Origin of the sequence: Campylobacter concisus (assembly GCF_003049735.1) — a bacterium.
Taxonomy (GTDB): domain Bacteria; phylum Campylobacterota; class Campylobacteria; order Campylobacterales; family Campylobacteraceae; genus Campylobacter_A; species Campylobacter_A concisus_AN.
In genome coordinates this window covers 57672-115342 of sequence record NZ_PIRM01000004.1, presented here as the reverse complement: position 1 = coordinate 115342, position 57671 = coordinate 57672, and the positions used below count along the sequence as shown (strand labels likewise).

The window sequence follows — 57671 nt, the reverse complement described above, 5'->3', positions numbered from 1 at the left end:
CTAGCTGGGCTTCATGCACTAAATTTTGCGCACGGACGCCCAGCCCTTAGGGATATCGCCATAAAAAATGACGAGATAAAATTTTTAGACTTTGAGTCAAAATTTTTTAGCCATGACCTAGAGCTTCAAAAGTGTCGCGATCTGCTTGTTTTTATAGATGAGTTATTTCGTTTTAAAATTTCAGACGAGTTTGCAAGCGAAGTCATTAGCGAATATTTGGCAACCGGAGGGGGTGAAATTTACGCGCGCTCACTACAGCTAATTATAAAATTTAAACCACTTTATCACTTACTAAAACCATTTAAATCTCTAAATAAAAAGGATCTAAACGCAGTCATCAGAACCTTTGAGTATCTCTTACCGATCGCTCAAAATAAATAGCAAATTTCTTACCAAATTTATCTCCTCTTAACAAAAAATAAAATAATATTCGCTATTAAAATTCAAAGGAAAAAAATGTTTTTAAAAAGAGGAAAAATCATCTTCAACATCCACCTAATAATTGGACTAATTGCGGCTATTCCGCTAATATTCATGACTCTTTCAGCACCATTTGCGTCTTATAGAGAAGAGATCAAAAGTGCGATAAATAAAAATTTTATAAACTTAGTTCCTAGCGAAAAAGTAAATTTAAGTTTAAATGAACTCCTAGCTAAAGCAAAAAGTGAGATTCAATTTGATACGCTTGAAAGCTTACAAATAGGTGGAGCAAATGAAGCTTATCGTATAAGCATTACAAAGGATAAAAAGCAATTAAATTTCTTCATAGATCCAAGAAGTGGCGAAGTTATTAGCGAGGATTGGGGTGAGAAATTTCGTATCATTATCTTAAGTCTTCATAGAAATTTAGGACTTGCCTTGCTTGATAGCAAAGTACCAGCCAATATCGGCAAACAAATAGTTGCCATTAGCTCTATCATCATGGCTCTGCTTGCTATCAGTGGCCTCATCCTCTACGCACCAGCGATCAAACGAAATTTCTTAAATTCGCTAAAAATTAAACCAAAAGCAAAGGGCTACGCCTGCTTCTATAACCTTCACACCAGCCTTGGCACCTACGTGGCGATCTTACTTGTGGTGATGTCACTAACTGGACTTTACTGGTCTTATGGATGGGTTAGAAGCGGTGTAAATAGTATATTTTTTGACCTAAAAACAGCTCCAATGAAAAAAAGTCTACCACAATCAAATTTACTCCCAATAAGCGACGAGAAATTTAAAGAGATCGAGACTGCGAAGCAAATTTTTAAAGAAAATGTCACGCTAGAGCTAAAATCGCTCACGATAAACGTACCTGAAAATAACCAAACTACCTACACTATAAACTACGAAACTAGCGAGAGCCAAGTGGGCAAACTAAAGCTTGACGCGAGCGCTGGTAAGATCAAAGAGAATAAGCTTATTAGCAAGGCTGAAAGCATTCCAGAGGCTAAAAAAGCTGGCCGCAAAGTGCTTAGTCTGCACACCGGTGAGATGTTTGGCGAAATTGGTCAGGTAGTGTTTGCCGTATCATGTGTGATCGCAGTTTTACTAATCATAACTGGCTTTTTGATGACCATAAAAAGGAGCAAAGCCGTCTAAATAAAAGTAAATTTTTACCTTGCTTTGGGTAAGATTTTGAGAAATTTTTACTACAAACAAGAGAGAAATTTATGAATAGAAAACGCATCTACAACCCAAGTTCAAATGAAAATTTGACCGACAGAAGAGTCTTTAACGGCAACCCGCACGGCATTTTAAATTTCACCAAGGCAAAATACGAGTGGGCGTTAAAGCTTTGGGACCTCATGGAGGCAAATACCTGGTTTCCAAAAGAGGTCGACACCACAGACGACGTGCGCGACTACGCCTACAACCTCACAGAGGCTGAAAAACGCATGTATGACCTAGTTTGGAGCCAGCTCATCTCAATGGATAGCTTTCAGACAAATAACCTAGCTGACAACATCAACCCTTACATCACCGCACCAGAGATCAACGCCGTGCTAAGCCGCCAAGCCTACGAAGAGGCAAACCACAGCAAGTCTTACGCCGTCATGGTCGAGGCGATCTGTGACAACACCGACCTCATTTATGAGATGGAGAAGCACGACGATGTCTTACGCGAGAAAAATGACTACATCTCAAGTGTCTATGAAGAGCTTGCGGGTGAAGTGACTGACGAGAAGCTGCTTCTTGCGATGGTTGCCAACCAAATTTTAGAGGGTATCTACTTTTACAGTGGCTTTACAGCGATCTACGCTCTAGCTCGTGCTGGCAAGATGCTAGGCTCAGCTCAAATGATACGCTTCATCCAACGCGACGAGATCACGCACTTGCTTTTGTTTCAAAACATGATAAATTCGGTCCGCAAAGAGAGACCTGACCTCTTTACGCCTGAGACTGAGGCAAAAATTTATGATATGTTTGAAAAAGCTGGAAATTTAGAGATCAAATGGGGCAAATACATCACCCAAAACCAAATAATGGGCTTTACTGATGATATCATCGAGCAATACATCCACTATCTCATCGACCAACGTCTAGTTGCAATCGGTCTAAAACGCAAATACAATGTCGCTCACCCAATCAAATGGGTCGATGACTTTGCGAAATTTAACGACCAAAAGTCAAATTTCTTTGAAGCAAAGGTGACAAACTACAGCAAGGGAAGCATCAGCTTTGATGACTTTTAAAAATGGAATTTTAGCCCTTGTCTGCGTGCTTTTTGTGGGGTGTGCGAGCAGCAATCAAAGAATAATTGATCAAGCAAATAAAAATAATCTCGAAAATTTCTACGCCTACAAGCTTGTCAAGATAAAAGAGACAAGCCAAGCGGAAATCTATCAAGAGATGCCAAACGGCGAAATTGCACCAAGTTTCGCACCGCTAGGATCTGTGCTAGGAAATGACGTGATGCTTGGCATAAACAAACAGTGTGGCTTTGAAGCAAAAGACCTAAAAGAGGTAAGAGTAGTTTCACATGATGAGGATATAGGTCTTGGCTTTGAGGTCTGGGTTTTTAATGATCCACTCTCCCAGAGAGATGATAAAATCACAGCTATAAGCGTCATTTTAAAAGCTACACCAAACATCGGTGGTACGGATATAAACTGCAAAATTCCAAAAGACTGCCACGACGAAAAACCTATGACATTTGTATTTGGAAAATAAATGAGCGAAAATTTAAACCTAATAAGCCTAACTTTAAAGGCAAAAAATGCAACAGATCGCCTAGAAGAGCTTGCAAATTTAGTTGAGGCTGCGCCTGAAAACTCACTCATTCTTGCAAGCGAGCTTTGCATCAGCGGCTATGACTTTGACGGCTTTTTTGCAGGGGCGAACAAAGCGATGCTTGGTGGCATGATAGGTAGCTTTGATGCAATGCTGCTTGAGCGCTTGCAAGAGGCGCTTAGCCCAGATAAATTTCTTGGTTTTACGCACCTTACTAGCCTAAACAAAAGCGCAGGGCTCGCTCAAATTTCAAATCTAAATCCACACCAGCCAAAAATTTATAACGAATTTTTGCTTCTTAACTCAAATAATGTCTTTCACTCACAATTTAAAGCCGAACTTTTTAGGCCAAATTTGGAGTATGAGATCTTTGCCGCTGGCGAGGTGAGCGATATAAATGCCTTTGATTTTAGAGGACTAAAGCTTGGGGTGCTAATATGCTTTGAACTACGTGATAGTAGGCTTTGGGCAAAACTAAAGGAGTGTGACATCATCATGGTACCAGCCATGTGGGGCAAGGCAAGAGAGGATGCTTATCTTAGTCTTTGCAAGGCTCTAGCTATCGCAAACAACTGCTACGTCATGATCTCAAGCTCACTTGCATTAGAAGTTGCTGGGGTATTTTTACCAAATGGTACACTTGTTAAAGAGACGATATTTGATGCAAATTTAATAAAAGAGATCAAGACGAATTTAGGGATTTTATAAATTTTAAGATAAGTTTTAAATCGTATAATAACGATTTAATTTTTATTTAGGATATAAATTTTGACCCAACTAGAAGCGATAAAATGCCAAAATTTAGCTAGCGATATAGCCGACGAGATCATACTAAGTCCGCTTTTGTTCGATGCGATAGCTACCACTGAGCGTGAAATTTTTGTACCAATCACTGCACATGCTTATAAACTTGACGCGCAGCCCATACTGGGCAATCAATGGATCAGCTCACCGCTAACTGTGGCAAAGATGACCATGGCGCTAGAGTGCGAGAATATGGATAACATCCTAGAGATAGGCTGCGGCAGTGGCTATCAAGCAGCTATTTTAAGCAAACTTGCACATAGAATTTTTAGTGTCGAGCGAATAGAAAAGCTAGCCATGGAGGCAAAAAAACGCTTCGAGGCACTAAAAATAAAAAACGTGCATGTAAGATATGATGACGGCAACAATGGCTGGCGAAGCTACGCACCATTTGATCGTATCCTGCTCTCGGCAGCTGCTGATGAGATCTCGCCAAATTTATTTAAGCAGCTTAAAAATGGTGGAATTTTAGTAGCTCCGATGAAGAAAGATGGCAAGCAATTTATCGCTAAATTTAAAAAAGATAAAGATGGAAATTTAGAAAAAGAGTACTTGGATGAGTGCCTTTTTGTGCCACTTCTTGAAGGTAGAGAGTAGCCCAAAATAAGGCAAAGCCTAAGCCTTGCCTAAAGGTTAGAATTTATAAGTATAGCCTGTATAAATTCCTATAGTTGTATCTCTTAACTGAGCTCCGCTATTTTTCTTATAAAAAGTCTTATCAGCTTTTAAGCCAAACTCTATCGCGTTATGTTTATCAAATGAGTAGATGCCACCCGCTTTCGCGCCAACTAGTAAGCCTTTGAAATTTTTCTTACTTGTTTCGTTATTAAATCTCTCTCTAACGCTCAAGTAGCCAAGACCTGTGTATCCACCAAGAACGGCTTTAAAATTTTCAGTGATGCTTGGCGTATAATCAACGCCGCCTAGAAATTTATGCTTACTCCATTTTGCATCTGATTCACCAGCATTTTTCCTGGCTTTAAAGTCATAATAATAACCGCCATAAGCTCTATAGCTGTCAAAATCATAACCGCCATAAAAGCCAAGGCCGTAGTGACCTTTTTTGAAGTTATTTTTCTCGCTACTTGCTATATTTTTTGTTTTGATTTTTGAGTTAAACGAATAATCACCTTCACCACCAACAAATGCACCTTGAGCTAGTGCAGCTGAGCTTACCAAAGCTAGAATCAAGCTTGATTTTACAAGTAAATTTTTCATACCTCTCCTTTAAAAGATTTCTGAGGTTTTACATCTAAGCTTTTAATCCATATAAAAATTTAAATTTAATAAAGCCCCATTTTAATCATCCTTTGGCTTTAAAATTTAATAAGAAATTTTATACCAAGTGCCAATTTATTGCTAATGGTAAATGTAGTAAGCGTGAGTATTGTTAAGAATATAAGAGTAAAAATACTTAAATTTAGCACGGCTTTAGGGCAAATCCTAAGCCCACAGCCATGCCAAATTTATTAAGTTACGCCCTAAAAATGCACCTTAAATTTCGCCCAAAAGCTTCTGCCCGGCTCATAAAGCCTCGTGCCGTTCGGGATGGTCTCGTAGCCTGCGATACCGCCGCCGTAGCCGCCTTTTGAGTTATGATAGGCGTATTTGGCGTCGTTTAGGTTTTCCGCCGCTAGCAAAAATTGATAATTTTTATATTTATAGCCCGCGCTTAGTCCTAGCGTCCAGAAGCTATCGCTCTTGCCCAGGTCCATACCGCCCACGTCGCCGTAGCCTTTTTGCGCGCGTTTTTGCGATGCGTTAGCGTAGAAGTCGGCTTTGACGAACCAGTCTGGCTTTTCTAGGCCGGCGCTTAGTTTAAACGTTAGAGGCGAAACCTTAGGCAGCGCGTCGCCGTCTTTTAGGCCGCCCGCATTTTTAGTCACTTTGCCGTAGACGTAGGATACGCCCGCCCCCAGCCTAAACATATCGGCTAGTAGCGTATCGCCCTCGATCTCGCCGCCGTATAGTAAAGCATCGGTATTAAATACGTTTGAAGACATACCCATAGGGTTATACTTTATCATTATGTAATCATCCATCTTCGAGACGAAGAAATTCGCGTTTAGCTCGTAGTTTTTATCTTTTAGCACGGTACCGAAGTCAAGCTGAGTGTTTCTTTCTTTATTTAGCTTAAGATTATCGTCTTTACTCGTTTCCCAGTGATCCGGTAACCTTTGCGCGTGACCTAGTCCCGCGTAAAGCGTTAAATTTTGCAGATATTTTTCGTATCTAAAAAAGCCTGAGAATAAATTTTCTTTTCTGCTCTTATGCGTTTTTAGCAGCCTTCTCTCGCCCGCGTCCAGCCTAAGTCCGCCAAAAAGCCCGTAGTCGTTTTCTAGGACGTATTCGTTTTGAGTGTAGATCGTTTTATACGTTACCTTGCGCTCTTTTACGTGCGGCTTTGATACGGCTGCGTCCATTTCGGCTTTAGATACGCCGGCTCCGCCCGTTCCGGCGCCTCTCCACTTAAATACATCCTCAGAGTACCCAGCGCCAAGATAGCTTGTTAGATTGTCGAAATTTAGCTCGCCTTCTAGCTTAAAGCCATACATATCGCGTATCGGGTGGCTGATGCTATATCCCTTGCCGCGCCCCGTACCCGGCACCACCGGACGCATGGTGAAGTTGTCCATTATGTGATCGATTTGATGATAGTACGAGCTTAGCCTGATCTTGTGCTCGCCGACGTCTTGTTCAAATTTGAGTCCGAAAGATTTACGGTCAAATTGTATGCCGTCCCTCATCCTGTCGGCATATGCTGCTTCTCCATTACCCAAGTCCGCGCTTAGCTGCAAGGCGGTAGTATCCGTGGGCGTTAGCGTACCCACGAGAGAGACGCTGTTGCGTTTATAGTGCGTATGCATTTTCTGTCCGTCGCCGCTTTTATAATCGCCGCTCTGGTAGTGTCCGCCAGAAATTTCTAGGCTTCCAAGCTCGTTACCCGCCGCTACGTCCGCGGCAGTTTCAAATCTTCTAAAACTGCCGCCCAGCACGCTTACGTTTCCTCCGAAGCTCGGTTTTGACAGCCTTGCTATCTCTCTATCGAAAAATATACCGCCGCTAATGAGCGCGCCGTATCTAACGTCTTGCGGGCCTTTTACGATGCGAACCGAGCTGTAGTTTTGCGCCGAGATGTAGGTGATGGGCGTATCCATACGCATGCCGCAGCCGCCGTTTAGCGTGCTACCGTCGATCAGCACCGGCAGCCTAGCCGCCGTCTGCGAACGATAATAAACCTCGCTGCCGCCTCCGCCCTTACGCTCCATCGTAAAGCCGCTCAAATTTAAAAGCGATTTAGCGATGTCGCTGTTTTCCAGTATCGCGCCTTTGCCCACTATTTGAGCCTTTGTAGGTTCTTCAAGAACCGACTTTTCTATCTTTGCAGAAACGGTAACCGGAGCCAGGTCTATCGTTTTTTCAGCACCAAGCATTAAATTTGATACTAAAGCAAATGCTAAAACGTAAGAAATTTTCATGTTTAGTCCTATGAAATTAATATTTAAAATTAAAATTAAAGCAAAAATAAACTTAAATAAAGTATAAATATTTATATAACATTAATTTTACAATACAGAAATTTGAGTCAAATAGTATTATTTTAGTTGGACTGCATTAAATATATAAAGAAACGATTTTGGTGAATTAAAACCGAAGCAATCTCGGTTTCATTAAAATTTTAGCATTATAAAACCGAGATAAAATTTATAAAATCTCTTTTATGAGTAGCTGTGGGGTAACAAGTCCGCGGAATGAATTTTTTGATATACAAAAGATAATATCTATCATCTCGCCAACTCTAGCATGTCTTGTAAAGTTAAAAAATAGAGCCTCAAGCGTTTTATTATCCTTTTGTAAGATGAGCTTTAGGTGATTTTGATCTCTTCCTATAAGTCTTTCGTTTTTAACAAGAGCATTTTTTATCTTAAAGACTGGGCGAGGATTTTTCTGCCCATATGGCTCATAAAATTCTAAAATTTCAAGCAGCTCAAAGTCTATCTCGCTTGGCATTATGTCGCCAAGTAGCTCGTCCGAGCTTTTGCAATCTTGCATATTTAGGCATGAGCAACTTTTATTTATCGCTTCTTTAAATTTCACCAAATTTTCAGGTGCAAGCGTAAGTCCAGCCGCTCCTTTGTGACCGCCGTAGCTTGTTAGCAGATCTTCGTGGCTTGCTATGAGAGATAAGATATCAAGCTTACCAATGCTTCTAGCACTACCTTTTGCACGACCTTTATCGATACTAAAGACGATAGCTGGCTTTGCAAAGTGCTTTGCTAAGCGGCTAGCTACGATGCCTATCACACCCTCATGCCACTGCTCACCCCAAGTGATGATGACTTCATCATCTTCTTTTACGTCCTTTAGCGAGCATTCAAAGAGTTGGCGCTCTTCCTCTTTTCTGGAGTTGTTAAATTCAATGATTGTATCAAGGTAGTTGTAAGCCTCTTCGATACTTTTAGCACGTAAAAAGTTAAATGAATTCATCGCATCGTCCATGCGTCCGGCTGAATTTATAAGTGGGGCTATAAGAAAGCTAATATCATCGCACTCAAATTTTTCCTTACCATAAAACTCTTTTATAGCGTGAAATGCGGAACGCTTAGACGCATTTAGCTTACAAATGCCAAGGCGAACAAGCATTCTATTCATATCTCTTAGCTCCATCATATCAGCGATTATCGCGATAGCTAAAAGCTCTAGAAATTTGCTCATATCGTAATTTAGTCCAAAAACATCCTTTAACGCTCCAACCAAATACCAAGCGACCTCAGCACCACAAATTTCGATATTTGGGAAGTTGCAGTCTTCTTGTTTTGGATTGATGATCGCATAAGCTTCTGGGAGAACAGCTGGAGGCATGTGATGATCAGTGATAATAAGATCGATGCCTTTTTCTTTACAGATAATGGCCGCATCGTTTGCAGAGATGCCGTTATCAACGGTGATAATCAAGCTTACATCAGCTGAGAGTTCGTCTATTATCTCAGGATTTAGCCCATATCCATCTTTAAACCTATTTGGAATTTTTACTAGGTAGTCTTTCACGCCAAGATCATCAAAAAACTCAGCCAAAATCACACTCGAAACAACACCATCAACATCATAATCGCCCACGATAGCTATTCGCTCGTTTTTCCCGATCGCTTCTTTTATGCGATTAGCACCTTTATAGATATCTTTTAAGGCACTTGGTGTCGGAATTTCACTAATTTTTTTATGTATGTCGTTACAAAATCTATGCGCTAGTAAATTCCTTATATCCTCTTTATTTAGCATGGTTTTGGTAAGAATTTTTAAAGAACTTACCAACTTTATTTAATGCCACTTGTTCACTTAAATTTACACCCATATTGCCAAAAATTTGGCTATAAAAATACTTCTTTCTCATCGCAATCTTTCGTCTTTATTTTGAATGCTTGGATTATATCTTTTTGAAATTTAATTTCTTATAATTTTAAATGAAAGTAAGATTTTAGGGCTCATAGCAAGCTTAAAAGCTTTGTTAAATTGATAGTCTTTACAAATTTAGCACACCAAAAATAGGAAGTATTAGCAAAAATTTATACAATTAAATTTATAAATTTTTAAATGGTTTATTCCAGAAAGTTTAAACCATTTTTATAAAAATTTATTCCAAATTTCTCAAAAACTCCGCGTATTCTCTAGCGCCGCGCTCTAAATCGTCCTGGCTTGATACGTAGTCCACGCCTGGAGTTTCCTCGGCGCCGTAAAATGCGAAAAAGTCGCGATAATCGGCGCGAAAATAGTATTTAAACGCAAGCTCAAACGGCGCAAGAACCTCGCGCAGGCTAAAATGATAGCGTCCTTGCGGGCTGTAGTCGCTCTTTTTGATGCCTGCGGTCACGGCTAGCGCTACCTTGCGCCCCGCTATGCCGTCTGAACCCCGTCCGTAGGCAAAGCCGTGCGTCATCACCGCGTCAATCCATGATTTTAAAATCGGAGGGCAGGAGAAGTTGTGAAGCGGAAACTGCAAAACGAGGGCGTCGTGGGATCTGATGAGCTCTTGCTCGCGCGCGGCGTCGATATCGCCGCTCCCGTAAGCCCGCGTCAAATCATGAACACTAAAGTGCTGCGGCTCTTTGAGAGCCTCTTGTAGCAAGCGTTTGTTTATGACTGAGTTTTGGATATCAGGGTGGGCTAAGATGATTAGGGTTTTCATTTTTCTCCTTAAAAATTTATGGCAAGTAGTGGGATTTATTTGATAAATAATTTAATAAAAACAGCAAAATTTTAAAAGAATTTTTAGAGCCAGATGGCTCTAAATTTAAGATTTGACGTTTTCCAAACTTGCCTTTATGAAGCCTAATATCACAGGATTTGGCTTAGTTAGACGGCTAGTAAATTCAGGATGACACTGCACGCCCACAAACCACGGATGGCCTTTTAGCTCGATAGCCTCTATCAATCCATCGCTCTCACCACTTACCAAAAGACCATTTTTCTCAAAAATTTCTTTATATTTTGGATTTGCCTCGTAGCGGTGGCGGTGACGCTCTTTTACGCTCTTTGCATTGCCATAAATTTCAGCTAGAAGTGTCTTTGGTTTTATCTCACAGTTATATGCTCCAAGTCTCATCGTACCACCAAGTGGGCTTGTGTGAGTCCTAATTTGTTTTTTGCCGTGAGCGTCGATAAAGCTATCTATTAGATAGATGATAGGATTTTTGCACTCTTTGTCAAATTCCATAGAATTTGCATCCTCTAAGCCCAAAACATCCCTTGCAAATTCAATTAGTGCTAGCTGCATACCAAGGCAAATTCCAAGATAAGGGATCTTATTTTCACGAGCAAATTTTATAGCCTGCATCTTGCCTAAAACGCCCCTTTCGCCAAAGCCGCCAGCGACCAAGATGCCATCTACGTCTTTTAAAAGCTCATTTACATTGTTCTCTTCTATCTTTTCGCTATCTATCCAGCGTAAATTTACCCTAGCATCCAAATTTGCTCCAGCGTGGATGATACCCTCAGTTAGGCTCTTGTAGCTCTCTTTTAGATCGATATATTTACCTACAAATGCTATTGTAGTTTCATTTGTTGGAGCTATGATTCTTTTTACTAGGCTATCCCACTTTGCCATGTCTGGTTTTAGCTCATTAAAGCCTAAATTTTCAGCGATTGGAGTTAGTATGTCTTGCTTTAAAAATGAAAGTGGGATTTGATAGATACTTGCGCTGTCTAAGCTCTCTATGACACAATTTTTCTCAACACCACAGCTTGCTGCTATCTTATCTTTTAGCTCGCGGTTTAGTGGCATTTCAGATCTGCAGATGATGATGTCTGGTGTTATGCCTATACGTCTTAGCTCTCCTACGCTATGCTGGGTTGGCTTTGTCTTTAGCTCGCCAGCTACTTTGATAAATGGCACAAGCGTTAGGTGAATATTTAGCGCTCTTTTTTTACCAACTTCCACCCTTAGCGCTCTTATCGCCTCTAAAAATGGTAGTCCCTCGATATCGCCAACAGTTCCACCGATCTCAACGATTAGCACATCTTTACCCTCGCCTGCTTTTTTTATGCGATCAACGATCTCGCCAACGATGTGAGGGATCACTTGTATAGTCTTTCCAAGGTAGTCGCCGCGGCGCTCTTTTTCTATAACAGAGCTATAAACTCTACCCGTTGTGAAGTTATTATCTTGACTTAGGCTCTCATCTAAAAATCTCTCGTAGTGGCCAAGGTCAAGATCAGTCTCTGCACCATCGTCTGTGACAAAAACTTCGCCGTGCTCAAGCGGGCTCATCGTGCCAGGATCTACGTTGATATATGGGTCAGCTTTTAAAACACTTACTTTTAGTCCGGAATTTTTTAAAAGAGTCGCGATAGACGCAGCTGCGATGCCTTTTCCAAGCGAGCTTAAAACACCACCTGTGATAAAAATGTACTTCGTCTCTTTTGCCATTAAATTTCCTTAAATTTATTTATTTTTTAATTGCGGATTATACCCCTTAAATATTTAGTAAGGCATTAATCGTATAAATTTTAAAAATTATTCTTTAAGTCTTTTTGTTATAGACTTCAAAAACTATGATAAAAAACTACTTAAACATCATTGCCTCTTTATATATAGAGGGCTTTAAAAACATGAAAATAGGCAAAAAATTATGGCTTCTCATAATAATAAAGCTTATCATCATGTTTGGAATTTTAAAAGCCTTTATCTTTAACGAGACTCTTAATACCAAATTTCAAACCGAAGAAGAAAAAAGCGAATTTGTAATTCGTAATTTAATAAAGGAATAAAATGTCTGAGATGGATTTTGTTGATTGGTCTAGGGCTCAGTTTGCGCTGACTGCCATTTACCACTTTTTGTTTGTCCCGCTTACTTTGGGGCTAAGTTTTATCATCGCCATTATGGAGACGATATATGTTAAAACCGGCGATAAAGTCTGGCTTGAGATAACGAAATTTTGGCTAAAGCTCTTTGGCATAAATTTCGCTATCGGTGTGGCTACTGGTATCATCATGGAGTTTGAGTTTGGTACAAACTGGGCAAATTACAGCTGGTTTGTCGGCGATATCTTCGGTGCTCCTCTTGCGATTGAGGGCTTGCTCGCATTTTTCATGGAGAGTACATTTTTTGCCATTATGTTTTTTGGCTGGGATAAAGTCAGCAAGAAATTTCACCTACTTTCAACTTGGCTTGTCGCGATCGGTTCAAATTTAAGCGCGCTTTGGATCTTGATCGCAAATGGCTGGATGCAGTATCCTATCGGCATGAAATTTAACCCAGATACTGCCAGAATGGAGATGGAAAATTTCTTTGAAGTTGCGCTAAATCCTCTTGGAATTAGCAAATTTTTACACACAGTAACTAGCGGCTACACCATCTCAGCTATCTTTGTGATAGGAATTTCTGCTTGGTTTTTAATCAAAAAACGCCACATCTTGCTAGCTAAAAAAAGCATCGTCGTTGCTAGCGCATTTGGCCTTATCACATCGGCATTTTTGCTACTTAGCGGCGATGAGAGTGCATATTTTGTAGCTCAAAAGCAGCCTATGAAGCTTGCAGCTATGGAGGGACTTTATAAGGGCGAAACTAACGCTGGTCTAGTTGCCGCTGGTATTTTAAACCTAGCTAAAGAGCTTGGCGACGAGAGCGAGCCATTTTTGCTTGAGATAAAGGTGCCTTACGCACTTGGTATCATGGCAAACAGAGAGCTTGACTCATTTACACCAGGTATAAATGACCTACTTTATGGTAATAGCGAGCACAATCTAATAAGCGTTGAAGAGAAGATGGCAAAGGGCAAAGTAGCTATCGAGGCTCTTAAAAACTACAAAGAAGCCAAAAAAGCAAATGACGAGAGTTTGATGAAAAGCTCACTTTCAAATTTAGAGAGCAACCTAAATTTCTTAGGATATGGCTATCTTAAAGATGCAAAAGAAGCCGTGCCACCAGTTGCACTTACATTTTATAGCTTCCACATCATGGTTGTACTTGGCACTTACTTTATAGCTCTTTTTGCTATCACTCTTTATCTAAATCTCTCAAGAAAATATAAATTTGAAAACATAAGAGCATTTTTGTGGATCTGCCTCTTTACTATACCGCTTGGCTACATCGCAGCTGAAGCTGGCTGGATAGTAGCAGAGGTCGGTCGTCAGCCATGGGTGATACAAGATCTCATGACCGTTGGCGTTGGAGCTACGAATTTAGCAGACTCAAATATCAAAATTTCATTTATATTATTTGCTGTTTTATTTACGGTCTTGCTGATAGCCGAGATCAAAATCATGCTTAAGCAAATAAAGATAGGATTTAACGACCATGCATAGTTTAAGCTTAGAAAATTTACAAATTTATTGGTGGTTTATAGTTAGCCTTCTTGGCGGACTTTTGGTATTTATGATGTTTGTTCAAGGCGGTCAGTCGCTCATCTTTAGCCTTGGCAAGGACGAGCTGAAAAAAGATATGCTCATAAATTCTATCGGTAGAAAATGGGAGCTTACATTTACGACGCTTGTTATGTTTGGAGGCGCGTGCTTTGCGGCGTTCCCGCTATTTTACGCTACGAGTTTTGGTGGCGCTTACTGGGTTTGGCTGGCTATTTTATTTTGCTTTATCATCCAAGCTGTAAGCTACGAGTACCGCAAAAAGCCCGATAACTTCTTAGGCGCTAGAACTTATGAAATTTTCCTTTTCATAAATGGCTCACTTGGCGTTATTCTTATTGGTATGGCTGTTAGTACATTTTTTAGCGGAAGCGACTTTGTGCTAAATGAGCATAATTTTGTCGAGTGGAAGACTCCATTTCGCGGCCTTGAAGCATTGGCAAATCCTTACTTGTACTTGCTTGGAATAGCGATGTTTTTCCTGTCTCGCATAGGTGGCTGCTTATATCTTATGAATAACATCGCTGATGGCGAATTTATACAAAACGCTAGAAAACAGCTACTTATCAACACCGTGCTATTCTTGCCATTTTTCTTAGGATTTCTTGCTTGGGTGCTTACAAAAGATGGCTTTGCATACGACGTAAATGGCGTAGTTAGCCTTATGCCTTACAAATACGCTATAAATTTGATCGAGATGCCTATCGTTGGTATATTGCTTCTTGTTGGCGTTGTTTTGGTACTTGTTGGGATTTTCCAAGGAGCATTTACAAAAAGCATACGTGGAATTTTTGCTTATGGCGTTGGCGTTACACTTGCTGTAACCGCGCTATTTTTAATAACAGGACTAAATGGCACAGCATTTTATCCGTCATTTAGCGACCTTGCTAGCTCGCTAACTATCAAAAACGCAAGCTCAAGTCACTACACACTTGGCGTTATGGCCTATGTTAGTTTGCTAGTGCCAGTAGTGCTTACTTATATCATCGTCGTCTGGCGAGCGATAGATAACAAGAAGATCACGCAAGACGAGATCAAAAACGATCATCACGCATACTAAGGATAAAAGATGTTAGAAGCAGGAATTTTTTTGATACTTTGGCCAGTGACGCTATTTGTTAGCTATAAATTTGTTCTTTTTTCTCTTAAGAAATTTGATACAAATAACTAAAATTTAGGGGCGTTTGCCCCTAAATTCTTCTTTTTATTTTTACTCTTTAAAACGACTTCTTGATAAATTTACTTAAGCCACTTTTCATATAAGCGTTAGTTTTGTGTGAAATTTGGGTAGTAAGATATCATTAAATTTTATTAAAGGAGCGAAAATGAGCAAGAATTTCTTAGGTTCTGTTGCCCTTGCGGCTGTTTTGGTTAGTGGTCTTAGTATAGGCATCACGCCACTAGAGGCTGGAGTCCTGGCTCATCACGTAAAGGTTCAAGGCGAGCTTGGATCAGTCTTTATAAACCCCTACGACGTATCGCCGCTAACTGCTATCATCGATAGAGCTGGCAAAGACATCAAAGATATCCATGTCAAAGTAAAAGGCAAGCCAGATGGTGGTATCGATATCGATTATAACGTCTCAGAGCATGCCCTGCTAACGCATGATGGTGTGCCTATTTGGGGACTTTACCCTGACTATCTAAATGAAGTAGTCGTAAGCTACACATTTAACGGAGCTAAAAAGGTAGAAACGTATAAAATTTACGCCCAGCCTATCGTCACATATAGCCGTGATTTTAGATTTTATCACATGCAAAAGACTCGCGTCAAAAAGGTCGATCCTGCCTTTAAAAACAGGCTCTATCTCATAAACAACACGATCACAAGCGTCTATAAACCACTTGATTGGAAAAATGGCGGAGCTGCTAGCTGGAACGACTTTACCGAAAACTACATCGTAGACACCAAAGGTGAGGTTAGATGGTATCTTGACTATCAGAAATTTTACGACCGTAGTGAGCGCAGAGTGATGGATGGGGGCATGATGATGGGCTTTCATCAGCTAAAAAATGGCGATATCAGCTTTGGCATGGCTCAAAGATATCTAAGATATGACCTTATGGGAAAAGAAATTTATAACCGCCCACTTCCAAGAGGCTACATCGATCTAAGCCATGAAGTTATGCCATTAAAGGACGATCACGCACTTCTTAGAGTTGGCAAATACAACTACCATCACAAAGACGGCAAAATTTCTCACACTATAAGAGATCACATCATCGAGGTCGATAGCACCGGTAAAGTGGTCGAAGAGTGGGATCTAAATGAAATTTTTGGTAACAACGTCTACCGCAGCAACCTCATAAAAGCGCTTGATGCTAGAGCTGTTTGCCTAAATATCGATATGGACGCAAAAGAGATAAAGATAAGTAATGATCTACCATTTGGCGACATCACCTCTACTGGCACAGGTAGAAACTGGGCTCACGTAAACTCTATCTCATACGATGAGAGCGACGATAGCATCATCCTCTCACTTCGCCACCAAGGCATCGTAAAGATAGGACGTGACAAGAAAGTAAAATGGATATTAGCTTCGCTTGAGGGCTGGAGTGAAGAATTTAAAGCCAAAGTGCTAACTCCAGTCGATAGCAAAGGTAATAAGATAAAATGCGAAAACTCAAAATGCGAGGGCGAATTTGACTGGTCATGGACTCAGCACACCGCATGGCTAACACCAAGATACGACAACAAAGGCAGCATAAAACACCTAAGCGTCTTTGACAATGGCGATGCAAGAGGCATGGAGCAACCAGCCTTTAAAGAGGATAAATACTCCCGCGCGGTTGAGTACAAGATAGATGAGAAAAAGGGCACGGTTGAACAAACTTGGCAGTTTGGCAAAGAGCGTGGCTTTGACTTTTATAGCGCAGTTACTAGCAACGTCGAGTGGCAAAAAGATAAAAATACCTACTTCATCTCAAGCTCAAATGTAAATTTACTTCGCCCTGACAAGACTATCAAAATGGTCTTAGTTGAGATCGATCCAAAGACAAATGAGATCAAATTTGAGATGGATGTGGACTCTGCTTCAAGAGATGATGTCGCTTATAGGGCGATGGTTATTAATCCGGAGGTATTTAGTTATTAGCAGTATCTGGTGTGAGATTTTTCTCGCACCAGCTTTTAGTTGTTGTTTTGAAATTTATAGATTGCTTCTTTGATTCTAGTAAGGTTAAAATTTATCGCTCGCTCTAGTTCTGGCAAGTCTATATCTTTATCCGCTTCGAATGTTTTTACCATATCGCTTAGCTCTTTTGTCTCATCACTTGAAAGAACTATGCTTTTAAAATTATCATCATCTATCTGGTCAAATTTTAAAAAGATCGATGCAAATTTATCTTTTAAAATTTCTTTATTTAGCTTTCTATTTTCCAAAGCTTTCTTTGTTCCACCATTTTTATTACAGGTTCTAAATATCGAATCTATTGTTTCATTCACTTCATCAAGTAAAATTTCTGTTTTTTCACTTTGCATATAAAACTCTCTTAACTATAAATTAAATTTAAAATAAAAGCTAAATCGCTCTTGTTTTGGAGATTAGAAGTTGTTTTACTTCTTCGCGTAAAAAGGAAAAATTAAAGTTGTATTTGTGAAGTTATTTTCATAAAAGTTTGTGCCAGAATTTAAAATTTTAGTTTGCATTGGCATCACTTTTATGCCCTCTGTTTTTGCGATCATTTTATCATCCTTGTTAAAAAATTTTATCGCATTGTATAAATTTTCATAAGTCTTGTAAATTGTACCAGGGTACAATAAAGCCCTATAAATCAATATTTATAACACATTGATAATATTTTTACGTTATTATTTTGCATACTGCTTTGATTAAAATTGCCGAAATTTCGTAGCTATTTAGCTCATCCTTTTTGGATAAATTTTACAAATTTAATGTGTTATTTATGTAATAAAAAAATTTTCAAATTTGCAAAAATTTTTTAAAATCTTTGATACTTTATATGTGATAAAATCCTCTCAAATTTTAAAAAAGGATCAAATTTGAGAAGCGACATAATAAAAAAAGGCTACACAAGAGCCCCACACCGCTCACTTTTACGTGCTACTGGACTAAAAGACGATGACTTTAATAAACCATTTATCGGCGTCGCAAACAGCTTTATAGAGATCATACCTGGCCACTTTTTCTTAAACAAATACGCACAAATTTTAAAAGATGAAATTCGCAAAAATGGCTGTATTCCATTTGAGTTTAACTGCATCGGCGTGGATGATGGCATCGCGATGGGACATGGTGGCATGCTATATAGCTTGCCTAGCCGCGAGATCATCGCAAACTCGATAGAAACCGTTATGAACGCTCACGCACTTGACGCACTCGTTTGTATGCCAAACTGCGACAAGATCGTCCCTGGCATGGTTATGGGTGCTTTAAGGGTCAATGTCCCAACAGTGTTTGTAAGCGGTGGCCCAATGAAAAAAGGCTACACAAAAGATGGCAAGCCGATAGATCTTGCGACTGCGTTTGAGGCGGTTGGTAAATTTGAGACCAAAGAGATAGACGAAGCCGAGCTAAGAGATATCGAGTGCAATGCATGTCCAAGCGGTGGTAGTTGCAGCGGTATGTTTACAGCAAATTCTATGAACACACTTTGTGAAGCGATGGGCATAGCACTCCCTGGCAACGGCACTATCCTAGCACTAACCCCAGAGCGTGAGGAGCTTATTAGACAGGCTGCTCGCAGGATCTGTGAGATCGCACTTGATGAGAAATTTAAAATCAGAAACATACTAAATGAAAAAGCGATCCGCAACGCTCTTGTCGTTGATATGGCGATGGGCGGCAGCAGCAACACCGTTCTTCACATGCTAGCCATCTCAAGAGAGGCAGGCGTAAATTTAGATATCAAAGAGCTAAATAAAATCAGCCAAAATATCGCTCATATCGCTAAAATCAGCCCAAGCTTACCAAATGTGCACATGGAGGACATCGGTAGAGCTGGTGGCATGAATGCAGTAATAAAAGAAATTTCACGCAGAGATAATGGCATGCTAAATTTGGATAATCTCACAGTTAGTGGCGAAACTTTAGGAGAGCGTGTAAAGGTAAGTGACATCAAAGATGAAAGCATCATTCACAAAGTAGAAAACGCCTATTCACAAGTTGGCGGACTTGCCATTTTGTTTGGAAATTTAGCCGAGCAAGGCTGTGTAATCAAGACAGCTGGCATCGTTGGCGAGCGTAAATTTAGTGGTAAAGCAGTCTGCTTTAACTCACAAGATGAAGCAATAGCTGGCATTTCAAGCGGTAAAGTAGATAAAGGCGATGTCGTCGTCATCCGATACGAAGGTCCGCGCGGAGGCCCTGGCATGCAAGAGATGCTAAGCCCTACTTCACTCATCATGGGACGAGGCCTTGGCGCAGACGTGGCGCTCATCACAGATGGTCGCTTTAGCGGGGCGACAAGAGGTCTAAGCATCGGCCACGTGAGCCCAGAAGCAGCCGAGGGTGGCATGATAGGCTTGCTACAAGATGACGACATAATCGATATAGACGTCGATAAATACGAGATAAACGTTCGCCTAAGCGAAGCCGAGATCGCAAAGAGAAGAGCAGAATTTAAGCCAGTTGATAAACCGCTAACATCTCGCTGGCTAAGGCAATACCGCAAACTAGTCACAAACGCAAGCAACGGAGCAGTGCTAGAAGCATAAAAATTTATTACAAAAGCGAGGAGTAGTCTCTTTGCTTTTATAAAAATATAAAAATTTCTTCATTTTTTAAGGATACTAAATGCAACAAGATTTCTATTTTTATGCTGCCATATTTTTAGGACTACTATTTTTGATTGCGATATTTGTCATCTATTCATTTAATAGGGACAAACTCGAACTAAAGCGAAATTTGGCGCAAAAAGAGCAAGAAAATTTTGAAATTTCATCAAATCTAACAAATTTAGTATCTAAAAATAGTGAAAATCTGCAACTAATTAGCGAGCAAAAAGCAAGGCTTATGTCAAATCACGAGCGAATAGACGAGCTCATCAGTGAGATCGATGCGCTAAAAACCAAAATAGCACAAAAAGACGAAGCTGAAGATGCGATGGAGCGCGTGATAAACGAGCTTAAAGAGAGTATCGGTACAGCAAATGAAAGGGCCAAGAATAACGAGGCAAATTTTACTGCAACACTAGCTGAGCTAAATCAAAATAAAAATGCTTTAGCTGAAGTGAGTGAGAGAGAAAATAGATTAAAACGTGATATGGCTGTACTTAGAAATGAAATAGAAGCAAAAGAAAATAGCCTAAAAGAGCAAGAGGTAAATTTATTAAAAGTAAAAAATGAGTTAAATTTGGAATTTTCTAATCTTGCAAATAAAATATTTGAAGAAAAAAGTGCAAATTTCACACAAAATAGCCAAAATTCTTTAGATCTTTTACTAAAGCCACTAAAGGAGCAAATTTCAACCTTTCAAGAGCGTGTAAATGCAGTCCACGACGAATCCGTTAAAGGTATGAGCGCGCTAGGAACGCAGATTAAGCACATAAGTGAAATTGGTATCTCAATGTCAAAAGAGGCAAACTCACTAGCCACTGCACTAAAAGGTAGCAATAAAACACTTGGAAACTGGGGTGAAATACAGCTTGAACGCACATTTGAGGCTTCTGGACTTGTAAAAGATGAGCATTACTTGACCCAACAAAATTTCAAAAACGAAGAAGGCAAACGTCTTATTCCTGATTTTATAGTAAAGATACCAGACGGCAAGCATCTAATAGTTGATTCTAAAGTCTCACTTATAGCTTACGAAAAGGCTATCACAGCCAGCAACGAAGAGGAGCTAAATTTAGCATTGAAAGAGCATATTGCTTCTATGAAAAATCACATAGATAGCTTAAATAGCAAAAATTACGGCGAGATCGTACCTGATAGTCCTGATTTTGTATTGATGTTTATACCAATTGAGCCAGCATATATCGAGGCTATGAAATTTGATAGTTCACTTTTTGACTATGCGTTTCAAAAGCGCGTAATACTAGTATCTCACACTACGCTTATGCCTATTCTTCGCACAGTGGCAAATTTATGGCGCATAGAGCGTGGCAATGAAGAGGCCAAAAATATCGTAAAGAGTGCGATTAAAATTTATGATAAAGTCCGCAATGTGGCCGAGCACATGAATAGACTTAGCAATACACTAAATACTGCAAATAAACATTTTAACGCCCTTGCATCAAGTTTTAGTGGTAGAGATGGCCTTGTTAGTAGACTTGAAAATTTTAAACGCTTGTCTCCAGATGAGCAAAAAGATATAGAAGTAAAAGAGATAGGCGTAAATAACGAGTTAGAAAAAGAGGATTAGGGTATGGCTAGAAAAACTAGCCATAAAATTTATTTTAAAAGACCTTGTTTTTTCATTTGTTCCATTACTTGAGCAAACATCTCTTTAGCTTGTTTGCAAGTAGCGTCTTGTTGCTCTTTTGGTAAAGAAGCTAGCTGATCCATTGATTGTTTCTTTTGATCTTCATACATTTTTACTTGTTGCTCTTGACCAGCTTGTTTGTAAGCTTCAACCATCTTATCGATGTCTGAGAAGTATGATTTGCAAGTATCTGTAAGATCTGCAGCGTTTAGGCTTAGTGTAAAGCCAAGAGTAGCTAAAACTAAAAGTGATTTTTTCATCTCTTTCTCCTTGTGAAAATTTGAAAGGATTGTATCATTTTTATAATATTTTATGACTTAAATTAATAGTCAAGGCAAACACCTTGACTAATTTTGGCTTTTTAGCCTAGAAATTCGCGCTTAAAATACTCTTTTGGAGCTTTGCAAAGTGGGCAAGCGCCTGGAGCTTTTTTGCCTCTGTGAACGTGTCCGCACACCTCACAAACCCAGATATCTTCCTCGTCGCTCTCAAAAAAGCCCTCTTCATCAAGCATCTTTTTAAGCTCTAAATACTCTCTTTCATGCTCAACCTCAACCTTGCCGATCGCGTTAAATAGCCTCTCAACATCTCTTAGCTCTTCTTCTTTTGCGATCTTTGCAAAGTCTGGATACATCGTCGTATGCTCGTAGTTTTCGCCAGCTGCAGCGTCAAGTAAATTTTTATCCATCTTATCGATCGGATCGTTCATCATCTCGTGATATTTCTTAAACTCAGCTCTTGCATGCCATTTTTCGTTTTCAGCTGCTTCGTAAAAGTGTCTAGCTATCGCGTGATAGCCTGCTTCTTTGGCTAGGTCACCGTAAAGCTCGTACTTGTTTCTAGCTTGTGACTCGCCAGCAAATGCCTTCATCAAATTTACCGCTGTTAAATTTTCAGTCACACATTTCATCTCTTCGCCGCAACAGGTTAGTGTACCGCCGCCAACCTTTTGCACCTCGATCTCGTTACCGCATTTTTCGCATTTGTATGTTTCGTACTGTCTCATTTTGACTCCTATTTTGATAAATTTTGATTGGATTATAACCAAATAATTAAAATAAGTAAATAATAATTTTTATTGATAACGTATATTATTATTTTATTTTTTACATAAAATTTGTGTGAGTTTTGTTACAAATGGAGAAACTAGCAAAAGCACAGGATACGCCACTACAAAGGCTTTTACATAAGCGATTAGCCAAATTTTTACAAAGCCATCAACAAAGCCAAGGTTTAAATATGTCAGCACAAATGACATAAAAAATGCCATAAATGCTGACATTATAAACGCAAAAACATATTTATAAAATTTTGCTGGTATCATGAAATTTTACCTATCAGCTCGCCTAGTCTTTTTGCATGATCAAGTGCCTTTTGCTTCATCAAAGCAAGCTTTGCCTCATCGTGCCTGCTCTGATACGATAGCTCTCCGCTATAAACATATCCTGTAAACTCCATCCCACAAGTATTTGCTAGTGCCTTAAGTGGCGGCAAAAATTCCTCTATGTCATAGCGCTGAAGCGCCTCTTTTTTATAAAGCTCCTCAGGCGCGCCAGAGGTAAATGAAAGCACTAGCTTTTTGCCATGTAGCTTATCTCCCTTGCTGCCATGAGAGAAGCCATGAACTAGCACATCTTCAAACCACTTTTGTAAAAGCGATGGTACGCCGTACCAAAAAAATGGATAAACAAGCACGATCACGTCAGCCTTTACTAGCTTTTCTTGCTCGGCTTTTACATCGATAGCGTAGTTTTTATAAAGCTCACTTAGTATGTCAAATTTAGCCTCTGGCACCTGCTTTTTTAGCTCACTTAAAATGATCTTATTTGCAAAGGAATTTTCAAGGTCGGTATGACCTGATACGACTAAAATTTCACTCATTTTCTCTCCTTAAATTTACTTCTTTAAATTTATTTACAAACAAAGCTACTAGCCTTGCTCGTGTCGCCACCCACGTATGTAGCCACCTTTGGATACGCACACACCAAAAATTCCTTACCAGCGTAGGTCTTACTCTTAGCTAGCATGCTCTTTATCCTTTTCATTCCACAGCGCATCTATCATCTCATTGTTTAAAATTTTCACATCTTTTAAACTCTCACATCCTGCCTTATCAAGGGCAAAAGCCGTGCTGCTAACAAGCGCTAGTGCGCAAAAAAGTGAAATTTTCTTCATAACATCTCCTAAAATTTTACCTTACTAAATGAGGTCTCGTTTTTGAGACCAAAGCCGTCAAATTCGTCTATTAGCACAGCTCGCTCTTTGGCGTAAGCTTTGTAGTTTTCGCTGTGGCGGTAGCTCTCAAAGCTAGCTTCGTCTTTGTAAATTTCAACCAGCACCCATTTTGTTTGCCGCGTCCTTTTGACTAAAGGCAAACTGCGCGTAAGCGCCCTCATCTACGCTTTTTTGCATATATTTTTTGATGATCTTTTCAAATTTCGCATCGCTTTTTGCCTTAAGGCTTAAATTTGTGATGTGAAAGTAGGCATCTTTTAGCCTCTCTGGCGTTAAATTTTTAGAAAACGCAGCCCTCTTTTTTACACCAATAGCCTTTTTACTAGCCAAAATTTCAGCACTTGCACTTGCAAATTTCTTAAAATGCGCCGAGTTTAGATGCTTTTTATAAGTCGCCTCGTCCTCGTAAAACTCAAGCACGTAAAATAGCTCTGGCTTACTCTTTGCGCTCATAAAAAAGATCGCCTGCGTGCCTGGCTCACTCTTTGAGCTAAGGATATTTTCCCTGCCAAGCTGTCTCAGCAAGCTCTTGTTATTTGGCGTTGAAAGCAGCTCGTATAAGCTCACTTTCGCCTCCGCCCCAAAGGCAAAAGCTGCCGAAAATACTAATAAAAATAGCTTTTTAATCATCAAATTTCCTTAAATTTATTTCTCAACCACTCTTTTAATCCAAGCAAAAAGCTCGTCTAAATCGTAGTCGCCGCCATGTCCTTGTCCCCAGACCGCTTCAAAATCAACCTCTTTGCCAGCATTTTTAAGCGAAAGCGCGAGCATAGCAGGTACGGCAAGGGCTAAGTCGGTGTCGTTTGTGCCCTGTCTTATGCGGTAAAATTTCGCCGCTTCATTATTTTTAGCGTAGTTCATCGCATTCATCATCTTTATGACGCTAGCGTCTGCCATCTCGCCGCCGCTTCGCTCTTTTGCAAATTTAGTAAAGTGCTTTGCAGGCGTTTTGCTATCGCCAAAGAGGTCGTTTTCAGGATTTTCTAGCCCAAATCCGTCAAAGGCAACCACCGCCTTGGCTCGTTTTAGCGAGGCGATGAAGTCCTCAAATTTGAATGTATATCCAAGCGAGCAGCCCTGCGTATCAAGAGTTATAAATTTAGGCGTGAGAGTACTTTTGTCGCTGCTTTTTGTAGCAGTAAATGCCTTTGAAATAAGGGTGTTTATATACTCTTTGAAGCTGCCCTCGCCGTTTTCATCAAGGCTTAGCACGTGGCCTTTGGCGTCTTTTAAATTTAGCGAGTTTAGATAGGCTGGGAATTTACTCTTTAGCTCGCGCGAGAGCTCTTTTTGCGTGGCATTTAGCTCGCCTTTGATCATCTTTGGCTTTTTGCCTCTGTCGTTAAAAGTGCTCGCGTCAAGACTTGTAAAATCAATCCTTTCAAATTTATCCAAATCCCCAAACATCCACTCATACGCCTCGTCTTCATGCTCCAAATTTGTAACAGGGCAGTAGGCTGAAGCGGCATAAATTTGATCGTCCGCATTTGCAGCGCCTAGCTCTTTAAGATATGGCTCATACTCTTTTGCCTTTGCGCTTACTCCAAGAAGTACTGACATCGCGCCTCCTGCACTAGTGCCGTTTGAGATGATCTTATTTGCGTCGCCTGGCATAAATTTATCGTTAAATTTAAGATATCTAACGGCCGCTTTTAGATCGACTATCGCAGCTGGCGCTTTGCCGATAAATTTCTCGCCATCTTTTAGCGTCCTGCCCCTAGCGCCAACGCTTGCCACGACGTAGCCTCTAAGAAGCGCTTCAAGAGTGGCATTTGGCTTTTCATTTTGGATTTCTGGCTTTGGTGGCATTGCGCTCATGTAGCCACCGATCGCGTTTGGCATAAAGATAGCCCCTTTTTGGTCGCTAAATTTACCCTCTGGCACATAAAAATTTAGCACCTGATAGTCGCTAACCGGCTTTGTCACATAGACTATGCCTTCATAAGCTCTAAATTTAAGCGTCTTCTCGCCAACTTGCACGCTTTTTAGCTCAAATTTCTTTTCATCAAATTTAAGCTCGCCGCCAAAGCAAGCGCCTACCAAACAAACCCCTAAAATAGCAACTCTAACGCATTTCATGATCTGCCTTTTTATTTTGTCCTACTTTTTGTTTTACTGGCCTTGGCGTAGGCTACCAAGGCTTTAGCGTCTAGTTATCTTTTGGCTCGTATTTGATCGCGTAGTCAAATTTTGGCTTGCTTAGGCTAAACTCAAAGCTATCTCTATCCACCGAGCCAACGCAGTAATGGCTATCATAAAGTCGCAGCAAAAACTCCGCCATCTGCTCGCTCGTGTGGTACTTTTTAAACGCTTTGTCGTAGTCGTAGCTCTCTTTACTGGTTGCCACCATGCCAAATTCTGTTTTTGTGGCAGCTGGGGCCAGCACTTTAGCCTGCATCTTTGCCTGCTTGTCCTGTGCTAGCTCGTGGTAAAGCCCCTCACTAAAGGCACTTACGAAAAATTTGCTAGCGCAGTACGTGACGGCGTTTGGCACGATCTTGTAGCCGCCTATCGAGGAGATGTTTATAAGCTGCGTATCTTTGTCTTTATATTTTTTAGTAAAGAGCGTTGAGAGCGTGACAAGTGAGATGATGTTTAAATTTATCATCTGCGTGATTTTTTCTAAATTTTGCTCGCCGACCTTGTTATAGTCGCCAAAGCCAGCGTTGTTTATAAGCGCTTTTAGCTCAAATTTTTCTAATTTTCGCCAAAGAGAAAGGGCATTTTCTTGCTTTGAGAGATCGCAAAGCTCTATCATCATATCGACATTTGCAAATTTAGCTATCTCGCCTTTTAGCTCTTCTAAAAGCTCGCCCCGCCTTGCAATAAGGATCAAATTCTCCCCGCGCCTTGCAAATGCCTTTGCCGCGGCCGCTCCTATGCCTGAGCTTGCTCCAGTGATGGCGATGTATCTTTTCACTTAGCATACTCCATAGGGCTATAAATTTTGACACCCTCGCTGTGGTCATCTTGCACTACTTGCACGATCACTTTAGCGATATCAGCCGCTCTCATCGGACGATACTCGTCAAAAAAGCCTTTTGGGATAAATTTAAACGCCTTTATCGCCAGATACTCACCAAGCCTAAAGTCCTTTCTCTCAGCCTCGATAAGTGGCAGCCTAACGACGTGAAATGAGCTATATCCAAGCTCTTTTATCTTTGCTTCTGCTTGGCCTTTTGCCTTTAGGTAAAACGAGCCTGACTTTCTGCTAGCACCTGCAGCCGAGAGTAAAACAAAGCGTTTTGCCCCACACTCCAAGCCAAATTTGGCAAAATTTAGCGGATAGGTCACATCGACTTTATAAAACTGCTCTTTGTGCTTTGCCGCTTTCATCGTCGTGCCAAGCGCGCAAAATACGTCATCAGCGATAAATGGCACCTCATCTTTTAGCTCGTCAAAATTTATTACTTTTACTTCAAGCTTTTCATGAGTAAATTCTAGCTCGTGCCTAGCAAGAGCGATAACCTTACTATAATGCTCACTCTCACATAAATTTTTTAAAATCTCACTTCCCACAGCACCGCTAGCTCCAGCTATAAGGGCGATCTTTTTCATATCTTTCCTTTGTAAAATTTAGATAAATTCTATCTCGCTAAGGCAAAAATTTCACTTATTGCCTCTTTTGTATAAATTTGCTCCAAGCCCCTACTCTTGGCGTAGTCATAAACTAAAGCCATAATCTCGTCTAAATTTGTCTCATCAACGCCGATTTCAATAAGGCTTGTAGGTGTGCCAATCTTGCTAAACCACTCTTTTAGCTTTTTAATAGCCTCGTCTGCGTCATCTACGCCAAAAATTTCTTTGCCAAAGCGCTTAAATGCCTCTAAATTTCTACTCTTATACCACTTCATCCAAGCTGGCATCACCACACTTAGCCCAGCCCCGTGCGCGCAATCAACCACCGCACCTATGGCGTGCTCAATCATGTGGTTTGGATAAGAGTAGCCAGCCGTGCCAACGTAAGTTAGGCCATTTAGCGCCATCGTCGCAGCCCAAGCAAACTCGCCTCTAGCGCCATAGTTTTCAGGCTCTTTTAGTAAAATTTCAGTCATTTTCATGACGGTTTTGATGTTTGCTTCGATGTATAAATTTATGATCTCAGGCTGAATGCTCGCCGTAAAGTAGCCCTCGATGCTGTGAGCGATGATGTCTGAGGCTGAATAGACCAAGTACTCCTTGCTAACGCTTGCTTGAAGAAGCGGATTTACCACCGATACTTTTGGGTAAAGACATGCTCCATGCATGGCAAATTTCTCTTTTGTGGCTTCATTTGTGACGACTGCGCCGCCGTTCATCTCTGAGCCAGTTGCAGCAAGCGTTATGATATCAAAGATCATAAGCGCTTCTTTTGGGCAATTGCCAGTAAAAAAGTCCCAAACGTCGCCGTTATATTTAACTCCTGCAGCCACAGCCTTGGCGCTATCAAGCACCGAGCCACCGCCTATGGCTAGCACACTATCGACGCCTTGCTTTTTAGCTAAATTTATAGCCTCATTCACCTTGCTTAGCACTGGGTTTGACTTCACACCACCGATCTTGCAAAACTCGATGCCATTTGCACTTAGGCTCTTTGCTGCGACATCAAAAAGGCCATTTTTTATGACCCTGTCGCTGCCATAGATGATGAGCGTCTTTTTTGCGCCAAATTCTTTCATATATTTGCCGATGTTTTGCTCTTTATCTTTGCCGAATTCTATTTTAGTAGGGTTTAAAAAGCTGAAATTTTGCATAGTTTCTCCTTATTAGTTTTAATGATTATAGTTTTGCAAAGCAAAAATTTTTGTTAAAAATAATGAGTAGAAATTTAAAAATTTCTTAGTTTGATAGGAAGTTTTGAGATGATTTTTTTCAGATCAAAGCTACTTTTAGCATCAACTAAATTTCCAAAATTTTCACCTGTGCTAAGGAATTTTTGCAAATAATAATTGCCTCTATATCCAAGGTCATAAAGAATTTCAGACATCAAAGAAATATCTGCTTCATCTAAAAAATCTGCATGCACGGTTGTTCTTACTTCAAAATCGAAATTTATCTCAAGCAGATATTTTAGTGTGCTAATAAATTTTTCATATAAATTTGAGCCAGTTACGCCCGTAAATTTATCTTTTGGCGCTTTAAAATCAAGTGCAACATAGTCAATCAGCCCTTCTCCTATCGCCTCTTTTAAAATCTCAATATGAGAGCCATTTGTATCGACCTTTAGGCAAAAATTTCTTGACTTAACCTCTCTTGCAAGCTTCAAAAACAAAGGATTTGCTGTGCATTCGCCACCGCTAAAGACGATGCCATTTAGCTTGCCTATGCGGCGATCTAAAAAGTTACAAACCTCAGCCATTTCTATATTGCCATTTGAATTTACAACTTCTATATTGTAGCAATACACGCATCGCATATTACAGCCTGCAAACCAAACTACCGCAGCCACTTTGTCTGGATAATCAAGCGTAGTAAATGGCGTTATACTAAAGACTTTATGCAAATTTATGGACCTTTTGAGATTTAAAAGGCACAGAAGATTGTGCCTTTTTTATTTGAGTTTTTTATATTTTTATTGGCTGCGGTGATTATCTTTTGCAGCAACTTGCGTATTCGTCAAATTTAATACGCTCTTTGTGCTCACCTTTTTTACCAAGGTTAAAGCTCTCAACTGGGCGATGATAACCCATAACACGAGTATAGACTACGCATTTTGTGCGTTTATCTTGTACTTTTTCCAAAATTTCTTTTTCTGTCATTTCCTCTCCTTATTTGGAATTGTTTTTCTCTTTTTCTATTAATTCTGCATCACAAAGCGGACAAAATTCATGCTCTCCAGCAATGTAGCCATGTTTTGAACAAACGCTAAATACTGGCGTTATCGTGATATATGGAAGCTTATAATTTGAGATTATGCTCTTTACAAGCTCCTTACAAGCTTTAGGTGAGCTGATCCTTTCTTTCATATAAAGGTGAAATACTGTACCACCAGTGTATGAAGTCTGAAGATCATCTTGCAAATCAAGCGCCTCGTAAGCATCATCTGTAAAATTTGCTGGAAGCTGAGTTGAGTTTGTGTAGTAAATATTCTCCCCACCACCTGCTTGGATGATGTCTGGATAGCGCTTTTTATCCTCTTTGGCAAAGCGGTATGTCGTGCCCTCAGCTGGAGTCGCCTCAAGGTTATATAAATTTCCAGTCTCTTCTTGAAATGTCCTTATCTTATCGCGCAAAAACTCAACCATCTCAATAGCAAAATCGCGTCCAAATTTTGTTGAGATATTCTCCTTATCATTTGTAAAATTTCTAAGAAGTTCGTTCATACCATTTATACCAATCGTGCTAAAGTGGTTATTAAAGTGCTTTAGATATCTAGCCGTATAAGGATAAAGCCCTCTGTCATACATCTCTTGGATAAATTTACGCTTCTTTTCAAGTGTCGATTTAGCAAGCTCCAAAAGATAGCTTAGCCTGTTATAAAGTGCGACTTTATCGCCTTTGAAGTTGTATCCTAGGCGAGCTAAATTTATAGTAACAACGCCGATAGAGCCTGTCATCTCTGCACTACCAAAAAGACCACCACCTCGTTTTAAAAGCTCCCTTAGATCAAGCTGCAAGCGGCAGCACATAGAGCGAACATGTCCTGGTTTGTAGGCTTTTTCGTTTTCTATCTTGTTGCCATTTTCGTCATAAGTGTATTGTGAGCCGATAAAATTTTGAAAGTAGCTTGAGCCCATTTTGGCGGTATTTTCAAAGAGTACATCCGCCACTTCGCTATCCCAGTCAAAATCCTCTGTGATATTTACCGTTGGTATAGGAAATGTAAAAGGCTGTGAACACTTATCGCCAGCTGTTAAAACCTCATAAAATGCCTTATCTATGCGTGCCATTTCAGGCTCGAAGTCCTTGTAGGTCATATCGATCAAATTTTTTCTGCCACGCTCGTTTGCTTTTTTCAAAATTTTCTCATCTTTTACATTTGTAAAGAGGTGTATATCATCGCTCGTTGGGATCTGATCTCTTAGGTCGCTTGGGCAAGTGATGTCGATAGTTACGTTTGTAAATGGACTTTGTCCCCAGCGTGCAGGAACGTTTAAGTTAAAAATAAAGCTAGTGATCGCCTTTTTGATCTCAGCGTCACTTAGATCATCTTTGAAAACATAAGGCGCAAGGTAGGTGTCAAAGCTAGAAAACGCCTGAGCACCAGCCCACTCGCTTTGCAAAATTCCTAAGAAATTTGCCATTTGATAAAGCGCTTCTCTAAAATGCTTTGGCGCTTTACTCTCAACTCTGCCACGAACGCCGTTAAAGCCCTCGTTTAACAAAGCTCGCAAGCTCCAGCCAGCACAATATCCTGTAAGGCAGTCAAGGTCGTGGATGTGGTAGTCGCCATTTCTATGAGCTAGACCCTCTTCTTTGCTATAAACAGCGTCTAGCCAGTAGTTTGCGATAACTTTACCAGCGGTGTTGTTGATGAGTCCTGCGTTTGAGTAGCTTGTGTTTGAGTTTGCAGAAATTCTCCAGTCGGTGCCATTTATATACTCATTTATCGTTTGAGTTGAATTTATGTAAGTCGTATCGTCATTTAGGCCTAAAATTTGCTCACGTTGAAGCTTATGCGTGTGGCGGTAGAGCATAAAGCTCTTTAAAACGTCGAAATATCCACTATTAAATAGCTCTTTTTCGATCGCATCTTGGATGTCTTCGACTGTTATCGCGCTTGATTTTTGAAAGATATCTTGGACAACATTTGTAAAAACTTTCTCATCATAAGCTAAATTTTCGCTAGCAAATGCTTTTTTTATCGCATCTACTATCTTATATGCTACAAATTCTTGTCTTGTGCCATCTCTCTTCAAAATCTCACGCATTACTCGCTCTTTCTTCTAAATTTTCAATATAAAGTTTAAAAGTATAGGACAAGAAAGCTTAAACAATAGATAACTATTTTATTTTGTTTAATAATATTTATCAAAAAATATAAAATTTTGGAAAGTTTTCTTAAATGATATATTTACTTTATTAAGGGTATATAATATAAATTATTATTTGTTACATTAATTTTAAAAATTAATTATTTTTTATAAAATAATTAGGTTAAACTAATACTATTATAGTTTCGTATCTCTTTGCTTTTTTAAATCTAAAATAGCCATTTTTAAAACCTGAAAAGCAACTTTAGCCGTTTGGTCGTCAGGTTTAAAATTATTAGCCATCTGTTCCATAGGATGTATATAGTTTCTAAAATTTCTTAATTCGTGTGAAAATTTTTTAGTATCTTGAGACAAAATCCCTATCCCGCCAGATACATCTATCATTTCTGCTAGTTTCCAATCCTGAAAAGGTTTCACTTTGCCAGTTTTGTCTTTTGGAGATTCGTTATATATATTAAATTGTTTTGGATTTTTTAGCATAAAGTTTAACAAAAGACATTCTAAGATACTTCCACATAGTATAATTGCTGACATATATGCACCGATACCCAAGCATTTATCTATCTCTGTAACTCTATACTCCAAGACCTTTTCTAGTCCATAATCCAAAGATAAATCTTTAATATTAATGTCATCAAATTTTTTCTTTAATAATTCATCTTCCGAATCTATAGTATTTTGAACACCAAGAAGCCTATTGGTGATTTTTATGCATTCACTGTAAATTTTTTTGTTAAATTTAATCCTTCCGCTATCAACATTAAATTTATAGCGTTCCAATAAATTCTTTAATACTCTTCCATTTACTGCGTCGCTTTCAGTTTGCCAAAAGGCTCTTAATTTTTTTGCTTTGGAACTTCCATAAATGTTATATTTAATAGCATGTATATCGATTCCAGTGATATTTTGTATAAAATCGTAAAAAGTCCGATCAGTAAAATCTAAAACATAGCCAGTATCCATTTCAAAAAGCGTTTCTAAATATCTTTTTTCAATATCTGTTAAGCTGGACAAAATAATTACCTTTTGTTTTTAATGTGGATACAAAGGATACCTATGGTAAAAAGTCATAGATATCCAATAGATTTACTGACAACCTTCACATTCGATCGAGCGGTCAGCTACGTCGTTTAGTTTTTCGCTATCTGGACTTTCAGAGCGTAGATAGTAGGTTGATTTTAGTCCAAGCTCCCATGCAAGCGTGTAAATTTCACTTAAGTATCCACCGCTTGCTTTGTCTAAGCTCATGAAAATATTTAGACTTTGACCTTGATCGATCCATTTTTGGCGGATCGCGCCTGCTTTTATAAGAATTCTTTGATCAAGCTCGTAAGCTGGCGTGTAAAACTGCCAAGTATCAGGGCTGAGATTTGGCACGACATTTGGGATCATACCGCTTAGGTTGTGCTCAAACCACTTGCGTTTATAGACTGGCTCGATAGTCTGAGTGGTTCCAACAAGGATCGAGATCGAGCTAGTTGGAGCGATCGCCATTAGGTAGCCGTTTCTCATACCATCACGCTTAACCTTTTCTCTTAGCTTGTCCCAGTCGCAGATATTTTCGTCAAATAGCCCACCTTTGTCGTTTAAAAGCGCTTTTGCGTTATCGTTTGCGGTGTCTATCGGCATGATGCCTTTGCTCCATTTTGAGCCTTCAAATTTTGGATAGACGCCCTTTTCTACGGCTAAATTTGAGCTAGCGTAGATCGCGTTGTAGCTTATGTTTTCCATTATGCTATCAATCAGCGCCAAATGCTCGTAACTGCCCCATTTTACATTTTTCTCAGCTAGCATTTGCGCCTCACCCATGACACCAAGGCCGATCGAGCGAGAAGCTAGGTTTGTGTGTTTTACCTTTTTGTGTGGGTAGAAATTTAGGTCTATAACGTTATCAAGCATCCTGATGGCTATCGGCACGACACGCTCGATGTCCTCTTTGCTGTTTATCTTGCTTAAATTTATACTTGCAAGGTTGCAAACTGCCGTTTTGCCCTCGATGCTCTCTTTTTCTACGATAAAAATTTGCTTGCCTTTTAGGCTATCAAGCGCGCTAAGCTTTTTGGCCTTTTTAGTTATGCCACTATCGACAGTGACGTCTTCTTCTTCGTCAAATAGCTCCTCACCACCATCTTCGTAAGTGATCTTGATCTTATAGTAGTTTGGCGCTGTGTTTTGGAAAATTTCAGTACATAAATTTGAGCTTCTGATGATGCCCTCGTGGTCGTTTGGATTTGCCTTGTTGGCATTGTCTTTAAAGCACAAAAATGGCATGCCAGTTTCAAAATAGCTAGTTAAAATTTTCTTCCAAAGCTCTTTTGCAAGGATGGTATTTTTCTGGATATTTTCGTCGCTTTCATACTCCAAGTATCTCTTCTCAAACTCCTCGCCGTAAAGGTCGCAAAGATCACTTACTTGAGCTGGGTCAAAAAGACTCCAGCGGCCATTTTCTTTGACACGCTTCATAAATAGATCGTTTATCCAAAGCGCAGGGAAAAGCTCATGTGCACGGCGTCTCTCTTCGCCTGAATTTTTACGAAGATCAAGAAAATCACTCACGTCCATGTGCCAAGGCTCGATATAAACAGCGATCGCACCCTTTCTAGTGCCTAGCTGATCGACCGCTACTGCGATGTCGTTTGTCACTTTTAAAAATGGGATGATACCGCCAGCTGCGTTTTTGTGTCCGTCGATACTGCCGCCCATCGCACGCACCTTGCTCCAGTCCCAGCCGATACCGCCGCCAAATTTTGAAAGTAGCGCCATCTCTTTGTAGCTATCAAAAATTCCTTCAATATTATCAGGCGTACTGCCTACGTAACAGCTGCTTAGCTGGTGGCGTGTAGTCCTTGCGTTTGAGAGCGTTGGCGTGGCGAGCATTACTTCAAATTTAGAGATGAGGTCGTAAAATTTCTTAGCCCAGCCTTGACTGTCTAGCTCGTTTTGCGCTAGAAACATCGCGATCGCCATAAACATATGCTGTGGTAGCTCGATTGGCATGCCATTCTTATCTTTGATGAGATAGCGATCATAAAGCGTTTTGATACCAAGGTATGCAAACTGAAGGTCGCGCTCAGGCTTGATATAAGCGTTTAGGTCTTCTAGGTCGTACTTCTCTTTTAGCCCAGGGATGATGCGGCCTACTTTTTCACCTTTTACTAGGTAGTCTTTTAAGTGATTGTAGCCGTTAAAGCCAGACACTTTGTGATAAAGATCATATAAAAATAGCCTTGCGGCAACAAATGTCCAGTTTGGGCGGTCGATGTCGATCTTATCGACTGCTGTTTTTATAAGGGTTTGCTGAATTTCCTCAGTAGTTATCATATCTCTAAACTGGATTTTCGCGTCTACTTCAAGCTCGCTAAGGCTTACATTGCTTAGTCCAAGGACCGCTTCGTTTGTATATTTTTTGATCTTACTTATATCAAGCTCTTCTGTTCTACCATTACGTTTTATAACTTTCAAAAATATCTCTCCATGTTAAATTTTAATTTGGGATTTTATCCAAAAGGAGATAAAAACTCTCTTTGCTAAAAGGCTACTTATTAAATATAAAAACAAATCACAAAAGCAAGAAAAATAAAAGCAATTAGGTAATCTACTCCGAATGTCTTGTTTTAAAAGAGTAAAGATTGCAAAAATAAGTATGATAAATTCATGAATAATCTTTAGTTATTAAAAATTATCCATGGTCTGTTGCCAATAAAGCCTACGGTTTGTATGTACTTGCCAGCAATACTAATATTTTACGTAAAATTTAATATGACCATATAAAAATATTTAAAAGCAATAAACTAAAAAAATAGTGTGTTTAAGATTAGTATGGTGTCCTATTTTATTTTTGTGGTTGGAGTAACTACGAGGGGTGTTAAGTTTACCCCTCGTGGTTAAATTTATTTGCCAAAGACTCTGGCAAAAATTTTATCTACGTTTTTAGTGTAGTAGTTGTAGTCAAAGCACTCTTTGATCTCATCTTTGCCAAGGCTCTTAGTTAGGTCCTCGTCGTTTAGCAAATTTTGTAAAAATAAACTATGACCTTGCTCGTCGATCGCTTTTTTGCCCTCTTGTAAGTCCGCCCAGACTTTCATGGCATTGCGCTGAACGATCTTGTATGCGTCCTCTCTAGAGATTCCGCGCTGTGGCAGTTGTAAAAGCACGCGCTGTGAAAAGACTAGTCCGCCTGTTAAATTTAAATTTCTCATCATATTTTCTGGATATACAACTAAATTTGCTATCAAATTTTTGATACGAACCAGCATAAAATCAGCCGTGATAAACATATCTGGCAGAATAAATCTCTCAACCGAGCTGTGGCTGATGTCGCGCTCGTGCCAAAGGGCGACGTTTTCAAGCGCTGGCGTGACGTATGAGCGTAGTACTCTGCAAAGGCCGGTGATGTTTTCACTAAGGACTGGATTGCGTTTGTGTGGCATAGCGCTTGAGCCCTTTTGTCCTGGGCTAAAATACTCCTCCGCCTCGTAAACCTCGGTCCTTTGGTAATGTCTAACCGCAACTGCTATCTTCTCGCAAGTAGAGGCTAAAACTGCGATAGCGCTCACCACGTGGGCGTAGCGGTCGCGCTGGATCACTTGATTTGACGCTGGGGCAGCTTTGAGACCGAGCTCCTCGCATGTTAGCTCCTCAAATTCCATCGGAGCGTGGGCTAAATTTCCCATAGCGCCTGAGAGTTTGCCATAGCTGATCGTATCTTTTGCGTCTTTGATAAGCTTAAGCGCCCTTGCGATCTCGTCATACCAGATGGCAAGCACAAGGCCAAAAGTTATCGGCTCGCCGTGGATGCCGTGGCTTCTGCCGACCATGAGTGTGTGCTTATGCTCGTTTGCTCTGTTTTTGACTGCTTGCATGAACTCTTCAACGTCGCTGATGATGAGCTCTAGGCTCTCTTTCATCTGAAGGGCGACAGCTGTGTCGATGCAGTCGCTTGAGGTCATGCCATAATGCACAAACCTACTCTCCTCGCCAAGGCTCTCGCTGACACTTGTTAAAAATGCGATGACGTCGTGCTTTGTCGTCTTTTCTATCTCGTCGATACGAGCTACTTCAAATTTAGCGTTTTTGCAAATTTTCTCGCAGTCGCTGTCGCTTATGAAGCCAAGCTTATTCCAAGCTTTAACAGCAGCTTTTTCTACCTTGAGCCAAGCATCATACTTTGCTTGTATACTCCACTTTTCAGCCATCTCTTTACGCGAGTATCTTTCGACCATTGTTGAACCTTTTTGTATTAGTTTTTCTTTATCATAAAAGTAAATTTTAGCCTTGAAAGCTAAAAATCACATAGTATAATTTTATAAAATTTAAGTTTGGATTATATAAAATCCGTGCTGAAATGTCGGTTATATGCTTATAAATTTGTGCTTAAGATAGCTTACTCATTTTTAAAAGGATTACCTTTGCCCTACGTAAATAAATTTATTGCCACTACAAACAAACAAAAAGCGTATGAAATTTTAATGAAAACTGGCTTTAGCATGAGAGAAGCGCAACGCCTCATAGATAAAGGTAGGCTGATATGTGGCGGTAGTGTCGTGAGTGAGAAAAATGCCATTTTGTGTGGCGATATTTTTTTGATCGACTATGAGGCGGAGCCAAAGGGACTTAAGCCGATCTTTGAGTGTGAGAGCTTTGCGGTATTTGACAAGCCAAGTGGAGTGCTGAGTCACCCAAATGGCAGACACTGTGAGTACTCGCTAAATGATGAAATTTATACGCTTTTTGGACGAGATGCGAGCGTGGCACATAGGCTTGATTTTGAGACGAGCGGCGTGATAGTCGTGGGCAAAGATAGAAATTCTACGATTAAACTAAAGAAAATTTTTGAAAATAGAGAGGTTTCTAAAAGCTACGTCGCGATGGTACAAGGCAAGATCGAGCGAGAATTTACTATCGATGCCAAAATGGATCTAGCGAACAACTACGACGATGTGAAAATGCGAATGCAAATTTGTGAAAATGGCAAGAGTGCGGTGACTAAAATTTTGCCGATCAAATATTTTGACGACATCGATACGACTTTGGTTCAGGCTATCCCACTCACTGGCAGGCAGCATCAGATTCGCTTACATTTGTTTCATGTGAAACACAAGATACTTGGCGAACCACTTTATGGTTTGTCACGTCCGCAGATCGAGAAAATTTTAGACAAAGAGATGAGCGAGCGTGAACGGATAAATTTAACTGGAGCAAAAAGGCTCTTGCTTCACTCAGATAAAATTTCTTTTAAATTTGATGAAATTTTTTACACCATAAAAAGTAAATTTGACGCTGAAAGCGAGTTTTATAGATTTGCAAAAGAAGGTTTACTTTAGTCTAAAATTTTTTAATAAATTTCTATTTCTCATAAACCTTTACCTGCTTTTGCCAAAGTTTATCGCATTTAGATACCATAATGATAATTTTGTAGTTTATGTAATTAACACTCCATTTTATTTCTTTATGAGAGCTAGGCTTTATCTTGATGTTAAGGCTTAGAATTTATGCCTATCTTTTTCATCTTTTAAAACTTTTAAAATAAGCCCTAATCCAAGTAAAACCACAACAGCAACAAAGACTATTTCGGCTATATCAAGTGTACTCATTCTAACTCACACTGGCTTTACTATTATCTTCAAGTGAATGTGTTTTTAAATTTTTATTGCTGGAAATAGCTTTAAATTTTGCACTTTCATTGCGTTGTTTTAATTGCCCACAAGCTGCACTTATATCAAGCCCTTTGCTCTGTCTGATCGTACAAGTAACGCCGTGATCTCTTAGATATTCTTGAAATTTTAGCATGCTGGTAAGCTCAGGTCGTCCAAATTCACTGCCCTCATGTGGGTTAAAATATATAAGATTTACCTTCGCTTTTATACCATGAAGTAATTTTACCAACTTTTTGGCATCACTCACGCTATCGTTTAAATCCTTGATAACAAGGTATTCAAACATCACGCGTTTGCGCATATCGATAGGAAATCCCCTAACAGCATCCATAACAGCCTCGATATTATACGCCTTATTTATCGGCATCAGGCGACTTCTAAGTTCATTAGTAACAGCATGAAGCGATATGGCCAATAACACACCAAGATCCATCTCGCCAAGCTTTTTTATCTGGCTACCAAGGCCACTAGTTGAAACTGTTTGACGACGTGGCGATATGGCTAGACCCTCGTTAAGTGCTAAAATTTTGATCGCTTTACTAACGTTAGTAAGATTATCGAGTGGCTCACCCATACCCATATAAACGACATTTATACGTCTTTCATAAGGTATTTTATTTTCTCTTTTTATCCATAAAATTTGCCCTACGATCTCACCGGCAGTCAAATTTCTAACAAGTCCACCCTTTGCTGTTAGACAAAAAGCACATCCCATTTTACAGCCAACCTGCGAACTAACACAAACCGTATAGCGAGCATGGCGACTGATCTTTCCATTCTCATCACTAACCTCCTCTTTCATCGGGAGCAAAACACTCTCTATCTTTAGCCCATCTTTTAGCTCAAAAAGATACTTGATCGAACCATCACTACTTTGCTCAAATTTCACACATTTTAAAGGATCGATATAAAATTTTTCAGCCAGACCTTGACGCATATCTTTAGGCAAATTTAGCATTTGGCTGAAATCGGTTGCATTTTTCTTATATATCCACTCGTAGATTTGTGTTGCTCTAAATGGCGGAGAAACTAACTCTTTTAGCTCATCAATACTAAAATCAAGCAAATTTATCACATATTTTCCTTTATATATTTTGTTAGAATTTTCTTAGCCTCTGCATGATTTTTTATAAAATCAGCATGTGCATTTTTATTACAAAAATTTGTTGCTACGAAAATTCCATAAGCTGGAATTTTAAAAATTTGAGCTACTTTTAGAACAGAATAAAACTCCATATTTTCTAAAAAATAGCCTTTTTCAAACATCTTATGAGCCAAATTTTTGTCTGTCGTTATGAAATTTGATGAATTTGTTTTGACAGTTCCACGTGAAACGATAGAAGAAATTTCATACTCAATCGGTGAATAAGATCTATTTTCTACGCTGGAAATTTCGACATTTGCCCCAACTGAGCTTTCATAAATTTGCAAAATTTCACCATTTTTATAAAGACCTGCCGAGCCAACGAAAACTATTTTTTCTGGCATCTGATACAAATTTTGTTCAGGATTTTTTGATAAATTTTGGCTTAGATTTTGTAGCTCTGGATTTGATGAGTTTGCAAATTTAGCTTCGATCTTTGCAAGATAGTGCGGATCGATATTTTTTAAATTTATACTCTTTCCATCCGCTCCAATACATGCTCGTTTCTGTAAAAATTTTGTCAAATTTATCGCCATATCAACTAGTCCCACACCCATTGGTAAAGCAAAGTCAAAAATTTCATTTTTTCCAGCAGAGATAACTAACATCAGAGCCTAACCTCAACGCCATTTGCCTTGAGATACTCTTTTAGCTTTTTTATCTCGATTTCGCCAAAGTGAAATATCGAAGCAGCTAAACACGCATCAGCCCCGGCCTCAAAAGCCTCTTTAAAGTGCTCCATCTTACCAGCTCCGCCGCTTGCAATAGTCGGTATAGAAAGCGTACTAAATATCTTTGTTAACTCAAGATTAAAGCCTTGTTTGACGCCATCGTTATCCATGGACGTTAGCAATATCTCCCCCGCTCCGCGTGACTCAACCTCTTTTGCCCAAGCAAAGGTATCTTTTTTGGTATCGATCCTGCCACCATTTATAAAAACACTATAGCCATTTTCGATCTTTTTAGCATCAATCGCTACTACAACACATTGCGAGCCAAATTTCTTAGCTGCTTCATCAATCAAATTTGGATCTTGTATAGCTGATGAATTTAAGCTTACTTTATCGCAGCCAGCATTTAAAAGCCGTGATATATCATCTAACGTGCGTATACCGCCGCCAACTGTTAGTGGGATAAAAAGCTTACTTGCGACCTTTTTTACGACATCAACTATCGTATCACGCCCAAGATGAGAGGCAGTGATATCTAAAAAGCAAAGCTCATCAGCACCCTCGTCATTGTATCTTTTAGCTATCTCGACAGGATCTCCAGCGTCAACAAGTCCTACGAAATTTACACCCTTTACAACTCTGCCATCTTTTACATCAAGGCATGAGATTATGCGTTTTGCAAAATGATTCAAATCTGTCCTTTATCTATTTTTCTAGCTGCTACCTCAAAATATGGTAAATTAGACCAATTTTCTCGGTTGCCAACTATATAAACAACCTCTTTTGCTCTTGTTAGTGCTACATTTAGTAAATTTGGCGTACTAGCAGCCCATGCTCTAGCACCTTTTGTAGCACCGCCAAGGACAAAGATAATAACATCGGCTTCTTTGCCTTGCATGGTGTGAATAGTACCGGCCTCTTTTAAATTTTTACAAACATCTTTAAAAGGTGTTATTATTTTAACGCTATCTTTTAGCTTGGCTAGCTTACTATCTAAAAGCTCTTTAACGATCATGCCTTCAGCTTTATTATAATTACCTATCCATTCATCACTACTAACATCAATCCATTCTGTTTTGATGTTAGGATCGCTAAGTTTACTTTCACTACTTCTACCAAGCATCATCATATCATCATATGTTGTTTCGTTTGAAATTTTAAACATAGGGTTGGCGCACCTTCTATGAACGATAAGTGGCGAACCAACCCAAATGGACTTACCCTCTCCTTTTATATATGTACCAATATTTTGTACTTTATCGGCTCGAAGTTGAACTGATGATTTTAGTAGATTAAACTCATCCTTTGCATCACAGTAGCGCAAAATAGCATTATTTAAAGCTAGTGGTAATGTTACAACAGGCTCAAGTTGAAGTGGATCACCAACTACAACAGCCATCTTTGAGCGAAGTAGTGCGCCTAATGCGTTAGTTAAATTTGCCTGCCCTGCCTCATCTATTAAAAGCAAACCTATATCGCCATTTAGTAGCTCTTTAAAGGTATTATTAAAAGATGCGAAAGTAGAACTAACAACTGGCGTTAGTAAAAATAATCCTTTTATTATTTCACGTCTATCTTTAGCCTCAAGCCCGTTTTTCTCAGCCATTTTTTCATCATTAAATATAACGCTAAGAGCTCGTAAATTTGTTCTAACAGCTTCTTTGCAAGCAAAGATAGTGGCCTTATGCAGATTAAGTGCTTCTTTAAAAAGCTTGATTCTTGCGTTAAAAAGCTTCGTCTTGTGGGATTTCTCATCAAGATCACGCTCCATCATAAATGGCATATTCTTTTGCATATCTTCATTACTCTGATTAAAGCTACTGTTTAAAAAGCTATCAAGCTCTTCACTTCTGCCAATTAATTTTTGACGTCTAATAAAGTCATCATTAAGCTTGCTTAGATGGTCTATCTTGGTGTTAAGTTCTAAAATTTTCTCTTTAAGCTGAGTTATTTGAGCTTTTAGTTCGTTTAATTTTACTTCATTCTTCTCTTTATTTTCACTATTTTGCTTGCTTGCTTTCAAATTTTGCTCAGCTATTTGGCGATTTATCTCACTAACTTTTCGTGCTTCATTGCTATATTTTTCAAAAGCTTGTGTCCTTAAAATTTGCTGGAAAATAAAAAATGATGGCTTTGGAGGCGCACTCAGATACTCTTGCAAAATTTCATTTTGGACAATAAGCTTTGTTAGCTCGTTAGCTTCCGTAGCCTTTTGCTCTAGCTCATTTTTGCTCAAATCCAGCTCATCTATTAGTGGCTTTAAAAGCTCGTCTATTTGCTTTGCCGAATTATAGTTATCAAGTTTTTTATCGATATTTATAAGCTCACTATTTATACTTTTTAGCTCATCTTCTTTGATCCTAATCTCACTAAAAAGTAGATTTACTTCATGTAGGGCTTGATTAAATTTCTCCTTCGCCTCGTCGTAATCATCAACTCCTTCGCCAGTAGCCAAATACTTGCCAAGCCCCATTAAAAAGCCATCTTGTTCTATAAATTCTTTAAATTCTTTTGAAATATCTTCAAACTGACTATGTGTTTTTTCGATCTTTACGCCATTAATCGCGTTAAAAACAAAATTTGACTTATTTTGCTTTGAGCCAAGAGGTATGCAAAAAAGCCCCCATGCAGGTTTTGAGATAAAAGATTTTTCTCCAAAATTTGTCTTTTCATCGGCCGAGAGAAGCCTTGTAGCTATAAATTTAAAATAATCAATCTCGCCTGCATAACTACCGATACTTTTTAGTTGGCTAAGCTCTTTACTTAAAATTTCAACCGCACCGTTATTACAAGAGCTAACAACCATCTCATAGCCCTGGAGTTCTTTATTTAGAGTAAAATAAAGCACCTTATCGCTACTATCTCGAACTGGTGCAAAGATATCATGCCTACTCATTTGTGCGAGCTTCATCGCTCTAAGCGTAACAACTTCAGCCATTACATCTTTTAAAAGTGTTGTTTTACCAGTGCCTGGAGCACCATTTACGCTATAAATTCCACCACTTTTTTCTTTAAATTTTTTAATGATGTTATTAACAGCAATTTGCTGCGAGAAATTTAAAGCAAAGTCGCTAGCAAAGGCCGATCTTGGATATTCTTCTGCTTTAAAAAAATCTCTAACAAGCCTCTTATTTTGCTCATCTCTTACATCAAGTCTTTCGAATTTATTCTCACTGCCCTCATCCAAAAACTGATCCGTTAGCTCGTGCGTCCTACCTGACTCGTAAAATTTGATAAGCAAATTTATATCATCTATAAAAAAGCTATTTAAAAGGCTATCATTTTCTTTAAAATTTGGATTTATGATCTTTATCTCAAGCCTTAAAAAATCATTACAAAATGGTGTTTTAAGCGCACTTTTTAGCTCATCGTTTATAAGCTTTATATATTTGCCAAATTCCATTTTTTCTTTATAGATAGATAGCTTGTCTTTTATACGCTCACACTCTTTGCTAAAGTCACTTTGGCTTATCTCTTTTAGATGATTTAGGCGAGCCATTGCCCAAGGAGCTGTTGAGATGAAAAGATCATCAGATGAGTTCGGTATAAAAAACGGAGTTAAATCATCATCTAAATCTACATCTTTTAAAGCAAAATTTTGATCATCTTTACAAAATACCAAATCACCAGTAAGCTTAAATTTATAGCAAAACGCCTTATCAAAGCTCGTTTGCTCAGATCGTAGCTCATCTAAAATTTGCTTTTTTTCAAATTTAATATTTGCTAGCTTTGAGATATAAATGGCAAGCAAGTCAGTCTCAAAAATGCCGCCATAAATCGAAATTTCTATACCATTTTTTAAAAGCGAGCTATCAAATGCTCTTAAAATTTGCATAAATTTCTCATCGAAATTTGCGATGTCAAGGTCTATTGATTTTTTAAATTTGGTATTTGTCTTTTTTGGCTCATCTAAGGTTTTTGGCTCTAAAAATTGTGATAATAAAAAGTATTTTAAGGTATTTGCCTTGCTCAAATTTATGCCCTATTTCGTTATTGTTTAGTGATTATAATCCATTTTATATATGATTAAACTAAACTTGTAATCATTGTATAAGTAATTTTTGGCTAATATCGCGGCTATGATAAAGGCAAAAAAGCACTTTGGACAGAATTTTTTACAGGACAAAGCGACACTAGATAAGATCATCCAAGCGATACCCAATGACGTAGCAAACGTCGTTGAGATTGGGCCTGGCTTAGGTGATTTGACATTTAGACTTTTGCAAATTTACAAAACGACCTGTTTCGAGATAGATTGTGAGCTGTTTCAAATTTTAAAGGCCAAATTTGCAAATGAGATCCAAAATGGACAATTAAAACTTTTTTGTAAAGATGCATTAGAGCAGTGGCAACAAGAGGGCGGACTAAGTAGCGAAAACTACTTTTTGGTCGCAAATTTGCCCTATTACGTTGCGACGAAGATGATACTAAATGCAGTAGATGACGAAAAATGCCTTGGGCTTATCGTGATGATACAAAAAGAGGTTGCTCTTAAATTTAGTGCAAAGAGCAAGGATAAAGAATTTAGCTCTTTATCGATCCTCGCTTCACTCCAAGGCAGGTGTGAGCTCTTGTTTGACGTGGATGCAAAGCTTTTTAATCCACCCCCAAAGGTCACATCTTCAGTCATCAAACTACAAAAAACAAAAAAGATTTTTGGCAAAGACGGGATTTTCAAAGATGCAAGACAATACGAGGCTTTTAAAGCATTTTTAAGAGCTGCATTTGCTTCGCCAAGAAAGACGCTTTTGAAAAATTTATCCACAAATTTTGACAAAAATGCGTTAGAAGAAATTTTTGAAAGCCTAGCTTTAAACCAAAATTTACGTCCACACGAGCTAGATGTCGATTCTTATCTAAAAGTATTTGAAAGATTAAAGGAAGATAATGAACGACAAAAACGAAGAGAAAGTTGTAACTAATCAAAGCAAAAACAACAAAAGACGAAGATTTAGACCAAAAAACAAACCAAAACAAGAGGGCGAAACTACCGAGCAAACCTCACTAGCAAGCAAAAGCGTGATAGATAACTTCTTTGCAGCAGAGCAGGCTGAAACTGAAACGCACGCCGAGCCAAAGAGCCAAAATTCTCGCCCAAAAAAGCCAAGAAATAACAAAAATCAAAACAAAAATGGCGAAAACAATAAGCCAAAAGAGCAAAAACAAGAATCACAAGAAACAAAAACCAAAACACAAGAACAAAAAGAAAAGCCAAAAAAGACTAAAAAGCCAAAGAAAAATTTACCTGCAAAACTAAATGGTAATGAGCAATGGCAGCAAGATATCGCAAGTGCAATGGTGGCAAATAAGGCTGTTCACGAGCTTCGTCTGGAGCCGATGAAGTATCTAAACTCAAGCGAGCATAAAATTCGCATAACTCCACTTGGCGGTCTTGGTGAGATCGGCGGCAACATGACCGTCTTTGAAACTGAAACCAGCGCTATCATCGTTGATATCGGTATGAGCTTTCCTAGCGAGAGTATGCACGGCGTGGATATCCTCATCCCGGACTTTGACTACGTACGCAAGATAAAAGATAAGATAAAAGGTGTCATCATTACTCACGCACATGAGGATCACATCGGTGCAGTACCATATTTTTACAAAGAGTTTAAATTTCCGATTTACGCCACGCCTTTGCCACTTGGTATGATAAACAATAAATTTGAAGAGCACGGCTTAAAGCAGGAGCGCTCACTTTTCCGCTCGGTCGAAAAGCGCAAGCCGTATCTGATAGGAGATTTTGAGGTCGAGTGGATACATATCACCCACTCTATCATCGACGCAAGCGCGCTAACCATCACGACAAAGGCGGGCACTATCATTCACACGGGCGACTTTAAGATCGACCATACGCCGATCGACGGCTATCCAACTGACCTTGGTAGACTTGCATACTACGGCGAAAGAGGCGTATTATGTCTAATGAGCGATAGCACGAACAGCTACCGTGAAGGATTTACCAAAAGCGAAAGCAGTGTTGGCAAGACCTTTGATGCGATATTCTCAAAGGCCAAGGGCCGCGTCATTATGAGCACATTTAGTTCAAACATCCACCGCGTCTATCAAGCAATCGAGTGGGGTCTAAAATACAACCGCAAAGTCTGTGTCATCGGTAGATCAATGGAGAGAAATCTATATACTGCAATGGAGCTTGGCTATATCAAGCTTGATAAGAAAATTTTTATCGACGCTAACGAAGTCGGCAAATTTAAAGATAACGAAGTGCTTATCGTCACTACTGGCTCTCAGGGCGAGACTATGAGTGCGCTTTACCGCATGGCGACAGATGAACACAAATATATAAAGATAAAGCCGACCGATCAGATCATAATCAGCTCAAAAGCGATCCCAGGTAACGAAAACAGCGTCTCAACGGTGCTAAATTTCTTACTAAAATCAGGCGCGAGCGTCGCTTACCAAGACTTTAGCGAGATCCACGTCAGCGGTCACGCAGCGCAAGAAGAGCAAAAGCTTATGCTTCGCCTCATAAAACCAAAATTTTTCTTGCCAGTGCATGGCGAGTACAACCACATCGCAAAGCACAAAGAGACGGCAATTAGCTGTGGTGTGGACGAGAGAAATGTCTATCTAATGAGCGACGGCGATCAGATGGAGGTTTGTCAAAAGTACCTAAAACGTGTAAAAACGGTAAAAACTGGCAAAGTCTTCATAGACAATCAAATAAATAAACAAATCGCAGACGACGTCGTCATCGACAGACAAAACCTCGCTGAAGCAGGCGTCGTCATGATAATCGCTCAAATTTCACGTCACGGCGCAAAACTCATCAACAAGCCTCGCGTCATCAGCTACGGACTTGTGGGCGACAAGCAAGACGCCGAGTTTAGAAAAGAGATGGAGGGCGTGCTAGAGCAGTATCTAAGTAACGTCAAAGAGGAGCTTTTGAAAGATAGCAGACTACTCGAGTCACAAGTGCGCCAAGTGATCAGAAAGCACATCTTTAGAAAGGTCAAAAAGTACCCAACTATCGTGCCGATCATCTATCTAATGTAAGGAAAATTTATGCAAAAAGCCAACCAAATCGCCGCTGAAGTCTTAGAGATAGAAGCAAACGAGCTATTAAGACACGCTAAAAGCGTAGAGATAGAAGATGCTGTAAATTTGATATATAACGCAAAAGGCAAAGTCATAGTAACAGGCGTGGGTAAGAGCGGTCACGTGGGCGCAAAGATCGCTGCCACGCTTGCAAGTACTGGTACGCCAAGCTTTTTCTTGCATCCGACAGAGGCCATGCATGGCGACCTTGGCATGATAGAAAAAGACGACATCTTGTTAGCCATTAGTTTTAGTGGCGAGAGCGATGAGCTTGTCAAAATTTTGCCTCACGTAAAGCGCTTTGGCGTGAAAATAATCGCCATGGCAAGGAGCAAGACAAGCTCACTTGGTAAATTTAGCGACGCTTTTATAGATATAAATGTAGAGAAAGAGGCGTGCCCGCTAAATGCCGCCCCAACAGCATCAACCACGCTAACGTTAGCTCTTGGCGATGCGTTAGCTGTTTGTTTGATGCAAAAGCGCGGCTTTAAAAAAGAGGACTTTGCAAATTTTCATCCAGGTGGCAGCCTTGGCAAGAGGCTATTTTTAAAGGTCAAAGATGTGATGCGAAGCGAAAATTTACCGATAGTCCACTGGGATGCAAGCCTAAAAAGCGCGATCGATACGATGACACATGGCAAGCTTGGCACGGTTTTAATAGTCGGTAAAGATGGCGTGCTAGACGCTCTTTTAAGTGACGGCGATCTTAGGCGCGCGCTTATGAGAGAGGACTTTGACCTAGAAGAGCCAGCGATGAAATTTGCAACCTTGCATCCAAAAGAGATAAACGACAAAGAGATGTTAGCCGTGGATGCGTTAGCTTTAATAGAAAAGTATAAAATTCAGCTTCTAGCTGTCGTAGAAAATGGCGTGCCTGTGGGTGTTTTACACATCCATGACCTTGCAAATTTAGGACTATAAAATGGAAAAAACAAGACTAAATAAATTTATCTCACATAACACAAACTACTCACGCCGTGAGGCAGATGAGCTGATAAAAGCTGGCAAGGTTAGCATAGCAGGACGCGTGGTTAGCGACCTTGCTACAAGCGTGGATGAAGATGATAAAGTGCGCATAAATGGGCGTTTGATAAAGCTAAAAAAAGAATTTACCGTTATCGTTTATCACAAACAAAAGGGCGAGCTAGTTAGCAAGAAAGATGACCGCGGACGAAAGACGATATATGACACGTTAGATAAGAAATTTGCTAAATTTGTTAGCGTGGGGCGCTTAGACTACGCAAGCGAGGGGCTACTTTTACTAACTGACGCTCCAGCGATCGCCACAGCACTCATGAATAGCGACTTAGAGCGCGAATACTACCTAAAAGTAAAAGGTGAGGTGACAAAAGAGGTGATAGAGGCGATGACAAATGGCTTTTTCGCCAAGGACGCCACCAAAGGCGCTCACGCAAAAACCACTATAAAATCAATGGAATTTAAGCCATTTCTAGCCTATAAAGTCTTTGGCTCAAGCGGCGGCTATACAAAACTAAAGGTTATCATTAACGAGGGGCAAAATAGGGAGCTTCGCCGCTTCTTTGGCTACTTTGACCTTGAAGTGATGGATCTAAAAAGGGTTAGCTTTGGACGTGTTAGCCTTGATATGCTAAAGCCTGGCAAATGGCGCTACTTCGAAAATAGCGAATACGAAGACCTAAGAGACTTTTTAAAAGTTAATAACGTTAGATACTAACATCAGGCTTGTTTCTCTAACAAAGAGGCAAGCCAAACCACAATAACTACAAATTTACAAAAATGGAGAAAAAATGAAAAAGGCTGTTCTTTTATACACAATCTTACTAACTATTGGATTCTCCAAGGATCTAGTAGAACTTGGACTTGAGGCTTACAGCAAAGGTGACTACAACAAAGCAGTCGAGATATTTACTAAAACTTGCAATGATGGAAATAATGGCAATTGCTATAATTTAGGACTTTTGTATATAAATGGCCAGGGTGTAAAACAAGACTACAATAAAGCAGCTAAATTATACGAAAAGGCTTGTAATGGTGAAATTATTCAAGCTTGTTATAACTTAGGATTTTTATACTATAACGGTCAAGGCACTACACAAGACTACTATAAAACTGCTCAATTGTGGCAAAAAGTTTGTGATGCCAAATATAGTATTGGTTGTTATAATTTAGGGCTTTTATATGAGGATGGTCAAGGTGTAGAGCAAGACTACAATAAGGCGGCTAGATTATACGAAGAAGCTTGCAATAATGGACATGCACTAAGCTGTTCTAATCTAGGTGTTTTATATATAAAAAACCAAGGTGTAGAACAAAACTATAACAAAGCCATAGAGCTATACAATAAATCTTGTGACGGTAAAAATGCTATAGGTTGTTTTAATTTAGGAAATTTATACGAAGAAGGCAAATATCTAAAGCAGGACTACTATAAAGCGGCCAATCTATATAAACAAGCTTGTGATGGCGGATATGCTAATGGCTGCTATAATCTAGGTAATTTTTATGAAAGAGGACAAGGGGTAGAGCAGGACTATACCAAAGCTATCAAACTATACGAAAAAGCTTGCGATGGCAATATCGCCCAAGCCTACCACAATTTGGGAGTTTTATATGTAAATGGTCTGGGTGTAGAGCAAGACTATTATAAGGCAGCTCAATTATGGCAAAAAGCTTGCAATGACAGATACGGTATGAGTTGTTACAACTTAGGAATTTCATACAATAATGGCCAAGGTGTGAAACAAGACTATTATAGAGCGGCTGATCTATACAAACAAGCTTGTGACGATGGAGTTAATGATAGTTGCTCTAATTTAGGAATTTTATATGAAAACGGTCAAGGTGTAGAGCAAGACTACAGTAAATCCCTAGAATTATATGAAAAAGCTTGCGATAATGGATACAATCGCGGTTGTTTTAATTTAGGAGCTTTTTATCTAAAAGGCAAAGGCGCAAAACAAGACTACCACATAGCAAAAGAATATTTTTATAAAGCTTGCGAATTAGGGCTTCAACCAGGGTGTGACGTTTATAAAAAGTTAAACGAAAAAGGCCTTTAATACTAAAAATAATCCAACAGGGTTCTAGCAAATTTAGAGCTACATAAATTTATATCTTATTTTCTGAAAGCAAGATGTTTATATATGGATTTAGTAGCGTTTCGCCACGTGCTGCGTATAGCAAAACCTCTTTAAAGTAGTTGTCATTTATGCCGTAGGTGTGAAACTCGTACGCCCCTATGCCGTATCCCATCGGCGTGATATCGACCCTTGAGTACCAGGCATCTTGCGCTAGAATGTAGCGATTCGTATCTCTTGAATAGACATATAACTTGATCTTATCTTTGCTCTTTTGCGCCATATACCAGATGAAAGAATTTGTGATGTCGTTAAAAAAGTAGATGTCGCCGTTTGGCATGATGGCTTGGGCTGTGTCGTTGTTATCAGCGATCAGTGTCTTGCTCTCATAACATATAAATTTATTTGGCGTAAGTTGCTCGATCGGCTCTGATTTGCCATTATTTAAAACTAAAATTTTATCATCACTTATGTCGGCATTATAGGCAAGTACAGCTAGAACTAGAGCTAACAAACACAAAGAAAAAATTTGCTTTATCAAAATAAAAATCCTCTTAGCAAATAGTATTTGAGTACATAAAGCGAGCATATCAACACGCAAACACCTAACCAGATCGATGAAAATTTAAGCTTGTGTGAGTAGTTTGTCTTTGTAATGATCTCAACAAGATATGGCATAAGGCCGTAGAAAACGCCCAGAAATAAACTGCCCCAGATAAGGTAGCCAACGTAGAAATAGTCACCTTTTAGCATGCAGTATGGGCATTTATGGTTCGGTTGTTCATAAACGTAAAGACCAAAAAAATAGGTAATGGCGTAGTAACTAAGCACCAAAAACAACAAATTTGCCACGAAACTCGCCATGCTTTGCTTTAAGAAATTTAGCACCAAAATGACAAAAAATAGCACAAAAAAGACGCTTACTAAGCCAAAATTTGTATAGCCAAATGGTAGCTTTGGAGCTTGAAACGTGACAGAACAGCAAAAGACCGGCACTTTTAGTGGGATATTGTAAAAAAACGAAATTTCTATGCCAAGCTCAAGTAGTATCATGACAAAAAGGCATATGAAAATGGCATATTTTTTCTTTAGATAAGGGAAATTTAGAGCCTGCAAGTCGAGTTTGTTTATAACCAGCCAGATACCAAGCCCAAAGATCAGTAAAATTTTAGTGAGCATCAATATGCCACCAAATTTATTTGAGCCGATCACGCCAGCTGAACACATAGCACCAGGCACAATATCAGAGAGTTCATTTAGGCAAAGTGCAAAAAATATAAACAATACGATTTTTATACAGACGCAAAAAAGCAAGATAGTATTTACAAGATAGTTTTGTTTTTCAAGCGAGTATTGAAGCGATGTTAGTGCATTGTAATCCCACGACCTCACGATCCTAACGACATAAAAGAGCGAAATGCTCATCAAAACTAAAAGCACAAACTCCGCTAACAAAAAGGCAATAACGGCGTTTGATAAAAAGACACTCATACTATCTCTCCGTTTTGCAAGCTGACAACCCTATCTGTGATACTTAACTCATCAAAAATGCTATCGTGAGTAGCGACAATAACACTCTTTTTTAGAGCTTTAAAAGACTCTAGCAAGCCTAAAAATGCACGTGCATTTTGTCTATCTAAATTTGCCGTTGGCTCATCAGCCAAGATGATGTTAGCATCCATAGATAAAGCCCTAGCTACCGCACATCTTTGACGCTCGCCACCACTTAAATTTGATACGTTCTCATCTTTTTTATGAGCGATATTTGCGAGACTTAGAGCCTTTTTTATCATCTCATCTCGCACATTTGCCTTGAAATTTGTTAGAGCAAATGGAGCTAGTAAATTCTCATAGACACTTAGTCCCTCGATGAGGTTAAAATTTTGAAAGACAAGTCCAAGCCTTTTGTGTCTAAGCTCAGAGCAAAAGGCATCAGGTAGCTTCGCGATGTTAGTGCCATCTATCAAAATTTCTCCACTAGTTGGCTTTTGAAGTAGGGCGATAAGCGAAAGCAAGGTGCTTTTACCGCTTCCACTAATGCCTTTTAGTATCACTAGCTCGCCATCGTTAATATCTAAATTTATATTTTTTAAAGCACAAAACTCATTTTGTTTGTTTTGGTTATAAACTAGGCTGACACCTCTTATATTTATCATTTTAGCCCCTCATTTATGTCACTACTTGCTACTCTCCATGAAGGTATGAGTACAAACGCCAAAAATGGTATCACACCAAAAACAAAGATCAAAAAGAGCTTGTCAAACTCTAAAATAGGCGTGAAATTTGTAAAATTTAAAAGCTCATCACCTAAAAATATCCCTTTTAAAAGTGGAGCATTTAATACAAAAACAAAGAGATAAGCCAGCATAACACCGAGTAAAAAAGCACTAACGCTCACGATGAAATTTTGTATAAATTTTAAAAATATAATATCTTTTATACAAAAACCAATGCTTCTTAAAATAGCTATTTCACGTTTTTTGCTACCATAGGCAAGTGAAATTTGGTTTTTAAGCAAGACAAAGAATATAAGCATGACGCTAACATAAATGCTCATAAAAATTCCGCCCTTATAATAGTAAAGGTGCCTAACCTTAGCCACCTCATCTTCTATACTAAGAGCGAAAGAATTTGGATATAAATTCTCTATCTTTAAAGCTACTTCACTGATCTCATCAGTATTTGGTACCTCAACATAGAGCTTTGTATACTCTTCATCTTTTAAATTTAAGATAGCCCTTAGCGTATTTGGATGCAAAAATATAGCGCTATTTGTGATTAAACCACTTTGTGCCGGCATGGTCTTTAATATCTTTACTGGTATCATGCGCTCTTCAGTCAAAAAATTAAAGCTCTCGTCGTAGTAAAGCTCATTCATCGCTGCCTTTACACCTTCTCCGACGATCATCTCATCCTCTTTTAAGCTATCATCTTCATATAGATGAAACCAAACACGCTTTTGAACGAAGTAGTACTCTCCATCAACTACACCCCTTACATCACTTACACCATCGATCTTCGAGATATCGTAGATATAGCCAGGGTGCATGAGGTCATTTTTACCAGCGCGAAATGCACTCACTACGATACTTGATCTATCTTTTACTAAATTTATAAGATCATGTTGGATCGATCCAGAGATGAAAAGTACCGAGCTTAGCACAAAGATAATGAGTGCAAAGAGGCAAAAGCTAAAAAGGTGATCCTTTCTATCTTTAAAAAGCAGAACCACAGCATAGTTTATAAAATTTTTACCTATCATAGACAAAGCCTTTTTGCCCCTTTTGGTTAAAACTAAAAGCAGCATTTGCTCTTGTTATTTTAGAAATTTCTCTTAGCTCATCTTGCTTTGCTTTATGATCAAAGCTAAGATAGTGTGCCGCTAAAAGCGTATAAGAAAGTCCAAAAAATAACGCCAAAAAAACTAGAAATTTCACACTATTTACCGATAAAATTCTTTATCTCGTCAAATCTTATGACACCTTTGCCAGCATGATCTTTTAAAAAGCTCTCTGCCTTTGCTTCGTCTTTAAATGGGATAAATTCGTCGCCCATTGGTCCATAAACGTTTGAGCCATGAACATAAAACGCATCTTTTGCATCAAGCTTTTCTAGCGTGTAATAATCACTCACATAAGCATCTTTCATTTTGCCATCCGCAAAGTAAAATTGCGCCATATCTTTTACACCATCAAAATAATAATCCTTGCCATCTGCTTTGATGAGTGTTGCCCATGGAGAATTTTTGACAAGCATGCCACATATCGCACATCTTGCGCCCTTTGGTACGACTATTCTCTCAGGTTTTTTTATTTCTTGTTTAGCTTTTGAAGCTTGGTTGCTAGTACCTAAATTTGCTGGAGCGTCCCATAGATAAAGAGCAGCGGCTTGCAAGTGCTTGTCGTACTCTGGAGCTTTGTTAGCCTCTTTTGCGTCGCATACTTTTTTGAGATGAGCTTTTAGCTCAGAGATAGCCTTAAAGCTTTTTGGATCAGTTTTGTCGCAGTTTGCCTCGTAAAATTCCTTACCATGTGCGTAAACGCCATCTTCACGCTTAGCTTTGATCATTTTATTATCGCCTTCAAAATCCTGTCCAGCTATCTCGTAAGCTTTGGCAAAGTTCATTATCTCGCCGCCATTTTCTGCTTGAAATTCTTTTGCGTCAGCCTCGGTTGAAAAGGCGTATTTGCTATTTCTAGTCATTGTACCCTTGACGCTACTACCAACGACATAAAAGGCTTTATTTACATCGATCAAATTTAGATTTTTAGTATCGACGACCTGCGCGTCGCTTGGGATCTTGCCTTCTGTTAGCTCATATAAGCAGTGAAGTGATGCTACTTGCTTGCCGTTATATACGTGATTAGTCTTATAAAATTTAACCAAATTCATTCCACAAACAGCACAATACTCCTTATCCTCGCCACTTCCTACTAGTGTAGCCTTGCTAGGATCCACGCTTTGAAACATCGGTTTCATTTTGACAGTTTGCTCATTTGCCGAAGCACCAAAGAGTAGGGTCGCCAGCAGTGCTGAACCCAAGATAGAACGTAAAATCATAATTATCTCCTTTAGTATTTTTTATTTTTATATTTATAAGCTTTAAATACCGCTAGGTTAGCTTTATCAAGCATCAATGCTTTCCTAAAATTTCTAAATTCTCGCACGCTTCTTTTAGGCCATTTTTGCAGCTTCTAGTAAAAATTTCACGTGCTTTCTCTACATCTTCTTTTACGCCTTTGCCTTCAGCTAGCATGATAGCGTAGTTGTTGCAGCCCTTTTCATATCCATATATACACGCTTGCTCGTAAAGCTTTGTGGCTTTTGTAAGGTTTTGATCAACTCCTTGTGCATAAACATATAAAAAGCCAAGATTATCACACCCTATGCCAGCTTCGTTTGCACAAGCCATTTCGTAGTTTGCTTTGGCTTTTGCATAGTCTTTCTCGACGCCTTCGCCCTGCGCATATAGGTAGCCAAGGTTGCTACATCCTATGCCGTCCCCTGCCTTGCAAGCCTTTTCGTAAAGCTCTTTTGCCTTTTTAAGATCCTTTGTCACTCCGGTGCCATTTGCATAAAGCAAGCCAAGCTCCGTGCAACCCTCGTTGTCTTTGCAGGCTTTTTCATAAAATTTCACTGCTTTTTCTAGGTCTTTCTCCACGCCTTTACCTTTTTCATAGGCGTAGCCAAGATTACTGCAGGCCATAGAGAAATTTTGATCACAAGCTTTTTCATAAAGCATTGCTGCCTTTGCTTCGTCCTTTTTGACGTTGCCATCGCCTCTGCTGTAAAGCACAGCTAGATTGTAGCATCCTGATGCCTTTTTCTCTTTATCGCAAGCATCTTCATAAATTTGTGCTAGCTTGTTGTGATCGTCTTTTGCGCTTAAAGCCTCTTTGATATAGCCAGCATTCAATAGTCCCAAACAAGCAAACAATAAAACTAAACTCTTTTTCATCATATCTCCTAAATCTCTTTTATATCCTTGCCTCTATAAGCAAAGGCGATTAGCAAAGCTAAGAGCATTAAAATCAAATAAAGCAAATTTGAAACGCTAAATCCATCGCCATTTGCGTATGAGTGAAGTCCGCTTAGATAGAAATTTACACCAAAATAGGTAAAAATAACTGAACCAAAAGAGAGCACGCTAGCTACTAAAAAGGTAAAAATATTTTTTAATCTTGGGATAAATCTTAAATGAAGCACAATAGCATAAATAATTATCGTAATGTACGACCAGCTCTCTTTGCTGTCCCAGCCCCAGTATCTACCCCAGCTCTCATTCGCCCAGACGCCACCAAGAAAATTTCCAATAGTTAGCAAGCTAAGTCCTATGATGAGGCTTAGCTCATTAGTTGCGGCGAGGTATCTTATCTGCTCGCTGAGCTTTTGCTCGTTTTTTTGATTTTTTATAGCCATTAAAAGAAGCCCAAGAAGCCCGAGCACAAAACTAAAGCCTAAAAAGCCATAGCTTGCCGTGATGACACTTACATGCACACTAAGCCAAAATGACTTTAAAACTGGGACTAGATTTGTTATTTGTGGATTTATAAAATTTAGATGAGCGACCAGCAAGCTCACACTTGCAAAAAGTGAAGCAGCTCCAAGAGCAAAGCTTTGATGTTTAAAAAATAAAACTCCAGCTAGTACACTTGCAAGCGAGATATACACTAAGCTCTCATAGGCATCACTCCAAGGTGCATGCCCTGAGATATAAGCACGAAGAGCTAAATTTAGCAAATGCACCGCAAAGCCAAAATAAAATGCAAGGCTTAATGCGCTTTCAAATCTAAATTTCTTTCCAGAAAATAGCCTATAAAAGCCAAGAGCGAGCGAAACTAATCCAAGAATCATGTAAAAATATATAAGAAATTTAAAAATTTCCATTTGGTTATAAAGCACTTCAATGCTGGCCTTTGCCTCGCTTGGCGCAAGAGAGCCTAGAGTGCTTCTTTGATAGCTTGAAATTTTCTCCAAACTCTTATCAGCTTCTTTACACTCACCACTTTTTACGCAAAGGCTTAAATTTTCTATATAAGCGCCTAAAACGCTTTTAAACTCGCTTGAAATTTCGCTTGAGCCAAAAGCTTCATTTACGCCTAGCCATGTTAATTTATCGCCATTTTTAGCTGGGATAAATTTAAGCATCTCGCCCTTTAGCGCAAGATATAAGACATTTAATCTCTCGTCAAATTTTATAACGTCGTTGTCAAATTTATCTCTTTTTGAGGCGGATTTTTCATTTGCAGCTTCTACAAATTTAGCCAGCTTATACTCGCCATTTTCGTTAAAGACATCGTTAAAACTAGCAAATTTTTCATTAACTCCCAAAAGCTCGCCCACACGCTCGCTTGTGATCTTTACTATCCTTTTATCCATCCACTCTTTTGGCGAGATGGCAAAAGAGAGCATTAGCTCCTCGCTGCTAAGCCCAAATAGCGTAGTTTTGGTTGAAATTTTACTTATCACAGCTCTTGAGTAAGAGCTAGCTGGAGCGATTCTGTTATCAGCTTGAGTTAAAATTTTGGCAAATTTGCTTGCATGAGCGTCTAAATTTTTATTATTTTCATTAGCAAAATTTGGAGTAGCATTTAAAAGCAAAATAGCCAAAAATGCGATTTGCGAACCTTTTATGAAATTTAGTAGCCTAAAAAATCTGCTCTTTTTGCTAAACAAATTTGCCACAAAGCCAACGCAAAGCAAGAAATATCCGATATAAGTTGGGATCTTACCAGGATCACGGCTGATCTCAAAAGCGCTTCCAAGCTCGTCAGGATCGTATGAAGACTGAAAAATTTTATAGCCATCAATCGTTAGTGGATTATTTAGCGAGATATCGTACTTACTGCCAGCGATACTTACTTTGCTTTTATAAGATGATGGACTATTTAGCCCTGCATATCGCTCCAAAATGAACTCATCAAGCTTTAATGAAAATGGTAATTTTAAAGCCTTTGAGCTAAAGTAAAATTTCACCTCTTGCCCACCAAAACTTAGCACACTTGGCTCTAGCTCATATCCGGCTCCGCCTTTTAGTTTAATACTCTTTTTTTCGCCGTTAAAACTTATCTCTAAACTAAGCGTAGCAGGAGCGTTTTTCTCATCTTTTTTATATCCAAGCAAGTTAATTATAAATTCCTTGCCATCTATAAAATTTTTAAACTCAAAGT

At 39.2% G+C, this 57671-nt stretch carries 52 protein-coding genes and 1 pseudogene (2 of these 53 cut by a window edge); 18 read left to right on the top strand and 35 right to left on the bottom strand.

Annotated elements, in window-relative coordinates:
- From CVS97_RS07530 to CVS97_RS07505, 6 genes are all read left to right on the top strand, one after another.
- Positions 1 to 381, top strand: the 3' portion of a protein-coding gene (locus CVS97_RS07530) for a spore coat protein (protein WP_107785654.1). The gene continues 354 nt to the left of window position 1, outside the view; the window shows 381 of its 735 coding nt (coding positions 355-735); its start codon lies off the left edge, out of view; it ends in the stop codon at positions 379 to 381.
- Between the two features lie 75 nt (positions 382 to 456).
- Complete coding sequence (locus tag CVS97_RS07525) at positions 457 to 1581, top strand: PepSY-associated TM helix domain-containing protein (protein ID WP_107785653.1); 1125 nt, start codon at positions 457 to 459, stop codon at positions 1579 to 1581.
- A 71-nt stretch (positions 1582 to 1652) separates the two neighbouring features.
- Positions 1653 to 2675, top strand: a complete 1023-nt coding sequence (locus tag CVS97_RS07520) for a ribonucleotide-diphosphate reductase subunit beta (protein WP_009494790.1) — start codon at positions 1653 to 1655, stop codon at positions 2673 to 2675.
- The gene (locus tag CVS97_RS07515) at positions 2665 to 3153 is read left to right on the top strand and encodes a hypothetical protein (protein ID WP_107785652.1); all 489 of its coding nucleotides are present in this window, start codon (positions 2665 to 2667) and stop codon (positions 3151 to 3153) included. Before CVS97_RS07520 ends, CVS97_RS07515 begins: the two co-directional genes overlap by 11 nt.
- On the top strand, positions 3154 to 3921 hold the full coding sequence (locus CVS97_RS07510) for a carbon-nitrogen hydrolase family protein (RefSeq protein WP_107785651.1): 768 nt from the start codon (positions 3154 to 3156) through the stop codon (positions 3919 to 3921).
- 60 nt (positions 3922 to 3981) lie between these two features.
- On the top strand, positions 3982 to 4614 hold the full coding sequence (locus CVS97_RS07505; RefSeq protein ID WP_107785650.1) for a protein-L-isoaspartate(D-aspartate) O-methyltransferase: 633 nt from the start codon (positions 3982 to 3984) through the stop codon (positions 4612 to 4614).
- Between the two features lie 36 nt (positions 4615 to 4650).
- Here the strand turns inward: CVS97_RS07505 and CVS97_RS07500 are convergent, their stop codons facing one another.
- The 5 genes from CVS97_RS07500 to CVS97_RS07480 form a co-directional block, all read right to left on the bottom strand.
- Positions 4651 to 5235 carry a hypothetical protein gene (locus tag CVS97_RS07500; protein WP_107785649.1) on the bottom strand — a complete coding sequence of 195 codons (585 nt, stop codon included), beginning with the start codon at positions 5233 to 5235 and terminating at the stop codon, positions 4651 to 4653.
- A 263-nt stretch (positions 5236 to 5498) separates the two neighbouring features.
- On the bottom strand, positions 5499 to 7496 hold the full coding sequence (locus tag CVS97_RS07495; RefSeq protein ID WP_107785648.1) for a TonB-dependent receptor domain-containing protein: 1998 nt from the start codon (positions 7494 to 7496) through the stop codon (positions 5499 to 5501).
- A gap of 226 nt (positions 7497 to 7722) precedes the next feature.
- Entirely contained in the window at positions 7723 to 9297 is a 1575-nt protein-coding gene (gene recJ, locus CVS97_RS07490) for a single-stranded-DNA-specific exonuclease RecJ (RefSeq protein ID WP_107785647.1), read from the bottom strand.
- 352 nt (positions 9298 to 9649) lie between these two features.
- The gene (locus CVS97_RS07485) at positions 9650 to 10201 is read right to left on the bottom strand and encodes an NAD(P)H-dependent oxidoreductase (protein WP_107785646.1); all 552 of its coding nucleotides are present in this window, start codon (positions 10199 to 10201) and stop codon (positions 9650 to 9652) included.
- Between the two features lie 105 nt (positions 10202 to 10306).
- Positions 10307 to 11941, bottom strand: a complete 1635-nt coding sequence (locus CVS97_RS07480) for a CTP synthase (protein ID WP_084109918.1) — start codon at positions 11939 to 11941, stop codon at positions 10307 to 10309.
- Positions 11942 to 12066: 125 nt separating this feature from the next.
- Here CVS97_RS07480 and CVS97_RS07475 point away from each other — a divergent pair, with 125 nt between their 5' ends.
- The 4 genes from CVS97_RS07475 to CVS97_RS07460 all read left to right on the top strand — a co-directional run bounded on the left by CVS97_RS07475 (position 12067) and on the right by CVS97_RS07460 (position 16971).
- Entirely contained in the window at positions 12067 to 12282 is a 216-nt protein-coding gene (locus CVS97_RS07475; protein WP_107785645.1) for a DUF4492 domain-containing protein, read from the top strand.
- A 1-nt stretch (position 12283) separates the two neighbouring features.
- A complete protein-coding gene (locus CVS97_RS07470) occupies positions 12284 to 13819 on the top strand; it encodes a cytochrome ubiquinol oxidase subunit I (protein ID WP_107785644.1) in 1536 nt (511 codons plus the stop codon).
- On the top strand, positions 13812 to 14936 hold the full coding sequence (locus CVS97_RS07465; protein ID WP_107785643.1) for a cytochrome d ubiquinol oxidase subunit II: 1125 nt from the start codon (positions 13812 to 13814) through the stop codon (positions 14934 to 14936). Before CVS97_RS07470 ends, CVS97_RS07465 begins: the two co-directional genes overlap by 8 nt.
- A gap of 265 nt (positions 14937 to 15201) precedes the next feature.
- Positions 15202 to 16971 carry an aryl-sulfate sulfotransferase gene (locus CVS97_RS07460; protein WP_107785642.1) on the top strand — a complete coding sequence of 590 codons (1770 nt, stop codon included), beginning with the start codon at positions 15202 to 15204 and terminating at the stop codon, positions 16969 to 16971.
- 35 nt (positions 16972 to 17006) lie between these two features.
- Here CVS97_RS07460 and CVS97_RS07455 read toward each other — a convergent pair whose 3' ends face one another.
- Complete coding sequence (locus tag CVS97_RS07455) at positions 17007 to 17357, bottom strand: hypothetical protein (RefSeq protein ID WP_072595262.1); 351 nt, start codon at positions 17355 to 17357, stop codon at positions 17007 to 17009.
- Positions 17358 to 17432: 75 nt separating this feature from the next.
- Positions 17433 to 17636, bottom strand: a complete 204-nt coding sequence (locus CVS97_RS09250) for a hypothetical protein (RefSeq protein WP_141090435.1) — start codon at positions 17634 to 17636, stop codon at positions 17433 to 17435.
- Between the two features lie 243 nt (positions 17637 to 17879).
- On the opposite strand from CVS97_RS09250, the gene ilvD reads away from it, so the two are divergent.
- Both ilvD and rmuC read left to right on the top strand, forming a co-directional pair.
- Positions 17880 to 19553, top strand: a complete 1674-nt coding sequence (gene ilvD / locus CVS97_RS07450; RefSeq protein ID WP_107785641.1) for a dihydroxy-acid dehydratase — start codon at positions 17880 to 17882, stop codon at positions 19551 to 19553.
- 79 nt (positions 19554 to 19632) lie between these two features.
- On the top strand, positions 19633 to 21201 hold the full coding sequence (gene rmuC, locus CVS97_RS07445; protein WP_107785640.1) for a DNA recombination protein RmuC: 1569 nt from the start codon (positions 19633 to 19635) through the stop codon (positions 21199 to 21201).
- 29 nt (positions 21202 to 21230) lie between these two features.
- Here rmuC and CVS97_RS07440 read toward each other — a convergent pair whose 3' ends face one another.
- The 16 genes and pseudogenes from CVS97_RS07440 to purB all read right to left on the bottom strand — a co-directional run bounded on the left by CVS97_RS07440 (position 21231) and on the right by purB (position 36634).
- A complete protein-coding gene (locus CVS97_RS07440; RefSeq protein ID WP_107785639.1) occupies positions 21231 to 21521 on the bottom strand; it encodes a DUF5339 domain-containing protein in 291 nt (96 codons plus the stop codon).
- 101 nt (positions 21522 to 21622) lie between these two features.
- Positions 21623 to 22267, bottom strand: coding sequence for a ferritin family protein (locus CVS97_RS07435; protein WP_002940712.1), 645 nt, complete (start codon positions 22265 to 22267; stop codon positions 21623 to 21625).
- 93 nt (positions 22268 to 22360) lie between these two features.
- Positions 22361 to 22543 carry a DUF2798 domain-containing protein gene (locus tag CVS97_RS07430; protein ID WP_316246169.1) on the bottom strand — a complete coding sequence of 61 codons (183 nt, stop codon included), beginning with the start codon at positions 22541 to 22543 and terminating at the stop codon, positions 22361 to 22363.
- Positions 22544 to 22581: 38 nt separating this feature from the next.
- A complete protein-coding gene (locus CVS97_RS07425; protein ID WP_107785638.1) occupies positions 22582 to 23142 on the bottom strand; it encodes an NAD(P)H-dependent oxidoreductase in 561 nt (186 codons plus the stop codon).
- A gap of 135 nt (positions 23143 to 23277) precedes the next feature.
- Positions 23278 to 23436 (bottom strand): hypothetical protein, encoded by a 159-nt coding sequence (locus tag CVS97_RS07420; protein ID WP_234401404.1) that lies wholly within the window; start codon positions 23434 to 23436, stop codon positions 23278 to 23280.
- A gap of 8 nt (positions 23437 to 23444) precedes the next feature.
- Complete coding sequence (locus CVS97_RS09445) at positions 23445 to 23600, bottom strand: hypothetical protein (RefSeq protein ID WP_234401403.1); 156 nt, start codon at positions 23598 to 23600, stop codon at positions 23445 to 23447.
- On the bottom strand, positions 23590 to 24126 hold the full coding sequence (locus tag CVS97_RS07415) for a putative quinol monooxygenase (protein ID WP_234401402.1): 537 nt from the start codon (positions 24124 to 24126) through the stop codon (positions 23590 to 23592). Before CVS97_RS07415 ends, CVS97_RS09445 begins: the two co-directional genes overlap by 11 nt.
- Before the next feature lie 15 nt (positions 24127 to 24141).
- Complete coding sequence (locus tag CVS97_RS07410) at positions 24142 to 25578, bottom strand: subtype B tannase (RefSeq protein ID WP_107785637.1); 1437 nt, start codon at positions 25576 to 25578, stop codon at positions 24142 to 24144.
- Between the two features lie 70 nt (positions 25579 to 25648).
- Positions 25649 to 26419 carry an SDR family NAD(P)-dependent oxidoreductase gene (locus tag CVS97_RS07405; protein ID WP_107785636.1) on the bottom strand — a complete coding sequence of 257 codons (771 nt, stop codon included), beginning with the start codon at positions 26417 to 26419 and terminating at the stop codon, positions 25649 to 25651.
- On the bottom strand, positions 26416 to 27057 hold the full coding sequence (locus tag CVS97_RS07400; protein WP_107785635.1) for an NAD(P)H-binding protein: 642 nt from the start codon (positions 27055 to 27057) through the stop codon (positions 26416 to 26418). Before CVS97_RS07400 ends, CVS97_RS07405 begins: the two co-directional genes overlap by 4 nt.
- Positions 27058 to 27086: 29 nt before the next feature.
- Positions 27087 to 28232, bottom strand: a complete 1146-nt coding sequence (locus CVS97_RS07395) for an iron-containing alcohol dehydrogenase (RefSeq protein ID WP_107785634.1) — start codon at positions 28230 to 28232, stop codon at positions 27087 to 27089.
- Between the two features lie 74 nt (positions 28233 to 28306).
- Positions 28307 to 28981, bottom strand: a complete 675-nt coding sequence (locus tag CVS97_RS07390) for an anaerobic ribonucleoside-triphosphate reductase activating protein (RefSeq protein WP_107785633.1) — start codon at positions 28979 to 28981, stop codon at positions 28307 to 28309.
- An 85-nt stretch (positions 28982 to 29066) separates the two neighbouring features.
- Positions 29067 to 31349 (bottom strand): annotated as a pseudogene (locus CVS97_RS07380) (ribonucleoside triphosphate reductase).
- Positions 31350 to 31589: 240 nt separating this feature from the next.
- Positions 31590 to 32426 (bottom strand): hypothetical protein, encoded by an 837-nt coding sequence (locus CVS97_RS07375; protein ID WP_103619213.1) that lies wholly within the window; start codon positions 32424 to 32426, stop codon positions 31590 to 31592.
- A gap of 72 nt (positions 32427 to 32498) precedes the next feature.
- Entirely contained in the window at positions 32499 to 34874 is a 2376-nt protein-coding gene (locus CVS97_RS07370; RefSeq protein ID WP_107785632.1) for a ribonucleoside-diphosphate reductase subunit alpha, read from the bottom strand.
- Positions 34875 to 35302: 428 nt separating this feature from the next.
- Positions 35303 to 36634: an adenylosuccinate lyase gene (purB, locus tag CVS97_RS07365; protein WP_107785631.1), complete on the bottom strand. Its 1332-nt coding sequence runs from the start codon at positions 36632 to 36634 to the stop codon at positions 35303 to 35305.
- A gap of 186 nt (positions 36635 to 36820) precedes the next feature.
- On the opposite strand from purB, the gene CVS97_RS07360 reads away from it, so the two are divergent.
- Positions 36821 to 37735, top strand: coding sequence for a pseudouridine synthase family protein (locus CVS97_RS07360; protein WP_107785630.1), 915 nt, complete (start codon positions 36821 to 36823; stop codon positions 37733 to 37735).
- Between the two features lie 271 nt (positions 37736 to 38006).
- Here CVS97_RS07360 and rlmN read toward each other — a convergent pair whose 3' ends face one another.
- From rlmN to CVS97_RS07335, 4 genes are read right to left on the bottom strand one after another with little or no spacing between them, the layout of a single operon-like run.
- Complete coding sequence (gene rlmN / locus CVS97_RS07350) at positions 38007 to 39143, bottom strand: 23S rRNA (adenine(2503)-C(2))-methyltransferase RlmN (protein WP_107785628.1); 1137 nt, start codon at positions 39141 to 39143, stop codon at positions 38007 to 38009.
- Positions 39140 to 39820 (bottom strand): purine-nucleoside phosphorylase, encoded by a 681-nt coding sequence (locus CVS97_RS07345; RefSeq protein ID WP_107785627.1) that lies wholly within the window; start codon positions 39818 to 39820, stop codon positions 39140 to 39142. Before CVS97_RS07345 ends, rlmN begins: the two co-directional genes overlap by 4 nt.
- Positions 39820 to 40575: an imidazole glycerol phosphate synthase subunit HisF gene (gene hisF / locus CVS97_RS07340; protein WP_107785626.1), complete on the bottom strand. Its 756-nt coding sequence runs from the start codon at positions 40573 to 40575 to the stop codon at positions 39820 to 39822. The genes CVS97_RS07345 and hisF overlap by 1 nt, the downstream gene beginning before the upstream one ends.
- Complete coding sequence (locus CVS97_RS07335) at positions 40572 to 43856, bottom strand: DEAD/DEAH box helicase (RefSeq protein ID WP_107785625.1); 3285 nt, start codon at positions 43854 to 43856, stop codon at positions 40572 to 40574. Before CVS97_RS07335 ends, hisF begins: the two co-directional genes overlap by 4 nt.
- A gap of 106 nt (positions 43857 to 43962) precedes the next feature.
- On the opposite strand from CVS97_RS07335, the gene rsmA reads away from it, so the two are divergent.
- From rsmA to CVS97_RS07310, 5 genes are all read left to right on the top strand, one after another.
- The gene (gene rsmA / locus CVS97_RS07330; RefSeq protein ID WP_107785687.1) at positions 43963 to 44805 is read left to right on the top strand and encodes a 16S rRNA (adenine(1518)-N(6)/adenine(1519)-N(6))-dimethyltransferase RsmA; all 843 of its coding nucleotides are present in this window, start codon (positions 43963 to 43965) and stop codon (positions 44803 to 44805) included.
- Positions 44771 to 46900 (top strand): ribonuclease J, encoded by a 2130-nt coding sequence (locus CVS97_RS07325; RefSeq protein WP_199905966.1) that lies wholly within the window; start codon positions 44771 to 44773, stop codon positions 46898 to 46900. The genes rsmA and CVS97_RS07325 overlap by 35 nt, the downstream gene beginning before the upstream one ends.
- A 9-nt stretch (positions 46901 to 46909) precedes the next feature.
- Positions 46910 to 47863 carry a KpsF/GutQ family sugar-phosphate isomerase gene (locus tag CVS97_RS07320; protein WP_107785624.1) on the top strand — a complete coding sequence of 318 codons (954 nt, stop codon included), beginning with the start codon at positions 46910 to 46912 and terminating at the stop codon, positions 47861 to 47863.
- Between the two features lies 1 nt (position 47864).
- Positions 47865 to 48638: a pseudouridine synthase gene (locus tag CVS97_RS07315; RefSeq protein WP_009295179.1), complete on the top strand. Its 774-nt coding sequence runs from the start codon at positions 47865 to 47867 to the stop codon at positions 48636 to 48638.
- A 73-nt stretch (positions 48639 to 48711) separates the two neighbouring features.
- Positions 48712 to 49983 carry a tetratricopeptide repeat protein gene (locus CVS97_RS07310; protein ID WP_107785623.1) on the top strand — a complete coding sequence of 424 codons (1272 nt, stop codon included), beginning with the start codon at positions 48712 to 48714 and terminating at the stop codon, positions 49981 to 49983.
- Between the two features lie 49 nt (positions 49984 to 50032).
- On the opposite strand, the gene CVS97_RS07305 is transcribed toward CVS97_RS07310, so the two are convergent.
- The 8 genes from CVS97_RS07305 to ccsA all read right to left on the bottom strand — a co-directional run.
- Positions 50033 to 50542 (bottom strand): hypothetical protein, encoded by a 510-nt coding sequence (locus CVS97_RS07305; protein ID WP_107785622.1) that lies wholly within the window; start codon positions 50540 to 50542, stop codon positions 50033 to 50035.
- Positions 50539 to 51492, bottom strand: coding sequence for a hypothetical protein (locus CVS97_RS07300; protein ID WP_021090207.1), 954 nt, complete (start codon positions 51490 to 51492; stop codon positions 50539 to 50541). Before CVS97_RS07300 ends, CVS97_RS07305 begins: the two co-directional genes overlap by 4 nt.
- Positions 51489 to 52157: an ABC transporter ATP-binding protein gene (locus CVS97_RS07295; RefSeq protein WP_107785621.1), complete on the bottom strand. Its 669-nt coding sequence runs from the start codon at positions 52155 to 52157 to the stop codon at positions 51489 to 51491. The genes CVS97_RS07300 and CVS97_RS07295 overlap by 4 nt, the downstream gene beginning before the upstream one ends.
- Entirely contained in the window at positions 52154 to 53263 is a 1110-nt protein-coding gene (locus tag CVS97_RS07290; RefSeq protein WP_107785620.1) for an ABC transporter permease, read from the bottom strand. The genes CVS97_RS07295 and CVS97_RS07290 overlap by 4 nt, the downstream gene beginning before the upstream one ends.
- Positions 53253 to 53438, bottom strand: coding sequence for a hypothetical protein (locus CVS97_RS07285; RefSeq protein ID WP_054197437.1), 186 nt, complete (start codon positions 53436 to 53438; stop codon positions 53253 to 53255). The genes CVS97_RS07290 and CVS97_RS07285 overlap by 11 nt, the downstream gene beginning before the upstream one ends.
- Position 53439: 1 nt before the next feature.
- Positions 53440 to 54561, bottom strand: coding sequence for a nitrous oxide reductase accessory protein NosL (locus tag CVS97_RS07280; RefSeq protein ID WP_107785619.1), 1122 nt, complete (start codon positions 54559 to 54561; stop codon positions 53440 to 53442).
- Positions 54562 to 54634: 73 nt separating this feature from the next.
- On the bottom strand, positions 54635 to 55459 hold the full coding sequence (locus CVS97_RS07275) for an SEL1-like repeat protein (protein ID WP_103649227.1): 825 nt from the start codon (positions 55457 to 55459) through the stop codon (positions 54635 to 54637).
- An 8-nt stretch (positions 55460 to 55467) separates the two neighbouring features.
- Positions 55468 to 57671: the 3' portion of a cytochrome c biogenesis protein gene (ccsA, locus tag CVS97_RS07270; protein WP_107785618.1), read on the bottom strand. 412 nt of this gene lie beyond the right edge of the window; only the last 2204 of its 2616 coding nucleotides appear in the window; its start codon lies off the right edge, out of view — the gene reads right to left on this strand; the stop codon is at positions 55468 to 55470.

What these genes read in the sequence shown, in the direction of transcription:
- CVS97_RS07325 (WP_199905966.1), top strand. Translation starts at nt 44,771, where the DNA reads ATGAACGACAAAAACGAAGAGAAAGTTGTAACTAATCAAAGCAAAAAC.
- CVS97_RS07410 (WP_107785637.1), bottom strand. Translation starts at nt 25,578, where the DNA reads ATGAAATGCGTTAGAGTTGCTATTTTAGGGGTTTGTTTGGTAGGCGCT.
- CVS97_RS07430 (WP_316246169.1), bottom strand. Translation starts at nt 22,543, where the DNA reads ATGTCAGCATTTATGGCATTTTTTATGTCATTTGTGCTGACATATTTA.
- rsmA (WP_107785687.1), top strand. Translation starts at nt 43,963, where the DNA reads ATGATAAAGGCAAAAAAGCACTTTGGACAGAATTTTTTACAGGACAAA.
- CVS97_RS07435 (WP_002940712.1), bottom strand. Translation starts at nt 22,267, where the DNA reads ATGAGACAGTACGAAACATACAAATGCGAAAAATGCGGTAACGAGATC.
- CVS97_RS07295 (WP_107785621.1), bottom strand. Translation starts at nt 52,157, where the DNA reads ATGATAAATATAAGAGGTGTCAGCCTAGTTTATAACCAAAACAAACAA.
- CVS97_RS07275 (WP_103649227.1), bottom strand. Translation starts at nt 55,459, where the DNA reads ATGAAAAAGAGTTTAGTTTTATTGTTTGCTTGTTTGGGACTATTGAAT.
- CVS97_RS07420 (WP_234401404.1), bottom strand. Translation starts at nt 23,436, where the DNA reads ATGAAGAAAATTTCACTTTTTTGCGCACTAGCGCTTGTTAGCAGCACG.
- CVS97_RS07395 (WP_107785634.1), bottom strand. Translation starts at nt 28,232, where the DNA reads ATGCAAAATTTCAGCTTTTTAAACCCTACTAAAATAGAATTCGGCAAA.
- CVS97_RS07455 (WP_072595262.1), bottom strand. Translation starts at nt 17,357, where the DNA reads ATGCAAAGTGAAAAAACAGAAATTTTACTTGATGAAGTGAATGAAACA.
- CVS97_RS07465 (WP_107785643.1), top strand. Translation starts at nt 13,812, where the DNA reads ATGCATAGTTTAAGCTTAGAAAATTTACAAATTTATTGGTGGTTTATA.
- CVS97_RS07425 (WP_107785638.1), bottom strand. Translation starts at nt 23,142, where the DNA reads ATGAGTGAAATTTTAGTCGTATCAGGTCATACCGACCTTGAAAATTCC.
- CVS97_RS07475 (WP_107785645.1), top strand. Translation starts at nt 12,067, where the DNA reads ATGATAAAAAACTACTTAAACATCATTGCCTCTTTATATATAGAGGGC.
- CVS97_RS07400 (WP_107785635.1), bottom strand. Translation starts at nt 27,057, where the DNA reads ATGAAAAAGATCGCCCTTATAGCTGGAGCTAGCGGTGCTGTGGGAAGT.
- CVS97_RS07280 (WP_107785619.1), bottom strand. Translation starts at nt 54,561, where the DNA reads ATGATTTTACGTTCTATCTTGGGTTCAGCACTGCTGGCGACCCTACTC.
- CVS97_RS07495 (WP_107785648.1), bottom strand. Translation starts at nt 7,496, where the DNA reads ATGAAAATTTCTTACGTTTTAGCATTTGCTTTAGTATCAAATTTAATG.
- CVS97_RS07315 (WP_009295179.1), top strand. Translation starts at nt 47,865, where the DNA reads ATGGAAAAAACAAGACTAAATAAATTTATCTCACATAACACAAACTAC.
- rmuC (WP_107785640.1), top strand. Translation starts at nt 19,633, where the DNA reads ATGCAACAAGATTTCTATTTTTATGCTGCCATATTTTTAGGACTACTA.
- CVS97_RS07500 (WP_107785649.1), bottom strand. Translation starts at nt 5,235, where the DNA reads ATGAAAAATTTACTTGTAAAATCAAGCTTGATTCTAGCTTTGGTAAGC.
- CVS97_RS07460 (WP_107785642.1), top strand. Translation starts at nt 15,202, where the DNA reads ATGAGCAAGAATTTCTTAGGTTCTGTTGCCCTTGCGGCTGTTTTGGTT.
- purB (WP_107785631.1), bottom strand. Translation starts at nt 36,634, where the DNA reads ATGGTCGAAAGATACTCGCGTAAAGAGATGGCTGAAAAGTGGAGTATA.
- CVS97_RS07440 (WP_107785639.1), bottom strand. Translation starts at nt 21,521, where the DNA reads ATGAAAAAATCACTTTTAGTTTTAGCTACTCTTGGCTTTACACTAAGC.
- CVS97_RS07345 (WP_107785627.1), bottom strand. Translation starts at nt 39,820, where the DNA reads ATGTTAGTTATCTCTGCTGGAAAAAATGAAATTTTTGACTTTGCTTTA.
- CVS97_RS07480 (WP_084109918.1), bottom strand. Translation starts at nt 11,941, where the DNA reads ATGGCAAAAGAGACGAAGTACATTTTTATCACAGGTGGTGTTTTAAGC.
- CVS97_RS07515 (WP_107785652.1), top strand. Translation starts at nt 2,665, where the DNA reads ATGACTTTTAAAAATGGAATTTTAGCCCTTGTCTGCGTGCTTTTTGTG.
- CVS97_RS07520 (WP_009494790.1), top strand. Translation starts at nt 1,653, where the DNA reads ATGAATAGAAAACGCATCTACAACCCAAGTTCAAATGAAAATTTGACC.
- CVS97_RS07510 (WP_107785651.1), top strand. Translation starts at nt 3,154, where the DNA reads ATGAGCGAAAATTTAAACCTAATAAGCCTAACTTTAAAGGCAAAAAAT.
- recJ (WP_107785647.1), bottom strand. Translation starts at nt 9,297, where the DNA reads ATGCTAAATAAAGAGGATATAAGGAATTTACTAGCGCATAGATTTTGT.
- CVS97_RS07415 (WP_234401402.1), bottom strand. Translation starts at nt 24,126, where the DNA reads ATGATTAAAAAGCTATTTTTATTAGTATTTTCGGCAGCTTTTGCCTTT.
- CVS97_RS07485 (WP_107785646.1), bottom strand. Translation starts at nt 10,201, where the DNA reads ATGAAAACCCTAATCATCTTAGCCCACCCTGATATCCAAAACTCAGTC.
- CVS97_RS07470 (WP_107785644.1), top strand. Translation starts at nt 12,284, where the DNA reads ATGTCTGAGATGGATTTTGTTGATTGGTCTAGGGCTCAGTTTGCGCTG.
- CVS97_RS07290 (WP_107785620.1), bottom strand. Translation starts at nt 53,263, where the DNA reads ATGATAGGTAAAAATTTTATAAACTATGCTGTGGTTCTGCTTTTTAAA.
- CVS97_RS07310 (WP_107785623.1), top strand. Translation starts at nt 48,712, where the DNA reads ATGAAAAAGGCTGTTCTTTTATACACAATCTTACTAACTATTGGATTC.
- CVS97_RS07300 (WP_021090207.1), bottom strand. Translation starts at nt 51,492, where the DNA reads ATGAGTGTCTTTTTATCAAACGCCGTTATTGCCTTTTTGTTAGCGGAG.
- CVS97_RS07320 (WP_107785624.1), top strand. Translation starts at nt 46,910, where the DNA reads ATGCAAAAAGCCAACCAAATCGCCGCTGAAGTCTTAGAGATAGAAGCA.
- CVS97_RS07525 (WP_107785653.1), top strand. Translation starts at nt 457, where the DNA reads ATGTTTTTAAAAAGAGGAAAAATCATCTTCAACATCCACCTAATAATT.